We start from the raw sequence: 55,445 nt of genomic DNA, 5'->3' as shown, positions 1-55,445 counted from the left end.
AGCGAACACGCCGCGCTGGCCATCAGGGCATTGGACGAGCACCGCCGGCTGCGCGCGCTGAGCGCCGAGCTGGCGGCGCCGGACGCGACGACGCTGGCGCGCTTCGCCGAGTTGCTGGAAGCACATGTGCGCTTCGAGGAGCGCGAGCTGTTCGAACGCTGCCAGGCCGGCCTGCCCGCCATCGACAGCGCCGACTGACAGTCCGGCCGCGGGCTCTCAATCGGCGCAGCCGTTGCGCGCCAGATCCAGCGCCATCTGCCGGCGCAGCCAGTCCAGCACCGCCTGCCGGCGCGTGTCGCCTTCAAACGGCCGTGGCGACAACAGCACATAGCTGGAGCCGTCGGCGCGGAAGCCGGCCGGCGCCGTCAGCTGGCCCAATGCCAAGGCGTCCGCCGCCATATAGACCGAGGCGATGGCCTGCCCCAGCCCGGCCTCGGCCACTTGCAGGCTGAGATAGAAATGTTCGAAGCGGCCGGCCTCGGCGCGGGCCATCTCTCCCTGCGCCGTCAGCCAGCGGCTCCAGGCTTCCGGCCTGCTGTCCGCGTGCAGCAGGGGCAGCTCGCGCCAATCACCGCCGGCCGCGCCCAGCCGCGCCGGCGCGCACACTGGCCCCACGCATTCGCGCGCCACTGCCGCCACATGGTCGCCCAGGCCCCAACCACTGTCGTCGCGGCGCAGGGCCAAGTCGATTCTCTGTGAGGAAAAATCAACTTTCCCACCGGCGGCGGACAGCAGCAGCTCAATGCCGGGATGCTCGGCCTGAAAGGCCGGCAGCCGCGGTATCAGCCAGCGCATCGCAATGGTGGGCTCGCAGGACAGGCGCAGCGGCGCGTCCGCCTGCCGCCGCGCGCGGGCCGCGCCCTGCTCCAGCAACCGCAGCGCCTCGGCGCAGCTGTGGTAAAAGCTTTCGCCAGCCGCGGTGAGGAAGACCGCCCGGTTGCGCCGCTCGAACAAGGCCACGCCCAGGCCTTCCTCCAATTGCCTGACCTGGCGGCTGACCGCGCCGTGGGTCACGCATAGTTCAGCGGCGGCCTTGACGAAACTGCCGTGGCGCGCGGCGGCTTCAAACACGCGAACGGCGTTCAAGGCGGGAATGCGATAGCTCATCTGTGATATTTCCTCACTCAATGCGCTGACAATAAATCGATTTTGGCCACGCGCCAAGCCCGCGACAATCGACCTCGTTTCCACCCTGAAAGTCTTGTCGCGATGAATGAACTCCTCACCGTTGCCGTGCTCACCCTGCTCGCCGTGATCAGCCCCGGCGCCGATTTCGCCGTCATCACCCGCAACAGCCTGCAATACGGGCGCGGCCACGGCGTGCTGGGCGCCTGCGGCATCGCGCTGGGCGTGCAATTCCACGTGCTGTGCGCGCTGCTGGGCCTGAGCCTGCTGCTCAGCCGCACGCCGTGGCTGCTGGCCGGCTTCAAGCTGCTGGGCGCCGGCTATCTGCTCTATATCGGCTACCGCACCTTCATCCAGCCGCCGCTGGCCGGCGGCCCGGCTACGGCGCACGGCCGGCAAAGCGCCTGGCAGGCGCTGCGCGCCGGCCTGTTGTGCAATGCGCTCAACCCCAAGACCTCGCTATTCGTGCTCAGCCTGTTCAGTCAGGCGGTGAACGCGGACACGCCGCCGGCGCTGCGCTTCGCTTACGGCCTGTTCATTTCCACCGCCCACCTGGCCTGGTTCGCGCTGGTGGCCGTGCTGTTCACCCAGCCGCGGCTGCACGCCGGGATGCTGCGCTGGCAGCGCGGGCTCAACCGCTTCATAGGCTGCGCGCTGATCGGGCTGGGAGCCGCGCTGGCGCTGCGCTGAACGCGCCCCTGCCCCATTTGTCATCAATACCGCGATTTTGTCTGGCAAACTGCCATGCTGTGAGCCATCACGCATAACGGACAAAAAATGGTCATTCCGGGGACAATCATCCGCCCGCTGCTGGCGGCGCTCGGCGCGTGCTGGGCGCTGAGCGCGGCGGCGGTCGACATCCATGCCTACACCGAGGACGTGCCGCCGCTGAACTATGTGGACAAGGGCAAGATCAGCGGCTATTCCACCGAGGTGCTGCGCCTGGCGGCGCAGGAAGCCGGGCTCAGCCTCAGCATTGAAGCGCAGCCCTGGCTGCGCGCCTACGCCGCGGTGCAGAAATCGCCCAACGCGCTGTTGTTCACCGTGGTGCGCACGCCGGAGCGGGAGGCGCAGTTCCAGTGGGTGGGGCCGATAGGACCGCGCCGCGTCTATCTATACCGGCTGGCGACGCGCCGCGACATCCGCTTGCGCGCGAACGACGATTTGCGGCGCTACCGCGTCGGCGCGCTGGCCGGCTCCGCCGCCTTCAATCAATTGGCGGCGCAGGGCCTGATGCGTGACGGTCAGCTGGACGCCGGCCAGGACGACGCGGCCAATCTGCGCAAGCTGTTGCTGGACCGCATCGATCTGGTGGCGATGCTGGACTGGGCGATGCACTGGCAGTTGCAGGCGCTGAAGCTGCCGCAGCGCACGGTGGCGCCCGCCCGGTTGCTGGACGGCACCGGCCAGTACTGGTTCGCCTTCAACGCCGCCACGCCGCCGGAGCGGGTGCAGCGCCTGCAGAAGGCCTTGAACCGCATCACCGCCGATGGCCGGCTGCAGCAGATCCGCCGCCGCTATCTGGAGGACTGATCCGGCTCGAAGCCCGGCGGCGCCAGCTTGTCGCTCAGCAGGCGGATTTCGTCGCGGTGCAGGCCGGCCAGCGCCTGCGCCTGATTGCGCCCGGCCTCGGTCAGGTGGATTTCCACCTGACGCCGGTCCTCGCGACCGGGCCGGCGCTGCACCAGGCCCAGTTCCTCGCAGCGGCTGGCCAGCGCCACCACGCCATGGTGGTGGGATTGCAGCCGTTCCGCCAGTTCTCCCACCGTGGCCCAGTCACGGCCCGGATAGCCCTGCACGTGCAAGAGCAGCTGGTATTGCAGCGGGGTCAGACCATGGCCGCGGCAGGCGTCCTCGCTGAAGCGCAGGAACACGCGCAGTTGATGGCGGAACTCGGACAGGCGCTCGAAATCCGCCTTGCTCAGGATGGGAGAGTCTGAAAAGGGGTTCATGCTTGAATTTATATCACATCATGATACATATTGAGAGTATGAGAGTCCGCTTGCGATCTTGTGAATCAGGGTAAAACAGCCGGAAACGCGGAATGCGCAGACATTATTGCGTATTTCGCGGATCGACTCGGCGAAGCCACCCGTCCGCGACGCGCAAGGGGTCGTCAACAGGTTTCAAGCCCCACCCGCCAGTCCAACCCATTCTTGAAGGAGCGTTGTCGTGAAACTGAGCCACTATCCGAAAATGCTGTTCTCCAGCCATATCGGCTGGGATGAGTTGCGCGGGCATGCGCCGTCGCCGCGCAGCATGATGCTGAAGCTGGTACTGCCGTTCTCGCTGCTGCCGGCGCTGATGATCTGCTACGCCGGCCTGGCCCATGGCCCGCTTTACGCGCCCGCCGCGGGGATGGAACGCTGGCTCATCGCCGCCGCGCTGTTCTTCGTCGTCGAACTGGCCACGGTGCCGTTGATGGCCTGGGTGCTGCAAACCCTGGCCGCCAGCCACAAGCTGAGCGCCGGTTTCGATGCCTGCTTTCTGCTGGCGGCTGGCGCGGCGGTGCCGCTGTGGCTGTCCAGCCTGGCCTTGCTGGCGCCGGACCTGGCCTTCAATCTGCTGGGCGCCTTGCTGGGCCTGGCAGCGTCCTTCGCCCTGCTCTACCACGGCCTGCCGGCCATCCTGGGGCTGGAGGAGGAAGTGGAGTCGCAGCATTTCGCCTATAGTGCGCTGTGCGCCGGCGGTGCCGCCTGGGCCTTGTTGCTGGCCTTAGTGCTGCTGCCCTTGTTCGGCGGTTGGTAACGGCGTCACCGTTTCGATGTGGGCGATGCCGCCCTCCTCGCAGTGATGCACCACCGCCACCTTGGCCGCCCGGCCGTTGCATAGCTCGGCCGGGGGCACGCCCAGGTCCGCAGCCAGGGCTTCCAGCGTGACGTCGGGGATGCGGCTGCGCTGCTGCTTGCCGGAAAAACGCCAGTAATTGACGCGTGACCACAGAACCAGGCACAAGCCGAACAGCGCGATGAACAGACCGTACTCACTCAGCAGGGTCAGATGCGCCGGCGCGTCCAGCGCGCGAATGGAAACCGGCAGCACCTCGCGCCCCCAGATCAGATAGCAGGCGAAAGCCACCGCCGGCAGCCACAGATAAAGCCACAGCAGCCACCACAACAAGGTCAGCAGCCAGGACAGCAGGCGCTGCAGTGCGCTCATATTGTGCGCGGCCTGGATGATCAGGCCTTCTCCCGGCCGTCTCATGCGCGCACCCCCCGGTCCGGGCTGACCCAGCGCGCGCGCTTGCCCTTCTTGCGGAACACCGCCTGCGGGAAGGCCACCACCGTGGTGCCGATGTTCAGCAACCAATAGGCCAGCGGATACCACACCATCCAGTAGTAGTTCTTGCCGAGGTCGGCATCGTACTGGCTGTCCATCATCTTGCTGATGGCGAACTGCAGCATGCAGGTGCCGCCCAAGATCAGGCCGTGCCAGCCGGGCACGAAGGGCGAGGCCACCCCGGTCAGCCAGGCGCTGAAGAACAGGCTCAGCAGCCAGTACACGATGATGCCGGCCATGGTGTAGGACCACACCACGCTGAGGAAGTACTCGGAGTACACCGGCCACATGTGGCGGTGCCGCCAGGTGCGCAGCACCCAGGCATTGCGCATCAGCGCCTGGGTGCCACCCTTGGCCCAGCGCAGCCGCTGCTTCCACAGTCCGCGCAGGGTTTCCGGCATCAGTATCCACACCAGCGCGCGCGGCTCGAAGCGCACGCTCCAGTGCTTGAGCTGGATCTTCCAGCTGATGTCGATGTCCTCGGTCAGCATGTCCTCGCTCCAGTAGCCGGCCTGGTAGACCGCGGTCTTGCGGAAGGCGGTGATGACGCCGGAGACGGTGAACAGCCGGCCGTAAGTGCGCTGCGCGCGCTTGATCAGGCCGATGATGGCGGTGAACTCGCCCACTTGCAGCCGCCCGAACAAGGTGGTGCGGTTGCGGATGCGCGGATTGCCGGTGACCGCGCCCACGCGCGGCGAGGTCAGGAAATGGCGCATCAGCCATTTGGCCGCATACGGGTCCAGCAGCGCGTCGCCGTCTATGCACAGCAGGTATTCGTGGCGCGACAGCGCCAGCGCGGTGTTGAGCCCCACCGCCTTGCCCTGGTTGGTGGCCTGGTGCACCACGCGCAGCCGCGGGTGCTCGGCCGCCATTTCGTCGAGGATGGCGCCGGTGGCGTCGCGGCTGCCGTCATTGACGGCGATGACCTCGAATTCCGGGTAATCCAGCGCCAGCGCATAGGCCAGCGTTTCGCGCACATTGTCTTCCTCGTTGTAGCAAGGCACCACCACGCTCAGGGGCGGGTAGTCCAGCTCCGGCGGCTGGTTCAGCGGCGGGTCTTTTCGCTCGTAATGAAAGTAGTAATGCACCGCCCCCACCATCCACAGATAGGCCATGAACAGCGGATAGAAAAAGGCGTACGCCAGCAGTAGCGTCAACGCGTGGTCCACAACAAATCTCCTTGCCCCTTAACACAGCTCTTCATGTCTACGCGGCGGCGCGCTCTGCGGCGCGGCGCCCGACTTCCCAGCCGCCCGGAGCAGTCCCGCCCAGGCGCTGGCTTATGCCTGCCTTGCGGCGCTTTACTGCTCCGGCTGCCCGGTCATGGAAAACACGCGCCGGAATTCCTTCAGCCGCGGCTGGTCTTGGAACAGATCGTCCGGGTAATAGGCGATGTGGCGCGCGCCCAGGGTGTTGAGTTCGCGCACGGTGGCCGCCATTTCCGCGGTGGGAATCGGCTTGCGCACACGCCAGTCGGTGGCTTGCAGTTCGAACACGGTTTTCTCCAGCGCGCCGGGCTTGGCCGCCACCTTGTCGAACAAGCGCCGCATCCAGGCCTTGGGATCGGTGGCGTTTTCCATATAGGGCATGGCCATCACCGCCACCCGGTCATAGTAGCGCAGCGCGCTGTCGAAGGACTGAGCGAACCAGGCTTCCGATTCAGGATTCAGCACCACTTCCGCGTACAGATTGCGCGCGGTGCGCAGCGCCGGCTGATAGCGGCGCACCACGGCGGCCAGTTCCAGACTGAAATCGTCCAGCAGTTCGGTCTTGCCACGGGTCCAGCGCTCCATTTGCGCCGGATCGGCGCGCACATCGGCCACCTTGGCGGCCAGGCCCTGGCTTAGGCGCGCCCGCTCCGCCGCCGGCCCGGCGTCTTCGAAATCGGACAGGGTGGCGTCGTCGTGGAACAGCAGGCCGTTGAAACGCGAGCTGCGCGCCAGGTCTTCATAAAGGTCGCGGATCAGCTGGCGCGCCGGCTGCGAATACGGACTCAGGCGCGCATAGCCTTGCTGCTTGAGCTGGCCGCCGGCGCTCAACGCCAGCACCTTCTCCTTGGCCAGCGGATGGCCGGCCGGCAAGGCGAAGCCCAGCAGCGGCATCCAGGCGTAGACCCTGACATTGGCCCGGGTCTGCAATTGCCAGGCGGCGCGGTTGAACAGATCGGAACGCATCGGCAGATGGCGGTTGGGGAAATACAGCGCCCGCGCCACGCCGTCGCCGTCCGGATCGGCGAAGGCTTGCAGATAGACGGTAGACGCGCCCATGGCCTTGACCCGGTCCAGCAGCCGGCCCAGGTTTTCGTCCTGGCGCTTGGGGTTGGGGTCATAGATATAGTCGAGGTCCACGTGCATGATGCGGCTGGGCTCGGGGCGTATGCCTTCCGGCCAGCCGTTCAGCTGTTTGAACTGATAGGCCAGGTCGGCCAGGTTCATATTGGCGTCCAGCAGCACGCGCCGCAGCGAGGACAGCGCGGTGCCGCGGCCGTTGATGCCGGCGTCCAGGCTCATGGTCACCGGCATGCCTTCCTGCTCCGCCACCCGCGCCGCTTCCAGGGAGTAACTGCCATAGGGCCATACCATGGCGCGCGGCGCCTGGCCCAGCTGCGCCTTGAGCAGCGCGCTGTTGCGGCGCAGATCGTCGCGGATGCGCGCCAGATAGGCCGGTTCGCTTTCATAGCCGTTGGCGCGGAAAACGCGCGTGGTCAGCGCCGGTTCCATATTGCCCTGCGGATTGGCTTGCAGGCCCAGGTGGGAGGCGTAGCTGTGGCTGGCCACTTCCACCAGTCCGCTGTCGCGCATTTCGCGGATCTGCGCCCAGCTCAGGAATTTGTCGCGCGGCGCCACGCCATCACCATAGCTGACTTGGCGCCCTTCCGGCACTTGCAGCCAGCTGCCCACCAGCGCGATCAGCGCCGGCGCCTTGAACAACTTCAACACCGGATAGACATTGGTGTAGACGCTGCGATAGCCGTCGTCGAAGGTCAGCAGCACCGCCTTGTCCGGCAGCGGCTTGCCGCCGGCGCGATCATCCAGCACTTGCTGCAGGCTGACAAAGCTATAGCCCTGCCCCCGCATCCATTCCATCTGCCGCACCAGCGAGCGGGCATCCACCGCGAACGGGTCGGACGCGGCCTCATCGGTCTTGCCCACTTCGTGGTAACACAGAATGATCAATTGGCCGGCGGCGGCCAGCGCGCCGCCGCTCCACAGCAGGCATGCCAGCAGCAGCGCCGCCAGCCATCGTATCGTTTTCATCAGAAGCGCCAATCCAGATTGAGATAAACCTTGTTGCCGATGTCCGGCTTGCCATCATAGGGATGGCGCACCCGGGTAAAGCCGTAACGCAGGCTGCCGCGGGTGTTCCAGCGCCATTCCTGCTCCAGCAGCAAGCCCCAGACCCCGCCGCTGCCGTAATCCCGCTGCGTGTAGCGGCCCAGCGTCAGGCCCAGGCGTTGATGCCAGGTGTTGTCGTAATCGCCCCACAGCTTCCATTCCTGCAACGCGGTCACCGAGGCCTCGCCGTCGGCGCGCGGGTTGAAGTAGCGGGCGGACGCCACGCTGTCGTTGCCGCTGGCGGCCAGGCTCAGGATGGTGTTGAGCTTGTAGCGCGGCCCGCTGATCCAGCGTTCCTCCCAGTTGGCGGACGCGGCGCGGCGCAGATTGCCGTCGGACAGCGACAAGGTTTCCGCCTGCAGGCCGTAGCTGCGGTAGTCGTCGGCGCGGTATTGCAGGCTCAATTGCGCCTTGTTGCCGCGCACATCGTCGAGACGGCCTTTCAAGGGCGCGTCGGCGCTGTTCAGTTCAAAGCGCGCGCCCAACGTCCAGTAATCGTCCGGCGTCCAGTCATAGCCGGCGAAGCCGCCTGCGCGGCGGCCGCCGGCGATCTGGCCGGTAAAGCCGAATTCGCCGCTGCCGCGCTCGTCACGCCATTGCGCGCCCATGCCCAGCACTTCGAAACGCGAGGCCATCGCCGCGTCCACATAGCTGGCGCGCTGGATCTGGTGCAGGCCGAACAGCCGCCAGTGGCCGAACGGCGAGGAATACAGCCGTTCCGACGATTCCCAGGCGTTCTGCTCGCCGGCGCCCTGGCCACCGCTCAAGTCGCGGCCGGCGTCCACCACCAACTCCGGCCGGCGCTCATTGCGCGCGCGCTGGCGCAGTTGGCGCGTTTCGCCGGTATCGACATCGAGTTCGCGCAGCTTTTCCAGCTGGCGATCGGCGCGATCGAACTCGAACACATCCATCGCCGCGGCGGCCTGGCCGGCGGCCACTTCGGCGCGCTGGTCGGGCTCGTCCACCTTCAAGCGCGTGAACATGCCCCGCGCCTGGCGCGGCCAGCCGCGCAGCAGCGCCAGGCTGCCCTGGTTCTGGCGCAGTTCGGTATTGAACGGCGCCTCGTCCAGCAGCGCGTTCAGTTGCCGCCAGCCGGTGCGGGTGTCGTCCTGGTAGGCGTTCACCATCGCTTCCAGCAAGGCCACGCGCTGGAAATCCGGATTGAACACGCGCCGGCCGGAGGCCTGGTCGGTCTTCAGCCTGGGCGTGTCCGCGCGCAGGGCCGCCAGTTCTTGGCGGCAGGCCGCGTACTGTCCGGATTCCAGCAAGGCGTATACCAGGCCGATGCGCCAATCCAGCGCCTCGTCCACCCGCGGCGCGTCCCGCAGCGCCGAGCGGTATAGCTCGGCCGCGCGCCGCGGCTGGCGCAGATTCAAATAAGCATCCGCCAGCGCGGCGCGCGCGTATGGCGACCAAGCCCGGCCGGCGCGCTCTTGGTCCAGCGCGATCGCCTGCTGCGACCAGCCGCGCTGTTGCAGCATTTGCACGCGATCATCGACGGCCAGGTCGGCAAACGACGTGCCGGCGACGCCGGCGCGCGCCGCCAACGCCCGGTTCAAATCCAGCGCGGCCTCGGTCTGCGCATGGCGACCCGGCCCGCTGTCCTGGTTTTCCTGGATGCGGCCCCAGCGGCTCAGCGTCGCCGCGCGGTCGAAATCGATCTGCAACGCCTGCCGTGTGTCGTCCGCGGCCAAGCCGGCGGCCTCTCTGGGCGCGCCCAGGCGCAGCAAGCAGCCCAGATAGCTGCGTTCCAGTTCCGCATCGCCGGGGAAATGCTCGCGGGCGCGGATCAGATAATCCAGCGCCCGGGTCAGATCGCCGGCTTGCAGCAGCACATAGGCGCGCGCGCGCGTCAGTTCCAGTTCATCCGCCGGCGTGCCCGCCGGCGCCGCGTCCAAGGTGGCCAGCGCCTCGGCGCCATGCCCGGCTTCGGACTGGGCCATCGCCAGTCCGGCGCGGTAGCCGGCGGATGGCTGGCGCGCCAGCAACAGCCTGTACAGCCGCTCGGCCGTCGCCGTTTCGCGCAGGTCGCGCGCGGCGCGCGCCAGCCGCGTCAAGGTATCCAAGGACATTTCGGTCTCGTGGCCCGGCAGCAGCCGCAAGGCCTCGGCGCCGCGGCCGCTCCAGCACAGCAGGGTCAGATAATCGTCCAGCAAGGGCGCCGGCAGCGGTCCGCGCGCGCGTTCCCGCTCCAGCAGCGCCAACGCCGGCGCGGTCTGCCCCGCCCGGGCCTGGACGATGGCCGCCGAGTACTCCGGCTGTTTCCACAGCGGAAGCTCCGCCCCCGCCGCGCCGCCGGCCAGCAACAAACCAGCCGCCAGGCTGGCGAATAGATTTCGCGTCATGCGTGATCCGTATTGGCAACTGCCAACATCAAGTTACAAGTGGTTTAAGAAATAGTATAAGCCACTCAATTAGATAGCAAATCATTTTTCTATTTAAATTAATAATTTTAAATACTTTACCGAGCAGCCCGAGCCTAAGCCATCTACTCTTTTGGCATAGTTCACTATAGCCGGCGTCATCGCATCTGCCGGCGCGCCTGCCCCTGCCAATGTCGTCAAAATAAAATACGTTTGACTTATAATACGCATAACGTATTATCTAGGTAAGGCGGCCGCCTCCATCGTCACCCTCCACTTAAGGAAGCAAACTAATGGCTATCGAAGTATTGGAATTGCACCATCATGGCTTGCGCATGCCTCTGAGCCTGGTTGAGGCCATGGGCGCGTTTTATCGCGACGTGCTGGGCCTGGACGCCGACGCCGGCCGCTGGCACATCCCCGGGGTGCCCGGGTTTTTCCTGGACCTGGGCAACGACTGCCAGATCCATCTGCTGGGCAACGACGGCGTGTCGCCGTACGCGCAGGGCGCGGATCAGGATCCGGTGGACAATCATGTGGCGCTGGCGGTGCGGGACATCGCCCAGGCGGAGACGGAATTGCTGCGGCAAGGCATCGCCCACTGGCGGCAAGCCAACGTCGCCGCGCCGGAATTGACGCAGTTGTTCCTGCGCGACCCGGCCGGACACCTGATAGAGCTGCACCAGATCGGCCATTGCCGCTGCAAGGCCAGTGACCGCGCCCGCGCGGACGCCTTGGCGGCGGCCGGCGCGCAGGCCAGCCCACCAGCGCCTAACTGACGCTCAATCCGTTTTCAAGCGCGTCCACAGCTTGGCGAGCAAGGGTCGTAGCACCGCGCATTCGCTGTCGTCCAGCGCCGCGGTCAAGCGCTGACAGGCGCGCCAGAAACCGGGCAGCGCCTGCTGCAGCAAGGCGCTGCCGGCCTCGGTCAGATAGAGTTCCAGGCTGCGGCGGTCCTCGTCGCGCAATTGCCGCTGCAGCAGGCCGCGCCGTTCCAGCCAGTCCAGCTGGCCGGTGACGGTGGAACGGGTCACGCCCAGATAATCGGCTATCGCCGACGGCGTCAGCGCCCCGCCCTGCCACCAGCCCATCTCTCGCAGCGAGAACAACATCAGCACGCTCAACTTGGTCTCGGTGATCTCGTGCGTGCGCAAGTCCGCGTTCACCGCGCTCAGCACATCGTCCCCCAGCCACAGCAGCAGCAAGCCCAAGCCGGCGCGGTTCTGGTCCACGTCGGCGCCGGCGCTGTGGGCCAGCAAGTGCAGGTGCGGGACGATGGCCGGCTCCAGCGAATTAGCGGAGGTTTCGGGCAAGACGGCGGGGGTATCGGTATCAGCTGGCATCGGCGACGGCAAAAACGGCAAGGGAAATCAAACCCGCGTCAGGCGGCTAGCCGGCGGGCGCGGACACATGGGGCGGAACGGCACGGCAAACCGGCTCAATACAAGGCCGCCCCGCCTGCCGGCTATCATAGAGACAGAAGCCGACACGGGCAAATCCGTCCCCGGCGCCTGGCCGGCATCCGCGCGCGCGGCTAGCCAACGACGGATCGCCCGGTTCAAGCGGCGCGAATCTGGCCGATCCGTAGCCGCGCCTATCATGACGAATCTCTTTTCTACAGCACTGTCCGGACTTTCGTCATTGCCCTGCTGGGTTCAACAATGGAAAGCCGCCGCTCACGGCGCAGGCTGCCAGGCGGATTTGCTGGCCGCTTTTTTGAAAATCTCGCGGTTGCGGTCCGAGGCCGGCGGCTCGGAATCGCCGAAGATCGCGCGCATCCAGTGACCGTCGGTGGGATTGGGCATCAGGATGAATTTTCGGCCGAACAAGTCGCGGTCCTCCTCCATCAGCCGCGCGCGCTCGTCCACATCCTTCACATAGTATTTGCGTTGGAAATCGTTGAGGTTGTCGCCCAACATCGCCACCACATTGTATTGGGCGGCGATTTCCTGCTGCCGAGGCTCCTTGTTGGAGCTGTCGCGCAGAATGGTCACGTGTTTTGCGTCGACGAAGGGAAAACCGGCGGCTCGCAGATTGCCCAGCGCGTATTCATAGGTCTTGTCGCCCTGGTCGCGGCTGCTGACGTAGAACACCTCCACGCCCTGGGATTGGGCGTAGTTGAAGAAATCCAGCGCGCCGGGCGTGGCGGTCAGCTTGTTTTCCGGAATCCATTTGTCCCAGATCGCGTCATCGAAGAAATCCCGGTCCTGCTGGATCAGATAGCCCCAGTAATTGACGGCGTTGAGCACGGTGTCGTCGATATCGGTGATCACGGCCAGCGGCTTGTCGCCGGGCTTGCGCACGGCCAACGCCTGATCCAGCCGCATCCGCGCCAGGTTGAAAGCCTGATGGTAGAGCGCGCGGTATTCCGCCGCGGTCTGCTTCCAGGCCACCGCGGCGATCAGCAGATTGTTGCCGCCGTTGCCGGATGGGCCGTTGCGATTGTCGGCCTCGGCGGCCTGCGCGCCGTGTCCCACGCTGAGCGCACACAGGGTGGCGATGGCCGCGCGGCTGAGCTTGTTCATGCAGATCTCCTTTGTCGTTTGGTCTTGTCCAGGTTCCAGTCATGCCGGAACCTGGACAATCTACCCTGAGACGACCTGGCTTTGAACCTGTTTATGATCTCGCGAGCCAAGGCGAGACATTTTCAACGCCGTATCGCCGACGCGCAGCAGATCGTACTCAGGTTCTTAAAAGCGCAGCTCGGTGGCCAACATATAACTGCGGCCGCGCGCCGTGCTATTGGGCGATTCGTAAGACGACTGCGACGGAATCGAATTCAAGGTATTCAGCGGCTCGGAGTAGCTGCGGTTGGCCAGGTTGCGCACGCCGGCGCGGATCAGCCATTGCTTGTTGACGCGGTAGCTGGCGTACAGATCGATGATCACCGGATTGGCCTTCTGCTCTTCCTTGAGATAGGCGCCGGTATTGTCATCCTGCAACTGGTCCGGCGACAGCCGGCGGTTGGCGCCGTCGCGCTTGAACAAGGCGCCCACTTCCAGCTCGCGCTCCAGCCAGCGGCTGCCCAGGTCCAGCGTGTAGTACTCGTCCGGTAGTTCGCTGACATTGCCGGCGGCGAACATGCCGCTGGCGAAGGAGGTCGGCTGACTGGTGTGCTCGCGGCTGTAAGACAAGCGCGCGTAGACGAAACCGGCGTCGTAGTCCGCCTCCAGCTCGAAACCGCGGGTGCGCACCGGGGTTGGCGAGTTGGTGTAGATGGTCATGCCGTCGTTGTAGTCGTCCGAGCTATTGGACCAAAACTCGTCCAGCGTGCACTTGCGTCCGCCCTTGCACACATTGAAGGCCTGGCTGGAGATGTAATCGGCGATGCGGCTGCGGTAGAACAGCGCCTTGGTGCGCAGGGTGTCGCGCTCGCTGAGCAGGCCGTGGAACATCGACGTCACGCCCAATTGGTAGGTTTCGGCGCGTTCGCTTTTCAGGAAGGGGTTCATCGACTGGCCGCCGGAATTGGCGAAGAAGACCTCCTGCGGATTCGGCCCGCGCATGGTGCGCGCATAGCTGGCGAAGGGCTGGAACCAGGGTTTGATTTCGGCGGACAGCAAGAGCGAGGGGTTGAGCGCGCTTTCTTCCAGCTTGATGTCGGCCGCGCCTTGCGGGAAGCATTCCACGCGCGGATCGCAGGCCGGCTTGTGGCCGCTGAGCGCGAAGCGGCTGTAGTTGAGGTCGGCCTGCAGCGTGTAAATGCCGTGGCGGAACTCCAGGCCGGTGAACAGGCTGCGGATTTCCTGGCGGCCGGCCGGCGCGAACACATTGTTCTCTATCGCCTGCTGATTGGCGTCCGGATTGTCGACGCTGTTTTCCACCGCGCTGTTCACCTTGCGGGTGAAGCGGTTGCGCATCCACTTGCCGCCGACGCTCAGCGTGGCGTCGCCGCCGGCCAGGCGGAAGCGGCTATTGTTGCGCGCCTCCAGCGCGTCGCCGATATTATCGGTGCTGCTGTTGTAAAAGGTGAACAGCGAACCGCGCTGATAGGCCTGGCGGCCGCGGCCGTGGCTGGCCAGCACGGAAAGGTCCAGCCATTCCGAATGCGGGGTGTAGTTGTACTTCAGGTAGAAGTCGTCGCTCTGGATATCGCGGCGCACGAAGTTGTTGCGGTAGCGTCGGGCCGACAGTTCCGCCTCGTGAGCGTCGCCCACGCGCAGATTGGCCTTGAACATCTGCGACTGCGGATTCTGGGTGAAGTGCTCATCGTAGCCGAAACCGAAAGCCGCGCTGTCCGCGCCCTGGGCATTGCGGTAATTGCCGCCTATCGAGCTGCTGCTGACCGCGCCCAGCAGGCCTAAGCGCACGCCGGGAGCCAGATCCGTCCGCGCCGCGCCGGCCGCCATGCCGCTGCGGCCCAGGCCGTTGCTGCCCACGCTGTACTTCAGGCGCGCGCCCTGCCGCTTGCCGTCGAAGATCACATCGTCCACGCCCAGGGTGCGGAAGTTGGCGCTGCCGGCCAAGGCGTTGACGCCGCTGGCGCCGCCGCCGGTGCCGCGGTTGACGTCGACGCCGACGATGAAGTTGGGATCGATCAGCGCGCCGAAGGCGCTGGACGGCGTTTCACCGTGGCTGAGCGAGGACGGCGCCGAGCCGTAATAGTTCTGGCTGACGCCGTCTATCATGGTGTTGACCCGGCCCAGGCCGCTCAGGCCGCGGATATTGACGCTGACCGCGCCCTGGCCGGGATCGATCTGGGTATAGGTGCCGGGAATCCCGCGCAGGATGCTGTCCAGCGACTGCAGCCTGGTGTTTTCGCCGCGGCTGCTGACCGCGCCGGGCTTCTCCAGCGCGCGCTGTTCCTCGCTCAGCGCGTCTCCTGACACCACCAAGGGTTTGAACTCAACATTCCCCTGTCCGGCGACGCTTTCCATCGCGCTCGCCGGAGCGGCTGCCACCGCCAGCGCGGCGCCGACCAGCCGGACCATCATTTTCTTTTTCACAAGCAAACTCTCCACAGTGATCGCCGTCCGCCGCGTCAGGCGCGAAAACGGACGGCTTGGAACAGGAGAGGCGCGGCTTAGACGGCCAGGCTTGGGGCGGGATGGGCATGATGAAGGGCTCCAGCCCGCCGCCGGCGCGGCCGGCGGCGGGCATCAACACTAGGTTCCGGCTTCGGCCGCGGGCGGGGACGGCGGTTCGGCGTCCACCGTCAGCAAGAAGGCGTAATCGCGCGCCGCCGCCTCCAGCCGGTTCAAGCGGCCTGACTGGCCGCGATGGCCTGCGCTCATGTCGGTGAACAGCAGCAGGCGCTGGCCCGGCCATTGCCGCTCGCGCAGCTTGGCCACCCATTTGGCCGGCTCCCAGTACGGCACCTGGCCGTCGTGCAAGCCGGCGCTGACCAGCAGATGCGGGTAGCGCCACGCGGCCACATTGTCATAGGGGCTGTAAGCCTTGATCCAGCGATAGGCGTCGGCTCGCTCCGGATTGCCCCACTCCCCGTATTCGCCGGTGGTCAGCGGCAGCGTCGGATCCTGCATGGTGGAGAGCACGTCGACGAAGGGCACTTGCGCCACCACCGCGCGGAACAACTCCGGCGCCTGGTTCATCGCCGCGGCCACCAGCAGGCCGCCGGCGCTGCCGCCCATCGCGTACAAGCGGCCGGGCGCGGCATAGCCCTGGCGCAGCAGACCGCGTCCGGCGTCGACGAAGTCGTTGAAGCTGTTGCTCTTGCGTTCCAGCTTGCCCTGGCGGTGCCAGTCCTCGCCCAGCTCGCCGCCGCCGCGCACGTGGACGATGGCGAACACGAAACCGCGATCCAGCAGGCTGAGCTGCTGGCTGCCGAAGGCGGCGTCCATGCTGGTGCCGTAAGCGCCATAGCCATAGGCCAGCAAGGGATTGCGGCCTTTGCGGAACAAGGCTTTGCGGTAGACCAAGGACACCGGCGCGCGCGCGCCGTCGCGCATCGTCAGCCAGACCCGCTCGCTGCGATACTCCCCGGCCCGATAGCCGGCGATGGCCTTGCGCTGCAACAGACGGCTGCCGCCGCCGGCCATGTCCCATTCATAGGTGGAGGTCGGCGTGCTCATCGAGGAATAGCCGTAACGCAGACGGCCGCTGTCCGGGTCCGGGTTATGGGCCAGCCAGGCGCGGTAGCTTGGGTCCGGGAAAGCCAGGCTGCGCTCGCCGCCGCCCTGCCAGGCGATGCGGCGGATGCGGGTCAGCCCGTCCACACGCTCCTTGACCACCAGGTAGCGGCGAAACAGCTGGAAGCTGTCCAGCTCGCGCTTGGGGTCAGGCGCCAGCACCGTCTCCCAGTCCGCGCCCGGCGCCGCCGCGCGGTACAGGCCGAAGCGGCCGCCCGCGTGGTTGGAGCGCAGGTAGAAGCGGTCGCGGTAGTGATCCAGATAGTATTCGCGGCCCGGCTGGCGCGCAGCGAAACGCCGCGGCGGCGCATCCGGCGCATGCGCGTCCAGCAGCCAGGTTTCCGAGCTGTCGGCGCTGCTGGCGATCAACTGCAGATAACGGCGCGAGACGGTATTGGACAGGTTCAGCGAGAAGGCTTCGTCGTCCTCCTGGTAAACCAGCGCGTCCCGGCTCTGCGGCTGGCCGGGGCGATGGCGGTAGAGCTGGTAGGGGCGCAGGGTTTGCGGGTGCAGCTTGATGTAGAACAGGCTCTCGCCGTCTGTGCTCCATTGCAGGCTGCCGGACGCCTGCTCCAGCGTTTCCGGCAACCAGCGGCCGCTGGACAGATCGCGCAGCGACAGCCGCGAGGCGCCGCGCGCGCCCAGGTCTTCCGCCGCCGCCAGCATCGGCCGGCCGGCGGCCACGCTCCAGGCGCCCAAACGGTAGTAGCGTTGGCCGGCGGCGCGCTCGGTCCCGTCCAGCAGCAATTGCCAGCGGCCGCCGGCGGCGGGCTGACGCTCCAGCCGCGGCTGCTGACTACCCGACGCATAGCTTTCGCGATAGCGCCAGCCGCCGTCGACAAAGGGCGGCGAGCTGTCGCGCTCGCCGATGCGCGCCCGCATCTCGGCCAACAGCGCGCGACGCAACGGCGCGGCGGCCGCCAACTGGGCCTCGGCATAGCGGTTTTCCGCTTCCAGATGGGCCAGCACTTCCGGCCGGCTGCGGCTATCGTCGCGCAGCCAGGCGTAGTCGTCGACGCGCACATCGCCGTGCGCCTCCAGCCGCTGCGGCCGGCGTTCGGCCTGCGGTGCCTCGGCCGCGGACGCCGCCGGCGCGAGCGCCAGCAAGACGCCGGCCAGCGCCACGGCGGACAGATGGGAATTCAACTTCATGCGAACCTCGATTCAGGATGCGCGCCGCCGGCGGCGACGCGGAAAACCGGATGGATAGGCGCTACTGGGCGGGAGCGGAACCGGGCTTAAGATTCATTCAGCTCGAAACGCATCGGCAGACTGACGCTGACCCGGCCGCCCTTGAGCAGATCCGCCGGCGGCGCCGGCAAGGGCTGGGCGCGCTGCAACATGGCGGCGGCCTCGCGGTCCAGCGAGGCGGTGCCGGAGCCGGCCAATTGCTGGCTGGACAAGACCCGGCCGTCGGCGTCGACGATGAAGCTCATCCTCACCACTCCATCGCGGCGGCGCCGGCTGGCGTCTTCCGGATAGCGGCGGAAGCGGGCCAGATGGCTTTGCACCCGTCCCTCCCAGCTCAGCTTCAGCGCGCGCGCCGCGCCCTCGCTATTGAACGGCGCGGCGGTGACATCGCCGGCGTCGGCGCGCGGCGCGGCGCTGCTGCTGGCGGACGCGGATGGCGAGGCCTGCTCGCTATCCCGCTCTTCCGCCTTGTCCGCCGGCCGATCCCGGCTTTGCCGCGCCGCCAACAGGCGCGGCGCTTCCGCCTCGGCCAGCTTGGGCAGCGGCTCCGGACGACGCGCGGCCTTGGGCCGGCTGGCCGCGGCGGCCAGGCTTTGCCGCACGCCACTCGGCAATGGCCGATTGCTGGGTGCGGCGCTGACCTCGGCCGCCCACAGCTGCATCACCGCGGCCGGCGCCGCCGGAGCGGGCGCCGGCTCGGCCACGGACAGATACAGACGCAGCGCCAGCAGTGGCGCGCCCAAAACCAACAGCGAGGCATTGCCCCAGCTGGCCAAGGGCAGCGGCGGCCTTTCCAATGCGGCCGCCATCTCAATCACCCTCGCGGGCGACCAGGCCCACGCTCAGATAGCCGGCCTCGCGCAAGGCGTCCATCACCGCCATCACGTCTTCATAGCGCGCCTGGCGGTCGGCCTGGAAAAACAGCGGCGTGTCGCGACGGCCGCCGCTGTCGCGGTCCAGCCGCGCGGCCAGCTCCGTCAGCGTCACCGCTTGCTTGCCCAGTTGCAGCGAGCGGTCCTGATTCATCGACAGGTAGAGCGGCTTGTCCGGCCGCGGCTGCTGGCGCGCGCTGGAGGCCGGCAGCTCAATCCGGGTATCCACCGTGGACAGCGGCGCCACCACCATGAAGATGATCAGCAGCACCAGCATCACGTCGATGAAGGGCGTGACGTTGATATCGGACAGCTCCGCCAGCTCCTCGTCCTGACTGCTGGGAAACCCGCCGGCCATTCAAGCGGTCCCCGCGCGGACGTCCAGTTCCCGACTGAGCAGTAGCAGCGCCAGGCCGGCCGCCTGCTGGCTGCGGCCCTTGTGCCGCGCCAGCGCGCGGCTGAACAGGTTGTAGATCACCACGGCGGGAATGGCGGCCACCAGGCCGATGGCGGTGGCGAGCAAGGCCTCGGCGATGCCCGGCGCCACGGTGGCCAAGGAGCTGCTGCCGCTGCGGGCGATGCCGACGAAGCTGTTCATGATGCCCCACACCGTGCCGAACAAGCCGACGAAGGGCGCCACCGCGCCTATGGTGGCCAGCAAGCCGATGCCGGCGGCCAAGCGCCGCCCACGCTCCGCCTGCCATTGCTCCAGCCGGAAGCCCGCCCGCGCCTGCACGCTGTCGCGCGGCGCGCTGGCCGCGGACAAGCGCAGCTCGGCCTCGGTTTCCGCCAGCAGGCTGCGCGTCAGCGCATGCGCCGGCAAAGCGCCGCAGCCCACGCGGGCGTCGGCCAGCGTCGCGGCGCCACCCAGCAGCGTCAGCGCGCGGCCGGTTTCACGGCCGGCGCGCCACAGTTCCGCGCCCTTGACCAGCAGCACCACCCAGCAGGCCAGCGCCGCCATCAGCAGGCCCAGGATCACGCTCTTGACGACAGGATCGGCGGCGCGGTACATGCCCAGCGCGCTCAGGTCGGCCGGCAGGGGCGCGCCGGTCCCCGCCAGCGCCGTCAGCGGCCAGCACGCGCCTGCCAGCGCGCAGCCCACCGCCGCTCGTTTCATGGTGTTCATCATCGGAAATCCAAGCGAAAGTCTATTTGTTCGAGTTGAGAATGTTATACGTAATGAGAATCATTATCAATATATTGCCGCAGCGCAAAGACCAGGGTCAAGGCCGGGCCGGCGCGACGAACCAGGCGTAATCGCCCTGGCGCGCGTCCAGCTTCATGCCCTCCTCCGCCAGAATCAGCACCCGCAGCGGCGCTTGCGGCTGCAAGTCGCGCACATGCAGTGGCACGCCGATGTCGGCGGCGGCATGGTAAGCGCCAGCAATCAGCAAGGCCGGCGCCGGCGCGGCCAGCAGCCGTTCCGCCATGCGTCGGTCCCGCGCCTGCTGCACCGCCAGCATCGAAGCCAGATGTTCGGCCTTGACCTCCCCGCCGTGCTCCTCGCGGATCAATTCGCTCAGCTTGGCACGCACTTCCGGCCGCGTGGACGCCTGGCCCGGCAATTGCACCTGACTGCGGTACACCGCCTGCATCTCGTTTCTATCCAGATTGGCCGCCAGCAAGGGGTAAGGCGCGCGCAGCAAATGCTCGGCCAGCTTGCCGTACAGCGGCCACGGCCAGCCCGGCTGCCAGTCCACCGCCTGCGCCAGCGCCTCGCCGGACCAGGATTGGCCGGCGCGCAGCCCGGCCTGCGCCTGTTCCACCTTGGCCTGCTGCGACGGGGTCAGCATCTCCAGCAGCACGCTGCCCTGCGGCCGCCGCGCCGCCAGCTCCGTCGCCAGCCAGCGCTCGATGCGGTGGTGCTCGCGGTTATCGTGCTTCTCCCCCACCAATAGCCGCGGCGTGTCCGCCAATTGCCGCAGCAGTTGCGCCGGCTGCAGCGTCGCGCCGCTGCGCAAGTCCACGATGCGGCCGGGCGGATCGCCGGCCGGCTCGGTTTCGGGCGCCAGCGCGGCACAGCCGCTCAATAGCGCGATAAGCAGCAGTTTCCAGATCGACTTCATAGCGATTTCCTCTCGCAACGGCGCGCTTCAGGCGCAAAAACCAGCATTCTAATTAATAATGATTCTTATTATCAATAGTGACGACTGTAATGCCATGCTGATACAATAGCCGCTGTTTACAATTTCCCCTTGAAACTAGACGACCGGTCTAGTAGACTTCAGCCCATGTCACGACCCAAGCAGTTTTCAGACACCCGCGAACACCTGCTCGCCACCGGCGAAGCCATCATCCTCGGCAAAAGCTTCTCCGCCGTGGGACTGGCGGAAATCCTCGGCACCGCCGGGGTGCCCAAGGGTTCGTTCTACCATTACTTCCGCAGCAAGGAAGGCTATGGAGTGGAGCTGCTGCGCCGCTACTTCGAGACTTACGACGGCAGGCTGGTGCAGTTTCTGTCCAAGGACGCCGGCAGCGCGCGCGATTGCCTGCTGCATTACTTCGACGGCTGGCTGGAAACCCATCGCTGTGACGAGCCGCAGCGCTGTTGCCTGGCGGTGAAGCTAGCCGCCGAGGTGTCCGACTTGTCCGAGCCGATGCGCGAAGCACTGGCCGAGGGCATGAGCTTCGTGGTGCGCAACCTGGCCGCGTGCATCCGCCGCGGTCAGCAGGAAGGCTCGCTGGTGCCGGACCTGCTCCCGGACGAAACCGCCAGCGCGCTGTACAGCCTGTGGGTGGGCAGCGCGCTGCTGTTCAAAACCCAACATTCGCGCGCGCCGCTGCTGGCGGCGATGGCGCACACGCAACAGATCTTGCGCGCTCCGTAAACAAGACGGAACCGCGCCGCATACACCCCGCTCCCCGGAGCGGGTTATTTTGAAGCAATAACTAGACGACTGGTCTACTTTAAGGAGCGCCGAGCATGAACTCGACACTGCAACTGATGCGGGAACACCGCAGCGTGCGCAGCTACCAGGACAAGCCCATCCCGACCGAGGTGCTGGACGCGGTGCTGGACGCCGCCTGGAAAAGCCCCACCTCCATCAATGGCCAGCAAGTATCGCTGGTGGTGGTACAGGACCTGGAGCGTCGCCGGAAAATCGCCGAGATCGCCGGCGGCCAGCCGTGGATCGCCCAGGCGCCGGTCTTCGTCGCCATCGTCCCGGACTTTTACAAGACCCGCATCGGCGTGGAAAAGGCCGGCGACGAGCAAGTGATACACAATAGCGTGGAAGCCTTCGCCGTCGGCGCGGTGGACGCCGGCATCGCGCTGGGCAACATCATGACCGCGGCCCGTTCCGCCGGCCTCAGCGTGGTGCCCATCGGCGGCATCCGCCGCGACCCGCAGGCCATGGTGGAACTGCTGGAGCTGCCGGAACTGACCTTCCCGCTGGTGGGCGTGGTGCTGGGCTACGCCGATCAGGACAGCACGATCAAACCGCGGCTGCCGCGCGCCAGCTTCGTGCACCGCGAACGCTACCAGGCGGCGGCACTGCCGGCTATGATCGCGCAATACGATGCCGCCATCATGGACTACTGGCAGACCATCCAGCGCGCCGACGGCCAGCCCTGGTCCGTCAACACCGCGCAGTACTACCGCCAGGTGTATTTCCCGCAGGTCGCGCCGGTGGCGCGCAAACAGGGCTTCGGCTTCGATCAGTGATCGCGCCCGCCCGTTTTATTCGCAATGAGCCAAGGAAACCGCAATGCAAGCTGACAAACTGTTCACCCCGCTGCGCGTAGGCGCCGTGACCCTGAAAAACCGCGTGGCGATGGCGCCGCTGACCCGGCTGCGCAACACCGAACCGGGCGACGTGCCCACCGCGCTGGCGGAAACCTATTACGCCCAGCGTGCCGGCGCCGGCCTGATCGTGGCCGAAGGCACCCATATCTCCCCCACCGCCAAGGGCTATGCCGGCGCGCCCGGCATCTACAGCGAGGCGCAAGTGGAAGCCTGGAGCAAGGTCAACGCCGCGGTGCACGCCAAGGGCGGCCTGACCGCGCTGCAACTGTGGCACACCGGCCGCATTTCTCACCGTTCCTTGCAGCCGGACGGCGAAGCGCCGGTGGCGCCGTCGGCGATCCAGGCGGACAGCCGCACCAATATCCGCGCCGCCGACGGCAGCCTGGTGCGCGAGCAGTGCGACACCCCGCGCGCGCTGGAAGTATCCGAGCTGGCCGACATCCTGGAAGACTACCGCCGCGCCACCGACAACGCGCGCCGCGCCGGCTTCGACCTGGTGGAAATCCATGGCGCCCACGGCTATCTGCTGGACCAGTTCCTGTCGCCGCAGGCCAATGTCCGCACCGATGCATACGGCGGCAGCGTGGCCAATCGCGCGCGCTTCCTGCTGGAAGTGGTGGACGCGGTGGTGGCGGAATGGGACGCCGAGCACGTGGGCATCCGCATCTCGCCGCTGGGCGTCTTCAACGGCATCAGCAATACCGATCAGCTGGAGATGGCGCTCTATCTGGCCGAGGAGCTGGCCAAGCGCAAATTGGCCTTCCTGCACATCTCGGAACCGGACTGGGCCGGCGGCCCGGTGCTGGACGAGAGCTTCCGCCAGGCGCTGCGCCAGCGTTATCCGGGCGTGATCATAGGCGCCGGCGCCTATACCGCGGAAAAAGCGGAAACCCTGATCCGCCAAGGCTATATCGACGCCGCCGCCTTCGGCCGCAGCTATATCGCCAACCCGGACCTGGCCGAGCGCCTGCAAAGCGGCGCGCCGCTGAACCCGCCGGACCCGGCGACCTTCTACGGCGGCGACGCTCACGGTTATACCGACTACCCGGCGCTGAACAGCTAAGCTCACCGCCAGGCACGCGGCGCGTCTCCCCACGGGAACGCGCCGCTTTTTCATCGCCGCATCCATCCGGGCTTGCCGGCAGGCTATTTGCCGCCCAGCGCCGATACCGGCCGCGTAAGCGAGCATTGACGGGCGTTTGCGCCCAGACTGCGCCTTGACCGGTCCATCGCCGGCTGTGCACAATCGCTGCCGTGCCGTTCCTCGCGGCACCGGACTTGGCCGTCCGACAAACTACACTGCGATCACGCGCTTGACCTTTGCGCCGGGATCGCTGCACTCGTGCGCGCTCACAATGGCGGGCCGGGTGGGGACACCCTCGCGGGTGTGCCGGAGTCGTGTAGTCCGGTCGGCCAACCCTGTTCGGTCTGCCACCTCTGCTTGGCCGCGGAGGTGGCGATGAAAAACCGCTACACGGAGGAGATCATGTCGATCACAACCCCATCCCGCCGCCATTACCGCCCGGACCCGGACCCCGTGCCCCGCGCGGAGCTGCCCTTCGCCGCCAGCGCGCCCAACCGCCGCGGCTTCCATTGCTGGCAAGTGCCGCCCACGGACGACCGCCACGCCGCGCGCCTGCTGGGCCGCGAGTTCGCCGGACATTTCATCAAGTATCTGCAGGACAACCCCGGTTGCGGAGCCCATACCCTGCTGGGCCAGATCGCCGCCGACATCGACTTCAGCGACGACAGCGCCGCCAGCGGTTATTGGGAAGGCTTCTTCAACACCCTGGGGCAAGTGCTGACGATGACCACCTCGCTGCTGGACGTGTTCGACTACATCGACCGCCTCAACGCCCAGGAAGCCGCCCGCGCGCGGCAGCGCAAGGCCGCGGCCTCGGTTTGATCGCCGCGGCGCGCATGAAAAAAGGAAGCCCGCGGGCTTCCTTTTTTGATCCTGCTTCCGGCTGGCGGAATCAGTTGCGGCCGCAGCAGGCCTTGTACTTCTTGCCGCTGCCGCACGGGCAGGCATCGTTGCGGCCCACTTTGTCGCCTTCGCGGCGCACGGTGCTGGGCGCCTGCGCCTTGGCGCGCCAGTAGGTATGAACCGCGCCCAGCGCTTCCAGCAGCTCTTCCTTGTAGCCTTCCACTTCCTCGTCGCTGAAGGTCAGCAGGTCTTCGCCGTCTTCCTGCTCGAAAGCGCCGCCCAACACCAGCATCGGCATCATCAGGCTTTCGAAGCCCTCGTCCTCGTCGGCCACTTCGAACCAATCGGTGTCCACCACGTCCAGCGCGTAGAGGAAGGCGTTGGCCCACGGCCAGTAATCCGGCTCGTCGCTGTCGCTGTCGTCTTCCGCGTACAGGATCAGGTCCAGCTCATCGCCGGCCGCCAGCGCGGCGGCGGTGGCGTCGTACAGCTTCTGCAGCAGGGTTTTCAGTTCCGCCGCGTCGTCCGCGTTCTCGAAGGCCGGCGCGTCGCCCAGCACTTCCTCCAGCCAGAAATCGGCGTCCACCGCGTCCGGACCGCACGCCAGCGCGGCGAAAAAGCCCTGCACTTCGTCCGGGCGCATGGTGCTGCCGCTGGCGGACAAGGGGGTCAGCAGGTTTTCCAGACGCAGCAGATCGGCGTCGTTGAATACGGTAGTCATGATGGATTCCTCAGCTTAAAGATCAGTCTGGCGGCATTGTAAGCCAAAAAGCCCCGGCGAGCCGGGGCTTTTGCGCCCATTGTTTGAGACGGGTCAGGCGGTTTTGCCGTCCGCCAGCCCCAGCTTCTGCTTCATTTTCTCGCGCATCACGAACTTCTGGATCTTGCCGGTGATGGTCATCGGGAAACTATCGACGAATTCGATGTAGCGCGGAATCTTGTAATGCGCGATCTGCCCCTGGCAAAAAGCACGGATATCGTCGGCATCGGCGCTTTCGCCGTCGCGCAGCCGGATCCACGCGCACAACTCCTCGCCGAAGCGCTCGTCCGGCACCCCGATCACCTGCACGTCCTGAATCTTGGGGTGGCGGTAGAGAAACTCCTCCACCTCGCGCGGATAGATGTTCTCGCCACCGCGGATCACCATGTCCTTGACCCGGCCGACGATGTTGACATAGCCGTCCGCGTCCATCTCCGCCAGATCGCCGGTGCGCATCCAGCCGGCGACGTCTATCGCCTCCGCGGTCTTGGCCGGGTCGCCCCAATAACCGGGCATCACCGAATAACCGCGCGTGCACAATTCGCCGCTCTGGCCGCGCGGCACGATGCGGCCTTCCACGTCCACGATCTTCACTTCCACATGCGGATGAATGCGTCCCACCGTGGCCACGCGCTTGTCCAGCGGCGTGTCGGTGGCACTCTGGAAGCTGAGCGGGCTGGTTTCGGTCATGCCGTAGCCTATGGTCACCTGACTCATATTGAGCTGGCTGGTCACCCGCTTCATCACCTCGATCGGACACGGGCTGCCGGCCATGATGCCGGTGCGCAGCGTGGACACGTCGTAATCTGAGAAGTCCGGCCGGTCCAGCACCGAGATGAACATCGTCGGCACCCCGTGCAGGCCGGTGCAGCCCTCCTCCTGCACTGTGCGCAGCACCTCCTGCGCGTCGAAGCTCTCCGCCGGAAACACCATGGTCGCGCCGTGGCTCAGGCACAGCAAGGTGCCCAGCACCATGCCGAAGCAATGGTAGAGCGGCACCGGGATGCACAGCCTGTCGTCCGGGCCGAAAGCCATCGCCGCGCCGGCGAAGTATGCGTTGTTCAGAATGTTGTGATGGCTGAGGGTGGCGCCCTTGGGGCTGCCGGTGGTGCCGGAGGTGAACTGGATATTGATCACGTCGTCGAACTGCAGCGTCTCGCCCAGCTCTTGCAGGCCCTGCTTTTCCTCGGCCGACGGCGCCGCCATCAGATCGGCGAAGTTGAGCATGCCCGGCGTGCGCTGCTGCCCCAGACGGATGACGATTTCCAGCTGCGGCATGGCCGCGGACTTGAGCCGGCCCGGCTCGCTGGCGGCCAGCTCCGGCAGCAGATCGGCCGCCATCGCCAGGTAATCGCTGCTCTTGAAACTGGGCGACAGAATCAATGCGCGGCAACCCACCTTGCTCAGCGCGTACTCCAGCTCGGAGCGGCGATAGGCCGGGTTGATATTGACCATGATCAGGCCGGCCTTGGCGGTGGCGAACTGGGTCAACACCCATTCCGCGTTGTTCTGCGACCAGATGCCGATGCGGTCGCCGGGCTTGAGCCCCAGCTGGATCAGCCCGCAAGCCAGCCGCTCCACCTGTTCGTGCAATTCCTCGTAACTCCAGCGTATCTGCTGGTGGCGCACCACCAGCGCTTCACGGCGGGCGTGCTCGCGGCAGGTCTGGTCGAACAACTGGCCTATGGTCTGGCCGATCAAGGGCTGCGGGCTGGCGCCGTGGACATAGCTGGGCAAGGTCATCGAATCTCTCTCTCCTGGTGGACGGTACGCATTGCTGTTGTTTTTTTCATTCATCCCACAAGTTGACGATTACGTAAACGTAAATCATGCTAGGGCTGAGAACGCGTTAAAAAAAAGCTACAATCGCCGCTTGCCCTGGAACACACCATGACCGAACCCGAATTCTTCAGCATCTCCGACCTGGCGCGCGACTTCGACGTCACCCTGCGCACCATCCGCTTCTACGAGGAACAGGGCCTGATAGAACCGCAGCGCGACGGCCGCCAGCGGGTATTCAACCGCCGCGACCGCGCCCGGCTCAAGCTGATCCTGCGCGGCAAGCGCATTGGCCTGTCCTTGTCCGACATCCGCGAAATCCTGGACCTGTACGAGCAGGCCCACGACGAGGCCAGCCAGTCGCAAAAACTGCTGGACCTGGTGCTGGAACGCCGCCGCCTGCTGGAAGAACAGCGCCGCGACATCGACGCCGTACTGGAAGAAATCACCCGCCTGGAAAACCACTGCCGCGCGGTGCTGGCGCAGCCGCCGGCCGCGCGCAGCGCCTGAGAACCTGTTCGATCTGCTGCGCGTCGTGGAGCCTTACACGGTGAGTACGCCTTCAAAATGCTCATGTACCACGCGTACATTCCGCTTTCTCAGCTGTTTTCGCCTTGTCTCGCCTTGTCTCGCCTTAGCTCGCGAGATCGTAAACACGTTCCGATCGCGGCGAAGCGGCTCAAAGTCCCGCCTGCGTGAATGCGGCGGACATTGAGCTGGCTCTCAAAATCAGTCCACGATCAAGCAGGCCATCAAGCCCACACCATCACCTCGGCCACCGGCCGACGCGGCTTCTGCGGCCAATTGCCGGCCGCCGCCCGCCCCACCGTCACCAACATCACCGGCAACTCGTCCGCGCCCAGGCCAAACTCCCGCGCCACCGCGGCCGCGTCGAAACCGCCCATCGCGCAACTGGCCAGGCCGCGCTCCTCCGCCGCCAGCAGCAAGACCATCGTCGCCAATGAGGCGGAACGGATCGCCTCGTCGCGCTGCGCGCGCGTGTCGTCCCGGTGGGCGTTCTCCGCCGCGCGCAGCCAGCTGTCGCTGACCTCCGACGGCAGAATGCCGGCGTCCACCGCCGGCCGCAGCGACGCCTCCAGCCCGCGATGCGCGTTCAAGGTGCCGCAGCAGATGAAGGTCACCGCCGCGTCCGCCACTTTTTGCTGGCCGTAGCTGGCCGCCTGCAAACGACGCTTGGCCTCGGCGCTGCGCACCGCGACGAACTTCCAGTTCTGCAAATGGTAGGCCGACGGCGCGCGGGTGGCGGCGTTCAGCAACTGCTCGATCTCCGCGTCCGCCAACACATGGGAGGGATCGAAGTGATTGGCCGACACACGCTGCTCCAGCAGGGTTTGCAAAGCGCTCTTCATGAACAGACTCCTTATCTGATTGCTGCTGATTGATTCCATTACCGCTCAAGACCGCGCGCGCGCCGCGCCGGCCATGATCTGCTTCTCCGCCGGCGGCGGCGCGGCCATGCTGCGCTGCACCGCCAGCACGCTGGCCAGCACCGTGGCCAGGCCCGCCAGCTGCAAGGGCCCCAAGGCCTGCCCCAGCAGCAGCCAGCCCAACAGCACCGCCGTCAGCGGGCTGAGCAGGCCCAGCGAGGACACCGCCACCGGCGACAGCCGCGCCAGCCCGCGAAACCACAATAAATAGGCCAGCAAGGCGCCGAACAGGCAGAGATAGCCGTACCCCAGCCACTGCGTCGCGCCCAGCGCCGGCAAGGCCGGGTCCAGCGCCCCGGCCAGCGGCGCCAGCATTAGCCCGCCCAGGGCCAGTTGCCAGCCGGTCAAGGCGGCGAGCGGCGCGCTCGGCCGCCAGCGCCGGGTCAGATAAGTGCCGCTGGCCATCGCCACCGCGCCGCCCAGCGCCGCCAACATGCCGACGCCGTCCCAGACCGCGCCCGGCGACAACAGCAAGGCCGCCATGCCCGCCACCCCGGCGATGCCGGCCCAGGCGGCCACTCGCGCCGGGCGGCGGCCGTCCAGCCCCCAGGCCAGGCCCATCACCAGCAGCGGCTGGGTGGCGCCCAGCACCGCGGCCAGGCCGCCCGGCAAGCGATAGGCGGCCACGAACAACAGCGCCTGGAACACACCGATGTTCAAGGCGGACAAGACCAGCAGACGGCCCCACTCGCCGCGCCGCGGCAGGTGGCGGCTGGCCAGGATCAACAACAAGCCGGCCGGCAACACCCGCAGCAAGGCGGCGGTGAACGGCCGGTCCGGCGGCAGCAGCTGGGTGGTGACGATATAGGTGGAGCCCCAGATCGCCGGAGCCAGCGCGGTCAACAACACATCGCTCCAACGGGAGGCCATCAGGCGCGCAGACATGGGCATTCCTTTCGCAATCGCTTATAATCGCATCGAAAACTGACTTGAATTCAAGATAACATTACCTTGAATTCAAGACAAATAAAATCTTGAATTCAAGATAAAGGAATGCGCATGACGCAACAGAACGCCGGCGACGCCGTGGACGCCATCCTGGCGCAATGGCACCGGGAACGGCCGGACCTGGACGTGGCGCCGATGGGCTTGATCGGCCGGCTGCGCCGCTGCTCCGTGCTGCTGCAGCACAGGCTGGACGCCACTTTCGAGCAATTCGGGCTCAGCGGCTGGGAGTTCGACGTGCTGGCCACGCTCAGACGCGCCGGCGCGCCGCACAGCCTGGCGCCCACCGCGCTGTTCTCCTCGCTGATGATCAGCTCCGGCACCATGACCCACCGGCTGAAAGTGCTGGAAAGCAAGGGCTGGATCGAACGCGCCGCCTGCGCCGAGGACGCGCGCAGCACCCTGGTGCGCTTGACCGAGAGCGGGCTGGAACTGATAGACCGCGCCGTCACCGCCCACGTGGCCAACGAGCACGCCATCCTGTCCGGCCTCAACCAGCGCAGCCAGGACACGCTGGACCGCAAGCTGGCGGAGTTGCTGGCGGCCTTGGAGCCTCCTGCGGCATGACGCCCGCCTAATCTGCGCCCGCCTGCGGCCAAAGCCCGCCGCATGGCTTAAAATCAGGGCTTGAGGCCGGCCCCAGCGGGCGCGGCCACTCCACTCCCGACGCCATGATAGAAAACCAAGCCATGCTGCTGGCGGTGTTTGAACGGGCGGCGCTGATGTTGATGGCGCTGTTCTTCCTCACCCGCACCCGCCCGTTTCAACACCTGCTGCGCAAACAGGACCACAGCCCGGCTGAACTGGCGGCGGTATCGCTGCTGTTCTGCCTGTTCGCCGTGTTCAGCACCTATACCGGCATTCCGGTGGACGGCTCCCTGGTCAATGTGCGCATCATCGCCGTCCTGTCCGGCGGCATCCTGTTCGGCCCCTGGGTAGGGATACCGGCCGGCATCGTCTCCGGCCTGCACCGCTACCTGATAGACATCAACGGCTACACCTCGCTGCCCTGCCTGATCTCCAGCGTCTGCGCCGGCCTGCTGGCCACCTGGATACACTGCCGCGCCGACCGGGGGAGGCTGTGGCTGTACGGCATCCTGGCCGGCATGCTGTGCGAAGGGCTGACCATGGGCCTGATCCTGCTCTTGACCGAGCCGGCGGTGGGCATGCCCATCGTCAGCCACATCGCCTTCCCGATGATTGTCGGCACCGTCTGCGTCGGCCTGATCATCAAGCTGGTGCAAGACCTGAACGACGAAAAAGAACTGCTGGCCGCGCGCCAGGCCAAGCTGGCGCTGACCATCGCCAACCGCACCCTGCCCTATTTCCAGAACCTGGACCGCGACGCCATGGTCCAGGTCTGCACCGTGATCCGGGACCAGCTGGACGCCGACGCGGTGGCCATCACCAACACCTCGGACGTGCTGGCCTATGTCGGCCTGGGCAAGGACTACTACGAGATGGACGAGCACTCCGCCATCGGCGCCATCACCCGCCAGGCCATCGCCGGCGACCAGATCATCATCGAGAACAATCTGCAGCAATACCATCTGGCGGACTTCCACTCCGTCATCATCATCCCGCTGCGCGAAAAGGCCGGCGTCAGCGGCACCCTGAAAATCTTCTACCGCAAGAGCCACGGCATCAGCACGCCGCTGCGCGAAGTGGCGGTGGGCCTGTCCCAGCTGATCTCCACCCAAATGGAAGTGTCGCGGGTCAAGCAGCTGGAAGAAATGGCGCGCAAGGCGGAATTCAGCGCGCTGCAAAGCAAGATCAACCCGCATTTCCTGTTCAACGCCCTGAACGCCATCTCCTCGCTGATCCGCATCCAGCCGCAGCAGGCGCGCCAGCTGATCGCCAACCTGGCGGACTACCTGCGCTACAACCTGTCGCTGGGCGACCGGCTGATCGACATCCAGGAAGAACTGCAGCAAGTGCGCGACTACGTGGCGATAGAACAGGCGCGCTTCGGCGCCAAGCTGACGGTGGACTTCGACATCGACGACGTGCACGTGCGCATCCCCAGCCTGCTGTTGCAGCCGCTGGTGGAAAACGCCATCCTGCACGGCATCCAGCCGCGCAAGGAGCCGGGCCGGGTCAGCATCGCGGTCAAGCGCGACGGCGCCAAGGTGCATGTCTGCGTGCGCGACACCGGCTACGGCGTCAGCCAGGAAGTGCTGGACGGCGTGGCCGCCGGCACGCTGTCCAGCCGCAGCATCGGCCTGAGCAACGTCAACCAGCGGCTCAAGCTGCTATACGGCGAGGGCTTGCGGCTGACCCGGCTGGAACCCGGCACCGCCGTCTGTTTCGACCTGCCCGCCGCCGAGGAGCCGACATGCTGAAAGCCCTGATCGTGGAAGACGAATACCTGGCGCGCGAAGAGCTGGCCTATTTGATCCGCGAGCACAGCCGCATCGACATCGTCGCCAGCGTGGAAGACGGACTGGAAGCGTTCAAATTCCTGCAGGAACACGAGGTGGACGTGGTGTTCCTGGACATCAACATCCCATCGATAGACGGCCTGCTGCTGGCCAAGAACCTGCACAAATCGTCGCGGCCACCGCGCATCGTCTTCGTCACCGCTTACAAGGAGTTCGCGGTGGAAGCGTTTGAAGTGGAGGCTTTCGACTACATCCTGAAGCCCTACAACGAGGCCCGCATCATCAATCTGCTGGCCAAGCTGGAAGCGCAAACGCCGCCGGCCGCCGCCGCGCCGGCCGAAGCCCCGGCCGCCAGCCGCACCGTCAACCTGGTCAAGGGCGACAGCATCATCGTCACCCCCTGCGAGCAGATCTACTACGCCGAGGCCGACGAGAAAGTCACCCTGGTCTACACCGCGCACGACCGCTACGTGATGTCGATGAGCATCAGCGAATTCGTCGCCCGCCTGCCGGCCGACAGCTTCTTCCGCTGCCACCGCTCCTACTGCGTCAACATCCACAAAATCCGCGAAATCGCGCCCTGGCTCAACAGCACCTACATCATCAAGCTGTACGACCTGAAAGCCGAGATTCCGGTCAGCCGCAGCAATATCAAGGCCTTCCGGCAGTTGATGCATCTTTGACCTTTAGCAAATGCAACAACAAGCAGAACGGGCGGAACACCACAATATAAATTCAAGCAAATTATTAGTCAGCACACACACATTAAGCCAGCTATAAAGACATACCAAATTCATGCAACACTGACCTAATCCAAAGCCAACTTCAATTTGGAGCCCGCTATCAAATGAAATCAATAGCCCTTATATTACTATCAATTTTCCCAATAGTAGGTTGTGACAAAAACCCTAGCAATAACAAAGCTGACCAGCCTTTTTCTCTTACTGAAAGATACAAAATATACTTTAGCCCGATAGTAAGAGCTGACACATTTTTAGTAGACACTCAAACAGGGAGAATCTGGCAACAACAATTAGACAGCAGCCAAAACCCGATCTGGGTTGAAATGGTCGTAAAAAATAGAGAAGAAAAGACAATCGACTTTAAAGATTTAAAATAAGCAATTACACAAAAACAAAAAATCCAATCCAAACATGAGAACACGGGCAAGCACAAAAAAATAATCAAAAGACATACTTTATGCCATATTTGTCAATCTAGGATACGTAGTCCAATTTTCCCCTCGCAGATTATTCCCCTCCAGTTGCACTTCATTCCGCGCCGCCTGCATCTCATGCCGCCGCCGCGCCCCCTACATAAGTACAGGCTTATAGTCACACCAACAGTAATGACTTTAAGCGAGCAGCGCCATGAACGCCTCAAACACCATCCGCTACCGTACCCTGGCCGGCACCGTCCTCACCCAATTCGCTTTGGGCTCCGTCTACACCTGGAGCCTGTTCAACGCCCAACTCTCCGCCAAACTGTCCGAGCCGGTCAGCCAGGTGGCTTTCGCCTTCGGCCTGCTCAGCCTGGCGCTGGCGGTGGCCTCCTCCCTGGCCGGCAAACTGCAAGAACGCTTCGGCGTGCAGCGCGTCACCCTGGGCGCCGGCCTGATGCTGGGCCTGGGCTTCTTCCTCACCGCCCAAGCCAATAATCTGGTCATGCTCTATCTGTGCGCCGGCGTGCTGGTGGGCCTGGCCGACGGCGCCGGCTACCTGCTGACGCTGTCCAACTGCGTCAAATGGTTCCCGGAACGCAAGGGCCTGGTGTCCGCCTGCGCCATCGGCGCTTACGGCCTGGGCAGCCTGGGCTTCAAATACATCAATCTGGCGCTGCTGGCCCGCTTCAGCCTGGAAACCACCTTTGAGCTGTGGGGCCTGATCGCCATGGCCATGGTGGTGGCCGGCAGCCTGCTGATGCGCGACGCGCCGCAGCAACAAGCCGCCGCGCAGCAGAACGCCAGCCATGACTACACCCTGGCCGAGGCGATGCGCCAACCGCAGTACTGGATGCTGGCGCTGATGTTCCTGACCGTGTGCATGAGCGGCCTGTACGTGATCGGCGTGGCCAAGGACATCGGCGAAAGCTATGTGCACCTGCCGGCGCTGACCGCCGCCAACGCCGTGGCGGTGATCGCGGTGGCCAATCTGTCCGGCCGCCTGGTGCTGGGCATTCTCTCCGACAAGATGCCGCGCATCCGGGTGATCACCATCGCCCAAGTCTCCGCGCTGGCCGGCATGCTGACCCTGCTGTTCGTGCCCCTGAACGCCACCCTGTTCTTCCTGGCCATCGCCTGCGTCGCCTTCAGCTTCGGCGGCACCATCACCGTCTACCCCTCGCTGGTCAGCGATTTCTTCGGCCTCAACAACCTGACCAAGAACTACGGCGTGATCTATCTGGGCTTCGGCATCGGCAGCATCGTCGGCTCCATCGTCGCTTCGCTGTTCGGCGGCTTCCTGGCCACCTTCCATCTGATCCTGGCGCTGTTGATCGTCGCGCTGCTGTTCTCGCTGACCATACGTCAGCCGGGCAGCAGCAAGGAAGCGGAGTTCGAAGCCGAGCCGCACCTGGGCAAGGCCTGATTCCCGCGCCACTCGCCGCAACGCCCCCGTTTTGGGGGCGTTGTTGTTTGGGGAGCTTGGTGGCTGTCGCTGGTGGGTATCGCCTGCGGCTCCACCCACCCTACCCATGACGAGCGGCCGCGCGTAGGGTGGGAGGAGCGTAGCGATACCCACGCGGAACCCCACTGCGCCACGCAAGATGATGGTGGCGATCCACCTTACCGGACCCTGCCGGCTTGACGCCCTCCCGCGCCTCCCCAAACAATAGCCCCCGCGCCGCAGTAATCGCGGCGCTCGGGTTTAGTCTCCCCAATACGAATCACTGCAACAGATGCGCTGTTTCCACAGCGCATCTGTTGCCATTGCTTTGCCTATGCGGACGGGCCGTGGCAAGTGGCGCCCTCACGGGCGCGCCGGCTTTTGCAGTGACTCACCGGTAGACTAACTCTTGTCATGTGCCCGCCCTACCTCTTTGCTGCATGGCCCTTCTGCTCAAGAGCTTACAAAGGGTAGAGCTTGTCCATTCGGCATTAGGCTGCGCAGAGTTTGATTTCGGCGGTCCTTTTCTTTGCTAGACTTCGTCGGCTTGACGCCCTCCCGCTCCTCCCCAACAATAGCCCCCGCGCCGCAACAATCGCGGCGCTCGGGATTGGCCTCCTGAATTGAAATGTCGTCGCGGATGCGCTGTTTCCACAGCGTATCCGCTGCCATTGCTTTGCCTATTCGGGCGGGCCATGGCAAGTGGCGCCCCTCGAGGGCGCGCCGGCTTTGTACGACATATCACCGGTAGGCCAACTCTTGTCATGTGCCCGCCCTGCCGCCTTGCGGCATGGCCCTTCTGCTCAGGAGGTTGCAAATGGTAAAGCCTGTCCGTCCGGTGCTAGGCATCGAACTCTCTCCGTCCTCTGCTGAAACCCAAGACATCCATCAGGACGCCTCTCCACTCCCGCCGCTAGGGCCGCGTTCCCGCTACCGGTTTGCCGGTCCCCACGCCAAAGACCTCAGCCTGCCCTTCATCCGCCGCATCAAAGGCCGTACCTATCCGCATTACTGGCAGCCGGCCGAGGCCAAGGATGAGTTCGAAGCCTGCGCCTTGGGTCGCCAGTACGCCGCCCATCTGGCGCAGTTGCTGAAGCTCAACCGTCAGCATTCCGGGCGCGGACTGCTGTTCCGCATCACTAACGACATGGATTTCAGCGAGCGCGGCCACCGCCGCAGCATGTGCAAAAGCTTCTTCAACTATCTGGAGATACTGCTGAACTTGGGAGTGCAACAGGTCGACCTGCCAAAGCATGTGGAGGCGATGCAACGCTTCCATCTCAGCCTGGACGAATTGAACACCTTGCAGCGGAAGCCGCGTAGAAAGAAGAAAGGCTAAAACCTATTGGCGCTGGAAACGGGAGCGGATGCGGCTCCTCCCACCCTACGCGCAGTGGCTCGTCATGGGTAGGGTGGGTGGAGCGCAGCGATACCCACGCGGCTCCCCTCTCCTCCATAACTGCTGTCGCCTCAGCCCCGCCGCTTCGCCAACCAGATATCCAACTGCCGGGCGAAAGCCTGGCGGTCCGCCTGGCTCAAGGGCGGCGGGCCTTCGGTCTGCACGCCGCTGGCGCGCAGCGTGTCCATGAAATCCCGCATCGTCAGCTGCGCGGCGATGGTGTCCGGCGAATACACGTCGCCGCGCCAGTTCAGCGCCTGCGCGCCCTTGCCCAAGGCCTCGGACGCCAAGGGAATGTCGCCGGTGATCAATAGATCGTTCGCCGCGATGCGGCGGACAATCTCGTTGTCCGCCACGTCAAAACCCTTGGGAACCTGCAAGGCGCGGATATTGGGCGCCTTCGGCACCGTCAATAGCTGATTGGCGACAAACACCAGCTCCACGCCGGTGCGCTGCGCCGCCCGGCACAATGTTTCGCGGATCACCTTGGGACAGGCGTCCGCGTCCACCCATATCGTCATGTCTGTTCTCTGCATGCAAACCCGGCCATGATAACGGTTTCGCGCCGGTTTCCGTCGTTGCCATGTTGACGCTTACGTAAACGTAAGTAATGATAGAGCATATCACGCGAATCACGCGCGCCCATCAGAGGAGAGAAACCATGTACAGCAGCCTGCGCTTCGCCTTTGGCGACACCTACGATATGTTGCGCGAAACCGCGCGCGACTTCGCCCAAAGCGAAATCGCCCCGCGCGCCGCCGACATCGACCGCGACAACCTGTTCCCGGCCGATCTGTGGCGCAAGTTCGGCGATCTGGGCCTGCTGGGCATGACGGTGGACGAGCAGTACGGCGGCACCCAGATGGGCTATCTGGCTCATATGATCGCGATGGAGGAAATCAGCCGCGCCTCCGCCTCGGTGGGCCTGTCCTACGGCGCGCACTCCAATCTCTGCGTCAACCAGATCCACAAGAACGGCAACGACGAACAAAAACGCCGGCTGCTGCCCAAGCTGGTGTCCGGCGAGCATGTCGGCGCGCTGGCGATGTCCGAGCCCAACGCCGGCTCCGACGTGGTCAGCATGAAGCTGAAGGCGGACAAGGCCGACGGCGGCTACCTGCTCAACGGCAGCAAGATGTGGATCACCAACGGCGGCGACGCGGACGTGATGGTGGTCTACGCCAAGACCGACGTCAGCGCCGGCGCCAAGGGCATCACCGCCTTCATCGTGGAGCGCGGCTTCGCCGGCTTCAGCCACGGCAGCAAGCTGGACAAGCTGGGCATGCGCGGCTCCAACACCTACCCCATGTTCTTCGACAACTGTTTCGTGCCGGACGCCAATGTGCTGGGCGGCGAAGGCAACGGCGTCAAGGTGCTGATGAGCGGCCTGGACTACGAGCGCGCGGTGCTGGCCGCCGGCCCGCTGGGCATCATGCAGGCCTGCATGGACATCACGGTGCCGTATCTGAACGACCGCAAGCAGTTTGGCCAGGCCATCGGCGATTTCCAGCTGATGCAGGGCAAACTGGCGGACATGTACGTCAAGCTGTCCGCCAGCCGCGCCTATGTCTACGCGGTGGGCCAGGCGCTGGACCGCGGCGAAACCGGCCGCCAGACCCGCAAGGACGCCGCCGGTGCCATCCTGTACGCGGCGGAGGGCGCCACTCAGATGGCGCTGGACGCCATCCAGTGCCTGGGCGGCAACGGCTATATCAATGAATACGCGACTGGCCGCCTGCTGCGCGACGCCAAGCTGTACGAGATCGGCGCCGGCACCAGCGAAATTCGCCGCTGGCTGATAGGCCGCGAGCTGATGGCGGAAACCCGGTAATCGCGGCGGATACAGTGCCTGATGCCGAGTTGCGCTTCAGCCCCACCCGGCAAGCCCAATGCTCACTGACCGCACGCTTCGTCGACGGCGAATGACAAGGTAAAACGATATGCCCATCCTCGAATCCAAACTCTCGCCGCGCGCGGCGGACTTCCAGGCCAACGCCGACAAAATGCGCGCGCTGGTGGCCGATCTGCGCGACAAGGTGGCCAAGGCCGCGCTGGGCGGCGGCGACAAGGCGCGCGCCAAGCACGCTGCCCGCGGCAAGCTGCTGCCGCGCGAGCGCATTGATCTGCTGCTGGACCCCGGCGCGCCCTTTCTGGAGCTGTCCCAGCTGGCCGCCTTCGGCATGTACGACGACGACGCGCCCGGCGCCGGCCTGATCAGCGGCATCGGCCGCGTCGCCGGCGTGGATTGCCTGATCATCGCCAACGACGCCACGGTCAAGGGTGGCACCTATTACCCGATAACGGTGAAGAAGCATCTGCGCGCTCAGGAGATTGCGCGCGACAACCGTCTTCCTTGTGTGTATCTAGTCGATTCCGGCGGCGCCTTCCTGCCCTTGCAGGACGAGGTGTTCCCGGACCGCGAGCACTTCGGCCGCATCTTCTACAACCAGGCCAATCTGTCCGCCGCCGGCATTCCGCAGATCGCGGTGGTGATGGGCAGCTGCACCGCCGGCGGCGCCTATGTGCCGGCGATGTCGGACGAAACCGTCATCGTCAAGGAACAAGGCACCATCTTCCTGGGCGGCCCGCCGCTGGTGAAGGCGGCCACCGGCGAGGTGGTGACGGCGGAGGAACTGGGCGGCGGCGATGTGCACGCCCGCGTGTCCGGCGTGGCCGACCACCTGGCGCAGAACGACGCCCACGCGCTGTCCATCGCCCGCCGCATCGTGTCCGGCCTCAACTGGCGCAAGCAGGGCGAGCTGGACCGCGCCGAGCCGCGCCCGCCGCGCTACGCGGCCGAGGAAATCTACGGCGTAATCCCGGCGGACCCGAAAAAACCCTTCGACGTGCGCGAGATCATCGCCCGGCTGGTGGATGATTCCGAGTTCGACGAGTTCAAACAGAACTACGGCGCCACCCTGGTCACCGGCTTCGCCCGGCTGAACGGCTACCGCGTCGGCGTCATCGCCAACAACGGCATCCTGTTCTCCGAGTCCGCGCTCAAGGGCGCGCACTTCGTCGAGCTGTGCTGCCAGCGCGGCATTCCGCTGCTGTTCCTGCAAAACATCACCGGCTTCATGGTGGGCAAGAAGTACGAGAACGGCGGCATCGCCAAGGACGGCGCCAAGCTGGTCACCGCCGTGGCCTGCGCCCGCGTGCCCAAGTTCACTGTGCTGATAGGCGGCAGCTTCGGCGCTGGCAACTACGGCATGTGCGGCCGCGCTTATTCGCCGCGCTTCCTGTGGATGTGGCCGAATAGCCGCATCTCGGTGATGGGCGGCGAGCAGGCGGCCGGCGTGCTGGCCCAGGTGAAGAAGGAACAACTGGGCGACGCCTTCGGGGCCGAGCAGGAAGAAGCGCTGAAAGCGCCGGTGCGCGAGCAGTACGAACGTCAGGGCCACCCCTATTACGCCAGCGCGCGCTTGTGGGACGATGGGGTGATAGACCCGGCGCAAACCCGCGAGGTGCTGAGCCTGGCGCTGGAAGCGGCGCTGTCCGCGCCGATTGAAAACACGCGCTTCGGCGTGTTCCGGATGTGACGGCCAAAGGTGACGCAGATGAGTTACTCCACGCTTGAAATCGAACACAGCGGCAAGACCGCGACGATCTGGATGAACCGGCCGGACGTTCACAATGCGATGAACGAAACGCTGATCGCCGAGCTGACCGCCGCCTTCACCCATCTGCAATTGCAGGCGGACTGCCGCGCCATCGTGCTGGCCGGCCGCGGCAAGAGCTTTTCCGCCGGCGCGGACCTGGACTGGATGCGCCGCGCCGCCGGCTACGGCGAGGAGCAGAACCTGGCCGACGCGCAGCGGCTGGCGGCCATGCTCAAGAGCATCTACCGCAGCAAGAAGCCGGTGATCGCCCGCATCCACGGCGCGGCGCTGGCCGGCGGCACCGGCCTGGCGGCGGTCTGCGATGTGGCCATCGCCACCGAGGCCGCCAAGTTCGGCCTGACCGAGGTGAGGCTGGGCCTGGTGCCGGCCACCATCGGTCCTTATGTGGCCGACGCGATAGGCTGGCGTCAGGCGCGGCGTTATTTCCTGTCCGCCGAGCGCATCGACGCCGCCACCGCGCTGCGCATCGGCCTGGTGCACGAGCTGGTGCCGGCCGAGGCGCTGGACGCGCGCGTGGCCGACATCGCCGAGGCGATGGCCCAGGGCGCGCCGCAGGCGCTGTCCTCGGCCAAGGACTTGCTGGCCATGCTGCGCGAGGGCTCGCCCTGGGACGATCAATTGCTGGAGGACACCGCCGGCCAGATCGCCAGCGTGCGCGCCGGCGCCGAGGCGCGCGAGGGCCTGGCCGCTTTCTTCGAAAAACGCGCGCCGAACTGGCTGGAAGCAGGCCTGGACGCCCCCTCTCCCCAACCCCTCTCCCACAAGGGGAGAGGGGCTTTGAGTGGCGACGTCGACAAGTAACTTTGACTAAACAAGATTCGGCGGTTGAAACGGCAACAACGCTTGATCACTCCTCTCCCCACTTCGCGGGAGAGAGGCTTTGGGTGGCGACGTCGACAAGTGACTTTGGCCAAACAAGATTCGACTGTTGAAACGGCAACAACGCTTGATCACCCCTCTCTCCACTTCGCGGGAGAGAGGCTTTGGGTGGCGACGTCGACAAGTGACTTTGATCAAACAAGATTCGACTGTTGAAACGGCAACAACGCTTGATCTCCCCCCTCACGGGAGAGGGGCTTTGGGTGGCGACGTCGACAAGTGACTTTGACCGAACGAGATTCGGCTATTGAAACGGCAACAACGCTTGATCACTCCCCTCTCCCCTCGCGGGAGAGGGGCTGGGGGAGAGGGGCCGACCATGAAAGAGCACCATGTTCAATAAAATACTCATCGCCAACCGCGGTGAAATCGCCTGCCGCGTGATCAAGACCGCGCGCGCGCTCGGCGTCTCCACCGTCGCCGTCCATTCCGACGCCGACGCCGACGCCCGCTTCGTCAAGCTGGCCGACGAGGCCTACCGGCTGGGCCCGGCTCCGGCGGCGGAATCCTATCTGCGCGGGGACTTGATCCTGGACATCGCCCGCCGCAGCGGCGCGCAAGCCATCCATCCCGGCTACGGCTTTTTGTCCGAAAACGAGGACTTCGCCGCCACCTGCGAGGCCGCCGGCATCGCCTTCATCGGCCCGCCCGCCTCCGCCATCGCCGCGATGGGCAGCAAATCCGCGGCCAAGGCGCTGATGGAGCAAGCCCGGGTGCCGCTGGTGCCCGGCTATCACGGCGAGCGCCAGGAGCCGGACTTCCTGCGCGGCCAGGCCGACGCCATCGGCTACCCGGTGCTGATCAAGGCCAGCGCCGGCGGCGGCGGCAAGGGCATGCGCATCGTGGAAGCTTCCGCGGAATTCGAAGCGGCGTTGGCCTCCTGCCAGCGCGAGGCGCGCGCCAGCTTCGGCGACGACAAGGTGCTGGTGGAGAAATACCTGCCGCGCTCGCGCCATGTGGAAATCCAGGTGTTCGCCGACCGCCACGGCCAATGCGTGTATCTGTTCGAGCGCGATTGCTCGGTGCAGCGCCGCCACCAGAAAGTGCTGGAGGAAGCGCCGGCGCCGGACTTGCCGCCGGCCACCCGCGAAGCGATGGGCGCGGCCGCCTGCGCCGCCGCGCGCGCGGTGGGCTATGTCGGCGCCGGCACCGTGGAATTCATCATGGAAGTGCTGGCCGACGGCAGCCCCGGCCGCTTCTTCTTCATGGAAATGAACACCCGGCTGCAAGTGGAGCACCCGGTCACCGAGATGATCACCGGCCAGGACCTGGTGGCCTGGCAGTTGGCCGTCGCCAGCGGCCAGCCGCTGCCCTTGAGCCAAGAGCAGCTGCACATCAACGGCCACGCCATCGAGGCGCGCATCTACGCCGAAGACCCGGACAAGGGCTTCCTGCCCGCCACCGGCACCCTCTACCACCTGCGCGCGCCGGCGGAATCCGCCGTCGTGCGCATCGATACCGGCGTCGTCGCCGGCGACAGCATCTCGCCCTTCTACGACCCGATGATCGCCAAGCTGATTGTCTGGGGCGAGGACCGCCGCCAGGCGCTGCAAAGACTGGACGCGGCGCTGGCCGATTACCAGGTGGCCGGCGTCACCACCAACATCCCCTTCCTGCGCCGCATCGTCCAGCACGCCAGCTTCGCCGGCGGTCAGGTGGACACCGGCCTGATCGCCCGCCATCACGACGCGCTGCTGCCGCCGCCCGCCGCGCCGGACGCGGAGCAATTGGCGCTGCTGGCGCTGGCCGAGGCGCTGGCCGCGCCCGGCGGCTTCCCGGTGACCACCGGCTGGCGGCTCAACGGCGCGCTCAGCCGCGGCCTCGTGTTCCACATCGCCGGCCAAGACTATCCGGTGACGCTGCGCCATCTGGGTGACGGCTGCGAAATCACCGCCGCCGGCAGGCAGTTCTCCGCCAGCGGCCACCTGGACGGCGCGACGCTGCGCGCGCGGCTGGGCGATCAACAACTGGAAGCCGTCGTCGCCCGCAGCGGCCCGCAGCGGGTGCTGTTCGCCGCCGGCCGCCGGCTGGAAGCGCAGTGGCAGGACCCGCTGGCGGTGGCCGCCGAGGACGTGCACGGCGAAACCCATCTGAAAGCACCGATGCCGGGCCGCATCGTCGCGCTGCTGGCCGCCACCGGCGTCAAGCTCAACAAGGGCGAGCCGCTGCTGATCCTGGAGGCGATGAAGATGGAGCACACCATCCCCGCGCCGGCGGACGGCGTGGTCAAGGCTTTCTATTTCGGCACCGGCGAGCAGGTCAACGACGGCGACGAGTTGGTCGACTTCGAAGCGGAGTGAACCCCATGGACCCCATCATCATCAATCATCCCGGCCTGAATCTGGCCGGCTACAGCATCGCCACCCGGATGGAGAACGGCGACAATCTGCGCCAGATTCCAGAATTCTGGGGCGAATACGCGGCCACGCTGCGCCAGCCGCTGCTGGCGGCGCTGGGCCGCGCCGACGCCGCCGAATACGGGCTGATCCACGACTTCGACCCGGACAGCGGCCGCTTCGGCTATATGATAGGGATGGAGTGCGCCCAGCCCTTGCCGCTGCCGCCCGGCTGCGCGCGGCGCAGCACGCCGCCGGCCAAGTACGCGGTGTTCACCACCCAGCCGGCCGGCAGCGACGCCGAGTTCGGCCAGGCGATCCAGGCGGCCTGGCGCTACATCATGCAGGACTGGCTGCCGGCCTCCAAGCAATGGGAGCAAGCGCCGCTGGGCTCTTTCGAGCGCTACGACGGCCGCTGCGCGCCGGAGTTGCCGCAACGCCAGATGGACATCTACATCCCGGTGCAGCCGCGCCGCCGCTAACGGAGAGCCGAAGTGCCGCAAGTGAAGATTGTGGAAGTGGGCCCGCGCGACGGGCTGCAGAACGAAAAACAGCCGGTGAGCACCGCCGTCAAGCTGGAGCTGATCCGCCGCCTGGCCGCCAGCGGCCTGAACACCATAGAAGCGGGCGCCTTCGTCTCGCCCAAGTGGGTGCCGCAGATGGCCGGCAGCGCCGAGGTGCTGGCCGGCCTGGACCAAAGCGGGCCGGCATCCTACCCGGTGCTGGTGCCCAATGAGCAGGGACTGGACGCGGCGCTGGCGGCCGGCGCGCGCGAAATCGCCGTGTTCGGCGCCGCCAGCGAAAGCTTCAGCCAACGCAATATCAACGCCAGCATCGCCGAAAGCCTGCAGCGCTTCGCGCCGGTGATGGCGCGCGCGCAGGCGGCCGGCGTGCCGGTGCGCGGCTATGTGTCCTGCGTGGTGGGCTGTCCCTACGAGGGCCGCATCGCGCCGGCCAAGGTGGCGGAAGTGGCGGCGCGGCTGCTGGACATGGGCTGCTACGAGATTTCGCTGGGCGACACCATAGGCGTGGGCACGCCGTCCAGCGTGCTGGCGATGCTGGACGCGGTGAGCAAGACTGTGCCAATGGCGCAGTTGGCCGGCCACTTTCACGACACTTATGGCATGGCGATCAGCAATATTCATGCGTGTTTGCGCGCAGGAATGATGACATTCGATTCTTCGGTTGCCGGCCTGGGCGGCTGCCCTTATGCTCAGGGAGCTTCCGGCAACGTCGCCACCGAGGACGTGGTCTATCTGCTGCACGGCGAAGGCCACGACACCGGGATCGACCTGGCCGCGCTGGTGGACACCGCCTGGTTCATCGCCGACGCGCTGGGCAAGCCGCCGGCCTCCAAGCTGGCGCACGCCATCGGCGGAAAACGCGCCGCCGGGCTGGAACGATAACAAGCCGCCGCCCGTCCATGGGCTGGCGCGCGGAGAAAATATCAGGAGAAAGCATGACCCCCGACACGCCCATCTGGAGCCCCTCCCCCGGCCGCCTGGCCGGCGCTCATCTGACCGCCTTCACCAAGTTGGCCGAACTGTCCTACGACCGCAAGCTGAACGGCTACGCCGAGCTGTGGCGCGCCAGCGTGGCCGATCCGGCGCGCTTCTGGTCCTTGGTCTGGGATTACTGCGGCGTGATCGGCGACAAGGGCGCCACCGCGCTGAGCGACGGCGACAATATGCTGGCCGCCCGCTTCTTCCCGGAAGCGCGGCTGAGTTATGCCGAAAACCTGCTGCGCCGCGACGACGACGGCGACGCGCTGCTGTTCTGGGGCGAGGACAAGCTGCAGCGGCGCTGGAGCTGGCGCGAGCTGCGCGCCCAGGTGTCCTTGCTGCAGCAGGCGATGCGCGGTGCCGGCATCCAGTCCGGCGACCGCGTGGCCGGCTTCATGCCCAATATGCCGGAAACCATCGCCGCGATGCTGGCCGCCAACAGCCTGGGCGCGGTGTGGACCAGTTGTTCGCCGGACTTCGGCGCGGACGGCGCGGTGGAGCGCTTCGGCCAGACCGAGCCCAAGCTGCTGTTCTGCCCGGACGGCTATTGGTACGCCGGCAAGGCGGTGGACATCCGCGCCAAGATGGCGGCGCTGGCGGAGGCGCTGCCCTCGGTGCGGCAAATCATCGTGGTGCCGTATCTGGGCGAAACCGGCGTGTTCGCGGAAAACGTGCCCAAGGCCATCACCCTGGCGGACTTCACCGCCGCGTATCAAGCGCAAGCGCTGAGCTTTGAACGGCTGCCGTTCCGGCACCCGCTGTTCATCCTGTATTCCAGCGGCACCACCGGCAAGCCCAAGTGCATCGTCCACGGCGCCGGCGGCACTCTGCTGCAGCATTTGAAGGAACAGCAGCTGCACGGCGATGTGCACCACGGCGACCGCCTGTTCTACTTCACCACCTGCGGCTGGATGATGTGGAACTGGCTGGTGTCCGGCCTGGCGTCCGGCGCGGCGCTGATGCTGTTCGACGGCTCGCCCTTCGTCGGCGAAGGCCGCACGCTGTGGAACTACGCCGAACAGCAGCGCTTCACTCACTTCGGCACCTCGGCCAAATACATAGACGGCCTGCGCAAGAGCGGCATCGTGCCGATGCGGGAATGGAAGCTGGACTCGCTGCGCGCGGTGTTCTCCACCGGCTCGCCGCTGGTGGCGGAAAGCTTTGACTGGGTTTACGCCAATATCAAGGCCGACATCAATCTGGCCTCGGTGTCCGGCGGCACCGACATCGTGTCCTGCTTCGCGCTGGGCTGTGCCAGCCTGCCGGTCTACCGCGGCGAGCTGCAATGCCGCGGCCTGGGCATGGCGGTGGACATCTACAACGAATACGGCCGGCCGGTGCGCGGCGAAAAAGGCGAACTGGTGTGCACCCGGCCGTTTCCGTCGATGCCGGTGGGCTTCTGGAACGACGCCGACGGCGGCAAATACCGCCAGGCTTATTTCGGCCGTTTCGACAATATCTGGTGCCACGGCGACTACGCCGAGCTCACCGCCCACGACGGCATGATCATCTACGGCCGTTCCGACGCGGTGCTCAACCCCGGCGGCGTGCGCATCGGCACCGCGGAGATCTATCGCCAGGTAGAGGTGTTCGACGAGGTGCTGGAAAGCATCGCCGTCGGCCAGCAATGGCTGGACGACGAGCGCGTGGTGCTGTTCGTGCGCCTGCGCGCCGGCGCGCGGCTGGACGAGGACCTGCAGCAGCGGATCAAGGCGCAGATCAAGACCGGCGCCAGCCCGCGCCACGTGCCGGCCAAGATCATCGCCGTCGTCGACATCCCCAAGACCATCAGCGGCAAGATCGTCGAGCTGGCGGTGAAGAACGTGATCCACGGCCAACCGGTCAGCAATCTCACCGCGCTGGCCAATCCGGAAGCGCTGAAACTGTTCGAGAACCTGGACGAACTACAAAGCTGAACCGGCGCGCGGCCCAAGAAAAACCCCCGAATCGGTTCCGATTCGGGGGTTTTTTTCCATTCCCTCCGCGCTCAGCGCGGATGGACGCGCCGCAATAGCGCGAACTTCATATTGTCCTCGCGCGGGCGCGAGCCGTACCACAGCACTTCCCAGCCCGGTTCGGCCAGGCCCTCGCGCTCGGCGCGCACCACCAGCTGATAATCGCATGGCGGCGCATTGCCGGCCGGATAGGACACCAGGTCCAGGCCGGCGTAATAGCGCCAGCTGATCAGCGCCAGCTGGTTATGGCTTTCCGTCGCCACGCAGGCGGCATTGGCCGGCAGCGCCTTCATCATCCGTTCCACCACCGGCCGATAGCTCTTGGCGGCGTCGAACCACGGCAGCCACAAGGTCATGCCCAGGCCCCACAGCAGGGTCAGGCCCGCCGCCCAGTTGCTGATGGCCTGGCGGCCGCGCAAATGCTTGCGCGTCAGCGCCCACAGCCACACCAGGGTGGCGATCACCGCGCACACCGCGGCCAGGCTGGACACCTGCACCTGATAATAAGGGCTGAAGTACTGGGCGCGCCCGGCCAGGCCCTGCGGCCAGCCGAAGTTCATCGCCGCCCAGCCGGCCCAGACCAGCAGCGCGAAGAAGCCGAAGGTCATCAGGCCGAACCAATTCAGGAAGGCCGCCGCACCGCGCTTGAGATTGTCCAGCTCCACCGCCGCCAGCAGGGACAGCGGCAGCAGCAGCGGCATCGCGTAAGTCATATTGGGCCGGCTGGACAGGGTCAGCAGGATCAGCACCACGGCGAAGAACATCAGCGGCAGTTGCAGCCGCGCCTGGTCCAAGCGCCCCCAGTTGCGGTACAGCGTCCAGCCGGCCAGCGGCCAGGCCGGAAACGCGAACCACAAGGCGTTGATGCTGTAATAGCCGAAGTCGTGGAATAGCTGCACCCGGCCAAAGCCGTTGAGCTGGCCCAGCGAGTAGTCGTTCCACCACAGGCTGAACGCGTCCGGATGGCTCTTGGCCAAGGCCAGCGGCCACACCAGGGAGGTGGGCGCGGCGATCAGCAGCGCCAGCAGCACGGTAATCGCGTATTGCTTGCAGCGCCAGGCGGAAAAGGCCGGCAGCAACAGCACCACCATCCACACCAGCATCAATTCCATCAGACTGGCGCTGAGGAAGATCACCGCGCTGGCGGTGCCGAGCAAGGCGCCGGCCAGGCCGGGCGAGCGCAGCGTCAGCGACAAGGCGTAAAAGGCGGCGGCGAAGCCGGCGAAGCTGGCCACCACCGAAGTCAGTTGGTGGCCGGTTTCCACCAGGCCGACGCAGCCTATCAGCACCATCACCACGCTGCGGCCGTGGCGGCGGCCGATCAGGTCGCGGCCGGCCATGCCGGCCAGCAGCAGGGCCAGCGACATGAATAGCGGCGTGGCCAGCCGCGCGGCGTCGTGCGCCGCCAGCAGCCAGGGGGAAAACAGCTTGACCATGAAGGCCGCCACCCAGTAATACAGCGGCGGATTATCCAGGTAAGGCGCGCCCTGCACCGTGGGCAGCAGCCAGTTGCCGGTGTCCAGCATGCCTTGCACCGCGGACAGCACGAAGGGCTCGTCCGGCTTCCACGGGTCGTGGCCCATGATGCCCGGCCACAACCATACGAAGCACAGCAGCAGCAAGATCCACGGCTTTTCCGTCGGCTTGGCCAGGGTTTGCGATTGTTCCGAATAAGTAAGCATGAGTCTCGTTCAAACGGTTTCAGGAGAGCTCGAACCGGCCTGGAACACGGCCCGATCGCGGCCGGGCGCCGTTGGCGTTCGAGCTTCCCCTCAGTCGGCGGACGGCAGCGTGCCGCACAGGCGGGCCAGCAGGATGCGCCAATCCACCTTGCGCTTGGCGATGGAATTGCGCAGCTTGTTGCGGCGGCGCTGGCGCTTGTGCTCGGGATCGGCCTGTATCGTCTTCAGCCGCGCCTCGTCCCAGGCGAATTCGCCGCAGTACTCGGCCTGGCGCGCCACATCCCAGTCCGGCGCCATGCCGGCGAACACCTCAGCCAGGTAGAGCGGCGCCTCGTAACTGTAGTTCCAGTAGTGGTGCAGCGCATCCCCCAGCGCCAGCGGCTGGCGGCCGTCGCAGGCCACCAGCGACCACGCCAGTTGCTCGGTCCAGTTGCGCGCTTCCACGCGCGGCAGCAGGAAATCGTTGACGCGCAAGGCGGTTTCGAAGAAAGCCACCATGCCGGCGGAGGCGCCGACCACGCCGGCGTTCCACATCGCCAGGCCCTGGGTATCGGCCACCCCCATCTTGCGCAGCTCGGCGCCGTGCTTGTCCACCGCGGCCAGATAGTCCGGGAAGAAGCCGGGGCCGAACACGCCCTCGTTGACGTGCATGCAGCTGGCGTTGCCTGCTTCCAGCCGGGCGAACAAGTCGTCCGGCACGCGCAGCCAGCGGGTGTCGCAGTCCACGTACAGCACCGCGGTGCCCAGTTCGCGCGCCGCTTTCAGCATCACTTCCAGCTTGATGCGGTGCACATAGTCGAACTGGCCGCGATAAGCCTGCAACTGCGCCCGGCTCAGGGTTTCGGTGCGGACCAGCGGATGCGCGGGCACGCTGTCCGGCGCGTCGGTGTACACCATGATCTTCACGTCCTGCCGCTGTTGCTTCAGCAACAGGTGCAACAGGCTCAACACGGAAAAGCGGGTCTGGTCGTAGTATTTCTTGCCGCCGTGGGACAGGTAAACGATGTGGATCGCCATGGCCTCAACCTTGCAGAATAGGTACGCGCGCCGCCGGCCGGGAGCTGCCAGGCCCTGCCGCCGCCGGCGCGCAGCAGATCGTAAACAGACTCATAGAAAAAAGGCAGCCTGAGCTGCCTTTTTCTGGGTATCCAACGTATCCTCGGCGCTTAGCGCTTGAAGAAGCCGCCGAACTTCTGGTTGAACTTGTCAACGCGACCGGCGGTATCGACGATCTTTTGCTTGCCGGTGTAGAACGGGTGGCAGTTGGAGCAAACTTCAATGCCGAACGCGTCCTTGGACATGGTGGACTTGGTCACGAACTGGCTACCGCAGGAGCAGGTAACGGTCAGGTCTTTGTAAGTCGGGTGAATATCGGTTTTCATGTGTCTTCCTTTCAAATCGGGTACAGGGGATTTGCCTGTACTGCTTGCGAAACTATCGATTATCCGCGCTTTGCCGCCGCTTGACAAGTGCCAAATCCACTGTCAATGGCGGCGGCCACGGATCAGGCGCGGCGCCAGATGGTGCCCTGGGCGCCGTCTTCCAGCACGATGCCCTTGGCGGTCAACTCGTCGCGGATGCGGTCGGACTCTGCCCAGTTCTTGGCGGCGCGCGCGTCCTTGCGCGCCTGGATCAGCGCTTCGACCTCCTCGGCCGACAATTCGCCGGCGCTGACGCCGCCCTTGAGGAAGTCCTCCGGGTCGCGCTGCAGCAGGCCCAGCACGCCGCCCAGATCCTTCAGCAGGCGCGCCTGCAGCGGGTCGCGGCTCTTGTTGACTTCACCGGCCAGTTCATACAGCACCGCCACCGCTTCCGAGGAGTTGAAATCGTCGTTCATCGCCGCCTGGAAACGCGCGGCGAACGGGTCTTTCCAGTCTATGCCGGCGGAGGCCGGCAGCTCCAGGCCGCGCAAGGCGGTGTAGAGCCGGGTCAGGCCGTGCTTGGCGTCGGCGAGGATGCTGTCGGTGTAGTTCACCGGGCTGCGGTAATGGCTGCGCACGATGAAGAAACGGATCACCTCGCCGTCGAAATGGCCCAGCACGTCGCGGATGGTGAAGAAATTGCCCAGCGATTTGGACATTTTCTCGCCGTCGACATTGATGAAGCCATTGTGCAGCCAGTAATTGACGTACTGGTGGCCGTGAGCGCCCTCGGACTGGGCGATTTCGTTCTCATGGTGCGGGAACTGCAGATCCTCGCCGCCGCCGTGGATGTCGAAATGCTCGCCCAGGTGATGACAGCTCATCACCGAGCATTCGATATGCCAGCCCGGACGCCCCTGTCCCCACGGGCTGTCCCAGGACGGCTCGCCCGGCTTGGCCGCCTTCCACAGCACGAAGTCCAGCGGATCACGCTTGTGCGGGTCCACTTCCACCCGCTCGCCGGCGCGCAGCTTGTCCAGGGTGCGGCCGGACAATTTGCCGTAGCCTTCGAATTCGCGCACCGCGTAATACACATCGCCGTTGTCGGCGGCATAGGCCTTACCGTTGGCGATCAGCTTCTCGATCAAGGCCACCATGCCCGGCACGTGCTGAGTGGCGCGCGGCTCGAAAGTGGGCGGCAGCAGGCCCAGCGCGGCGGCGTCCTGGTGCATGTCGGCGATGGTCTCTTCCACCAGCTGCTGCGGCAGGATGCCGCGCTCGGCGGCGCGCTTGATGATCTTGTCCTCGATATCGGTGATGTTGCGCACATAGGTGACGTCGTAACCGGACGCGTCCAGCCAGCGGTAGATCACGTCGAAGGCCGTCAGCATGCGCGCATGGCCGATATGACAGAGGTCGTACACCGTCATGCCGCACACGTACATACACACCTTGCCGGGCTCTATGGGTTTGAACTCTTCTTTCTGGCGGGTCAGGGTGTTATACACGGTCAACATGATGGAAACCTATTATGAGGTTGGGTCAAAAAAGGACAATTGTAACAGAGCCGTCAAGCCCTCCGCACCGCGATTATGCGGACGCCCATGCGCGCGGCGGCCAGATCGCGGATAATGGGCTTTTACCCTAGCCTCCGCCCGCCATGAGCCATACTCCGCTTTCCGACGCCGACTACCAACGCCTGGCCGCCACGCTGAATCGTTTCCTGCCGCAGCAAGGCATGAACCTGGAGCGCCTGGACGGCTTTTTCGCCGCCCTGCTCTGCGGCCCCGAGCAGATCAAGCCGACCGAATGCCTGCCCGCCATCATCGGCGACGCCTTCGACGACGATACGGCCTTCACCAGCGACAAAGCGCTGGAGCAATTCGTCAGGCTACTGGGCGGCCACTGGCTGGACATCGCCGCCACGCTGCGCGAGGACAGCGGCTTTCAACCGTGGCTGGACGCGGATGCCGCCGGCGAGATCCGCGGCAACGATTGGGCCGAGGGCTTCGCCGAGGGCATGCAGTTGCTGAACGAGGACTGGGGTCTGCTGTTCGACGATCCGGAACAGGCGCCGCTGCTGGAACCCATCCTGACCCTGGCCTTTGAGCGCAATCCCGACCCGGAAGTGCAAGTGCCGGCCTTGACGCCGGAACAGCGCGAGCAATGCCTGGCGGCGCTGTCCGACGCCGTGCACGGCATTTACCGCTTCTTCGCCGCCATCCGCCAGCAGTTGGAGCAGGAAGAAGAAGCACTGGAGCGGCAACAAAGGCATTGAGCCGCCGCCGGGCGCGCCTGGTCAACCGGATGGCGGCGGCGACGTTGATAAGCAGGCCGGCTCACGCCGCCTCCCACCGCCACAGGACCCACCATGAATGCCATCGAAGCCCTGCTGTTCGCCATCATCCAAGGCATCAGCGAACTTTTCCCCGTCAGCAGCCTGGGCCACGGCGTGCTGATTCCGGACTGGCTGCACTGGTCCATCAACCGCACGAGCCCGGACTTCCTGCCCTTCATGGTGGTGCTGCACCTGGGCACCGCCGCCGCGCTGCTGCTGTACTTCCGCCGCGACTGGCTGCAACTGATAGGCGGCTTCCTCAAGGCCGGCGGCAAGGCGTCCAACCCGGACGCCCGGCTATTGTGGCTGTTGATCGCCGGCACCATTCCGGCCGGCCTGCTCGGCCTGCTGCTGGAGAAGCAATTGCGCGCGCTGTTCACCAGCGCCACCGCGGTGCTGATCTTCCTCAGCCTGAACGGCCTGCTCCTGCTGTGGGGCGACCGCCTGAAAAAGAAACAAGCCCACCTGGATCTGGAGCGGCTCAGCCTGTCCGGCGCGATCAAGATAGGCGCCGGCCAGGCGCTGGCCTTGCTGCCCGGCTTCTCCCGCTCCGGCGCCACCCTGGTGGCCGGCCTCGCCCATGGCCTGGACTACGCCTCTTCCGCGCGCTTCTCCTTCCTGCTGGCCACTCCCATCATCGCCGCGGCCGGCGTGCTGGAAGTGCCCAAGCTGGCGCACAGCCAGGCGCCGACCGGCCTGCTGCTGGCCTGCGGCCTGTTGTCCGGCGCCTGCGCCTACGCCAGCACCTGGTTCCTGATGCGCTACTTCAAGAAAAGCGAAATCGAATCCTTGCGCCCGTTTGGCTACTACTGCCTGCTGGTCGGCGTCGGCGGCCTGCTCGTCAAGCTGCTGTGACGCCACATGCCGTTATTCATGAGTCGCGCGCAAACACCATTCAAAACAGATATCTGGGCAAAACTTGACCACAGCGTGTTGGACTGATCGGTCTAGTGCTTTAGAATGAAAAAATAAGATCCAGGGCCACTCCATAGCGGTGGCCCTAACTAATTTTTTTGAAGAATGAGTGTTTTGGAAGAAAAAAGAAACGAGCGTCTGCCGGCCGACCTGGCCAGGCGCGCAACCGCCATCATCGAACTGCCCGATGGCGTGCTGGTCACGGCGGCCCGAGGCGGCCGGTACAATCTTCCTGGCGGCAAGGCCGCCCGCGGCGAATTGCGCTCCCAGGCGCTGATCCGTGAAGTGCGGGAAGAAACCGGCTTGCGCATCAACTCCATGCTGTATCTGTTCGATCACATCACCCCGTTCAACGCGCACAAGGTCTATCTGTGCATCGCTCAGGGCCAACCGCGCCCGCAGGGAGAAATCGAACGCATCGCCTTGGTGTCCTCGCCGGACACCGACATGGATCTGTTCATCGAGGGCCGCGCCATCCTGCGCCGCTACGCGCGCTTGCGCGGCGAAGTCACCGCCAAGGGCGACGCGCTGCGCGCGCTGCTGGGCCTGGCGCGCTATATCGCCAAAGTGGACTGACGCCACCTACGCGATGCAAAACAGGACATGCCTTGGCATGTCCTGTTTCATTTTCCGGCTCAGGCTACGGCTCAGATGCCGGTAATCGGCGCCGAACTCTCCGCCCCGCGCGCGCTGTCCGCCACGCCTGCGGGCAGATCCACCCAGCCCGCGGCCGAGCCCAGCGACAAGGCGCCAGCCAGCAACACCATGGCCACCGGCGCGAACAGCAAGACCCCCAGCGCCACCCGCAGCCGGTGGATGCCCGACACCACGGCCAGCGCATTCACCAAGACCAGGATGCCGAAGATGGACAATACCGCGTTGACCGCCAGCGCCACATCGTCCGGCAGCCAGCTGGTCAGCGGCTCGATGAACTGCAGGCCGCTGGCCACCGCCACTAGGCCAAACAGGGACTCGCGCCCCTCCCACTTGGCGAAACGCAGCCACAGGCCGATGAAAGCGGCGAAACACAGGGTTTCCGCCAGAGTGAACAGCACCATGAACAGCATGCGGCCGGTCAGGTTGTCGCCCAGCTCGGCGGTATCGGCGCTCGCCACCAGGCCCAGCAAGATCAGAAACACCAGGGTCTGCCAGCGTGGATACTGATAGGCGTCCAGGGGCTTGACCCGGAAGCGCAGCAAGTCCACCACATCGTCAATCAGCAGGCGCATGTCCGCTCTCAGTCAAAGACTACCGTCTTGTTGTTATAGGACAGCACGCGGTTGTCCATATGCCAACGCACTGCGCGCGACAGCACCACTTTTTCCAGGTCGCGTCCTTTCTGGATCAGGTCGTCCACCTCGTCGCGGTGAGAAATGCGGGTGACTTCCTGCTCGATGATCGGGCCTTCGTCCAGATCCTCGGTCACATAGTGGCTGGTGGCGCCGATCAGCTTCACCCCGCGCGCAAACGCGCGATGGTAGGGCTTGGCGCCGTCGAAGGCGGGCAGGAAGCTGTGATGGATGTTGATCACCCGGTCCGGATAGCGCTCGACGAAGCCCTGGGACAGGATCTGCATATAGCGCGCCAGCACGATGAAATCGACGCCGGCCTCTTCCAGCAGGCGGAACTGCTCGGCCTCGGCCTCTTCCTTATTGTCCTTGGTGACCTTGATCACATGGAAGGGAATGCCGTTGAACTCCACCAGCCGGCGGCAGGTTTCGTGATTGGAAATCACCAGCGGGATCTCGCAGTCCAGCTCGCCGATGCGCCAGCGGTGCATCAGGTCCACCAGGCAATGCTCGTACTGCGACACGAAGATGGCCATCCGCGGCTTGCGGGTGGACAGCGACACCTTCCAGTTCATCGCGTGCTCGTCGGCAATCGGCTGGAAGGCGGCGGCGAAGTTCTCCATCGGCAGGGTGAAGCCGTCCACATCCCACTGCACCCGCATCAGGAACAGGTTTTCACTGGTGTCCTGATGCTGGTCCGCGTGCATGATGTTGGCGTTGTAGGTCATCAGGAAGTTGGCGATCGCCGCCACCAGGCCCTTTTTGTCCGGCGCGCTGATCAACAGCGTGGCCGATTGCTTGTCTTGACTCATGATTGAATTCTGTCGTTACTGCAAACTAAAACCGTCGATTTTACGATAGCCGGGCCGCCAGCGTCTCGCTTTGTTTGCAAGCGCCTGCCACCAAAATGGCGCCGAGAAACAAAAACGCCACCGCCGCGGTGGCGGCGATGGCGCTTTCGGCCGAACGGGCAAGCCGTTCAAGCGTGCATATTGGCGGAATCCAAGGTGTTCTGCAGCAGGGTGGCCACCGTCATCGGGCCGACGCCGCCCGGCACCGGGGTGATGAAACCGGCGCGCTCGGCCGCCGTGGCGAATTCCACGTCGCCGCACAGCTTGCCGCTGTCCAGACGGTTGATGCCCACGTCGATCACCACCGCGCCCGGCTTGATCCACTCGCCCTTGACGAAGTTGGGGATGCCCACCGCCGCCACCACGATATCGGCGGCGGCCACTTCGGCGGCCAGATCGGCGGTGGCGCTGTGGCACACCGTCACCGTGGCGCGCGCCAGCAGCATTTCCAGCGCTTGCGGACGGCCGACGATATTGGACGCGCCGACGATCACCGCCTTCTTGCCCTTGGGATCGATGCCGTATTCTTCCAGCAGCGTCATCACGCCGCGCGGCGTGCACGGCCGCAGCAGCGGCATCTTGATCGCCAGCCGGCCCATATTATAGGGATGGAAGCCGTCGACATCCTTTTTCGGGTCGATGCGCTCGATCACCGCTTGCGGATCGATCTGCTTGGGCAGCGGCAATTGCACCAGGATGCCGTCCACCTCCGCGTCCGCGTTCAAGCGGTCGATGATGTCCAGCAGCTCCTGTTGGCTGGTGTTGGCCGGCAGGTCATAGGCCAGCGAACGGATGCCGGCTTTCTCGCAGGAGCGCTTCTTGCTGCCCACGTAGACCGCGGACGCCGGGTCCTCGCCCACCAGGATCACCGCCAGCGCCGGGGCGCGCTTGCCCGCTGCCACGCGCGCCTGCACGCCCTCGCCCACCTTGGCGATCAGTTTTTCCGCTACCGCTTTACCGTCAATCCGTTGTGCTGCCATGGGCCGATTCCATAAAAGAAGCTGAAAAAGAAGGCGCATATTCTCGCATTTTTCCGCCGCTTCCGAAATGGCGCTGCGCAACAAAACTTACTTAACATCAAGATAAATAAAGAAAACCGCCACCCCGCCTTTCACTTTCCCGATATTGCGCCTCTCAACGACCGTAATTTAATTGCAAACGGGTGTTGACAGCCTAAATCGCCATCCGTATAGTTGCGTTCTCTGTCGTCGGGGCGTAGCGCAGCCTGGTAGCGCACCTGATTTGGGATCAGGGGGTCGCGAGTTCGAATCCCGCCGCCCCGACCAGCAGTAAGACGGAGCCCGACCGAGCGCCCGTAGCTCAACCGGATAGAGCACCGGCCTTCTAAGCCGGGGGTTACAGGTTCGAGTCCTGTCGGGCGCGCCAAGATTTTTGTAGTACAATGCAGTCGTTGTTTCAGTGGTGGATGTAGCTCAGTTGGTAGAGTCCAGGATTGTGATTCCTGTTGTCGTGGGT

Annotated in this window: 53 protein-coding genes and 2 tRNA genes (1 of these 55 running past the window's edge); 28 read left to right on the top strand and 27 right to left on the bottom strand. The window is 65.5% G+C overall.

Annotation, left to right across the window (positions count from 1 at the left end; translation table 11 throughout):
* Nucleotides 1–198, top strand: partial view of a hemerythrin domain-containing protein gene (locus ACE3QM_RS14675; protein WP_374422889.1) — the end only. 204 nt of this gene lie to the left of the window's left edge; the window shows 198 of its 402 coding nt (coding positions 205–402); its start codon lies beyond the left edge, outside the window; its stop codon occupies nt 196–198.
* Nucleotides 199–216: 18 nt separating this feature from the next.
* On the opposite strand, the gene ACE3QM_RS14670 is transcribed toward ACE3QM_RS14675, so the two are convergent.
* Nucleotides 217–1,107: a LysR family transcriptional regulator gene (locus ACE3QM_RS14670; RefSeq protein WP_374422888.1), complete on the bottom strand. Its 891-nt coding sequence runs from the start codon at nt 1,105–1,107 to the stop codon at nt 217–219.
* A 102-nt stretch (nt 1,108–1,209) separates the two neighbouring features.
* On the opposite strand from ACE3QM_RS14670, the gene ACE3QM_RS14665 reads away from it, so the two are divergent.
* Together ACE3QM_RS14665 and ACE3QM_RS14660 are read left to right on the top strand one after the other, a co-directional pair.
* The gene (locus ACE3QM_RS14665) at nt 1,210–1,815 is read left to right on the top strand and encodes a LysE family translocator (protein WP_374422885.1); all 606 of its coding nucleotides are present in this window, start codon (nt 1,210–1,212) and stop codon (nt 1,813–1,815) included.
* A gap of 87 nt (nt 1,816–1,902) precedes the next feature.
* Nucleotides 1,903–2,658, top strand: coding sequence for an ABC transporter substrate-binding protein (locus ACE3QM_RS14660; RefSeq protein WP_231465073.1), 756 nt, complete (start codon nt 1,903–1,905; stop codon nt 2,656–2,658).
* On the opposite strand, the gene ACE3QM_RS14655 is transcribed toward ACE3QM_RS14660, so the two are convergent.
* On the bottom strand, nt 2,643–3,077 hold the full coding sequence (locus ACE3QM_RS14655) for a MarR family winged helix-turn-helix transcriptional regulator (RefSeq protein ID WP_048410427.1): 435 nt from the start codon (nt 3,075–3,077) through the stop codon (nt 2,643–2,645). The two genes, ACE3QM_RS14660 and ACE3QM_RS14655, sit on opposite strands and share 16 nt — an antisense overlap.
* Nucleotides 3,078–3,297: 220 nt before the next feature.
* Here ACE3QM_RS14655 and ACE3QM_RS14650 point away from each other — a divergent pair, with 220 nt between their 5' ends.
* Nucleotides 3,298–3,873 (top strand): YIP1 family protein, encoded by a 576-nt coding sequence (locus ACE3QM_RS14650; RefSeq protein ID WP_048410428.1) that lies wholly within the window; start codon nt 3,298–3,300, stop codon nt 3,871–3,873.
* On the opposite strand, the gene pgaD is transcribed toward ACE3QM_RS14650, so the two are convergent.
* The 4 genes from pgaD to pgaA all read right to left on the bottom strand — a co-directional run bounded on the left by pgaD (nt 3,841) and on the right by pgaA (nt 10,084).
* Nucleotides 3,841–4,329 (bottom strand): poly-beta-1,6-N-acetyl-D-glucosamine biosynthesis protein PgaD, encoded by a 489-nt coding sequence (gene pgaD, locus ACE3QM_RS14645; protein WP_053074430.1) that lies wholly within the window; start codon nt 4,327–4,329, stop codon nt 3,841–3,843. The two genes, ACE3QM_RS14650 and pgaD, sit on opposite strands and share 33 nt — an antisense overlap.
* Nucleotides 4,326–5,573, bottom strand: a complete 1,248-nt coding sequence (gene pgaC / locus ACE3QM_RS14640) for a poly-beta-1,6-N-acetyl-D-glucosamine synthase (RefSeq protein WP_374422881.1) — start codon at nt 5,571–5,573, stop codon at nt 4,326–4,328. The genes pgaD and pgaC overlap by 4 nt, the downstream gene beginning before the upstream one ends.
* Before the next feature lie 132 nt (nt 5,574–5,705).
* Nucleotides 5,706–7,661, bottom strand: a complete 1,956-nt coding sequence (gene pgaB / locus ACE3QM_RS14635) for a poly-beta-1,6-N-acetyl-D-glucosamine N-deacetylase PgaB (protein ID WP_374422879.1) — start codon at nt 7,659–7,661, stop codon at nt 5,706–5,708.
* The gene (gene pgaA, locus ACE3QM_RS14630; RefSeq protein ID WP_374422875.1) at nt 7,661–10,084 is read right to left on the bottom strand and encodes a poly-beta-1,6 N-acetyl-D-glucosamine export porin PgaA; all 2,424 of its coding nucleotides are present in this window, start codon (nt 10,082–10,084) and stop codon (nt 7,661–7,663) included. The genes pgaB and pgaA overlap by 1 nt, the downstream gene beginning before the upstream one ends.
* 311 nt (nt 10,085–10,395) lie before the next feature.
* On the opposite strand from pgaA, the gene ACE3QM_RS14625 reads away from it, so the two are divergent.
* The gene (locus tag ACE3QM_RS14625) at nt 10,396–10,881 is read left to right on the top strand and encodes a VOC family protein (RefSeq protein ID WP_048410432.1); all 486 of its coding nucleotides are present in this window, start codon (nt 10,396–10,398) and stop codon (nt 10,879–10,881) included.
* Between the two features lie 3 nt (nt 10,882–10,884).
* On the opposite strand, the gene ACE3QM_RS14620 is transcribed toward ACE3QM_RS14625, so the two are convergent.
* The 8 genes from ACE3QM_RS14620 to ACE3QM_RS14585 form a co-directional block, all read right to left on the bottom strand.
* Nucleotides 10,885–11,445: a MarR family winged helix-turn-helix transcriptional regulator gene (locus tag ACE3QM_RS14620; protein ID WP_374422873.1), complete on the bottom strand. Its 561-nt coding sequence runs from the start codon at nt 11,443–11,445 to the stop codon at nt 10,885–10,887.
* A 333-nt stretch (nt 11,446–11,778) separates the two neighbouring features.
* The gene (locus ACE3QM_RS14615) at nt 11,779–12,627 is read right to left on the bottom strand and encodes a 5'-nucleotidase, lipoprotein e(P4) family (RefSeq protein ID WP_374422871.1); all 849 of its coding nucleotides are present in this window, start codon (nt 12,625–12,627) and stop codon (nt 11,779–11,781) included.
* 165 nt (nt 12,628–12,792) lie between these two features.
* Nucleotides 12,793–15,048, bottom strand: coding sequence for a TonB-dependent receptor domain-containing protein (locus ACE3QM_RS14610; protein ID WP_374422869.1), 2,256 nt, complete (start codon nt 15,046–15,048; stop codon nt 12,793–12,795).
* 159 nt (nt 15,049–15,207) lie between these two features.
* On the bottom strand, nt 15,208–17,343 hold the full coding sequence (locus ACE3QM_RS14605; RefSeq protein WP_374422867.1) for a S9 family peptidase: 2,136 nt from the start codon (nt 17,341–17,343) through the stop codon (nt 15,208–15,210).
* 86 nt (nt 17,344–17,429) lie between these two features.
* Nucleotides 17,430–18,191 carry an energy transducer TonB gene (locus tag ACE3QM_RS14600; protein ID WP_374422865.1) on the bottom strand — a complete coding sequence of 254 codons (762 nt, stop codon included), beginning with the start codon at nt 18,189–18,191 and terminating at the stop codon, nt 17,430–17,432.
* Between the two features lies 1 nt (nt 18,192).
* Nucleotides 18,193–18,612, bottom strand: coding sequence for a TonB system transport protein ExbD (gene exbD, locus ACE3QM_RS14595; protein WP_374422863.1), 420 nt, complete (start codon nt 18,610–18,612; stop codon nt 18,193–18,195).
* Nucleotides 18,613–19,380 (bottom strand): tonB-system energizer ExbB, encoded by a 768-nt coding sequence (gene exbB / locus ACE3QM_RS14590; protein WP_374422861.1) that lies wholly within the window; start codon nt 19,378–19,380, stop codon nt 18,613–18,615.
* 97 nt (nt 19,381–19,477) lie between these two features.
* Nucleotides 19,478–20,320, bottom strand: coding sequence for a ChaN family lipoprotein (locus tag ACE3QM_RS14585; RefSeq protein WP_374422858.1), 843 nt, complete (start codon nt 20,318–20,320; stop codon nt 19,478–19,480).
* Nucleotides 20,321–20,485: 165 nt separating this feature from the next.
* Here ACE3QM_RS14585 and ACE3QM_RS14580 point away from each other — a divergent pair, with 165 nt between their 5' ends.
* From ACE3QM_RS14580 to ACE3QM_RS14565, 4 genes are all read left to right on the top strand, one after another.
* Nucleotides 20,486–21,082: a TetR/AcrR family transcriptional regulator gene (locus ACE3QM_RS14580; protein ID WP_374422856.1), complete on the top strand. Its 597-nt coding sequence runs from the start codon at nt 20,486–20,488 to the stop codon at nt 21,080–21,082.
* Between the two features lie 95 nt (nt 21,083–21,177).
* Complete coding sequence (locus ACE3QM_RS14575) at nt 21,178–21,918, top strand: NADPH-dependent oxidoreductase (RefSeq protein WP_374422853.1); 741 nt, start codon at nt 21,178–21,180, stop codon at nt 21,916–21,918.
* 43 nt (nt 21,919–21,961) lie between these two features.
* Nucleotides 21,962–23,062, top strand: coding sequence for an N-ethylmaleimide reductase (gene nemA, locus ACE3QM_RS14570; protein WP_231464613.1), 1,101 nt, complete (start codon nt 21,962–21,964; stop codon nt 23,060–23,062).
* Nucleotides 23,063–23,485: 423 nt separating this feature from the next.
* Nucleotides 23,486–23,905: a hypothetical protein gene (locus ACE3QM_RS14565; RefSeq protein WP_231464612.1), complete on the top strand. Its 420-nt coding sequence runs from the start codon at nt 23,486–23,488 to the stop codon at nt 23,903–23,905.
* Between the two features lie 70 nt (nt 23,906–23,975).
* Here ACE3QM_RS14565 and ACE3QM_RS14560 read toward each other — a convergent pair whose 3' ends face one another.
* The gene (locus ACE3QM_RS14560) at nt 23,976–24,647 is read right to left on the bottom strand and encodes a UPF0149 family protein (protein ID WP_048410442.1); all 672 of its coding nucleotides are present in this window, start codon (nt 24,645–24,647) and stop codon (nt 23,976–23,978) included.
* A 93-nt stretch (nt 24,648–24,740) separates the two neighbouring features.
* A complete protein-coding gene (locus ACE3QM_RS14555) occupies nt 24,741–26,429 on the bottom strand; it encodes an AMP-binding protein (protein WP_374422850.1) in 1,689 nt (562 codons plus the stop codon).
* A gap of 147 nt (nt 26,430–26,576) precedes the next feature.
* Here ACE3QM_RS14555 and ACE3QM_RS14550 point away from each other — a divergent pair, with 147 nt between their 5' ends.
* Nucleotides 26,577–26,975 carry a MerR family DNA-binding transcriptional regulator gene (locus ACE3QM_RS14550; RefSeq protein WP_048410444.1) on the top strand — a complete coding sequence of 133 codons (399 nt, stop codon included), beginning with the start codon at nt 26,577–26,579 and terminating at the stop codon, nt 26,973–26,975.
* Nucleotides 26,976–27,217: 242 nt separating this feature from the next.
* On the opposite strand, the gene ACE3QM_RS14545 is transcribed toward ACE3QM_RS14550, so the two are convergent.
* Nucleotides 27,218–27,835: a nitroreductase family protein gene (locus tag ACE3QM_RS14545; protein WP_374422848.1), complete on the bottom strand. Its 618-nt coding sequence runs from the start codon at nt 27,833–27,835 to the stop codon at nt 27,218–27,220.
* Between the two features lie 45 nt (nt 27,836–27,880).
* Nucleotides 27,881–28,783 carry an EamA family transporter gene (locus ACE3QM_RS14540; RefSeq protein WP_374422908.1) on the bottom strand — a complete coding sequence of 301 codons (903 nt, stop codon included), beginning with the start codon at nt 28,781–28,783 and terminating at the stop codon, nt 27,881–27,883.
* Nucleotides 28,784–28,912: 129 nt separating this feature from the next.
* Between ACE3QM_RS14540 and ACE3QM_RS14535 the strand changes: the two genes are divergently transcribed.
* The 5 genes from ACE3QM_RS14535 (at nt 28,913) to ACE3QM_RS14515 (ending at nt 33,824) form a co-directional block, all read left to right on the top strand.
* Nucleotides 28,913–29,425: a MarR family winged helix-turn-helix transcriptional regulator gene (locus ACE3QM_RS14535; protein ID WP_374422846.1), complete on the top strand. Its 513-nt coding sequence runs from the start codon at nt 28,913–28,915 to the stop codon at nt 29,423–29,425.
* A 104-nt stretch (nt 29,426–29,529) separates the two neighbouring features.
* Nucleotides 29,530–31,200 (top strand): LytS/YhcK type 5TM receptor domain-containing protein, encoded by a 1,671-nt coding sequence (locus ACE3QM_RS14530; protein ID WP_374422844.1) that lies wholly within the window; start codon nt 29,530–29,532, stop codon nt 31,198–31,200.
* Entirely contained in the window at nt 31,194–31,922 is a 729-nt protein-coding gene (locus ACE3QM_RS14525) for a LytTR family DNA-binding domain-containing protein (protein ID WP_048410449.1), read from the top strand. Before ACE3QM_RS14530 ends, ACE3QM_RS14525 begins: the two co-directional genes overlap by 7 nt.
* Before the next feature lie 164 nt (nt 31,923–32,086).
* On the top strand, nt 32,087–32,359 hold the full coding sequence (locus ACE3QM_RS14520) for a hypothetical protein (protein ID WP_374422843.1): 273 nt from the start codon (nt 32,087–32,089) through the stop codon (nt 32,357–32,359).
* 250 nt (nt 32,360–32,609) lie between these two features.
* Nucleotides 32,610–33,824: an MFS transporter gene (locus ACE3QM_RS14515; RefSeq protein WP_107799953.1), complete on the top strand. Its 1,215-nt coding sequence runs from the start codon at nt 32,610–32,612 to the stop codon at nt 33,822–33,824.
* Nucleotides 33,825–34,295: 471 nt separating this feature from the next.
* Here the strand turns inward: ACE3QM_RS14515 and ACE3QM_RS14510 are convergent, their stop codons facing one another.
* Nucleotides 34,296–34,514, bottom strand: coding sequence for a hypothetical protein (locus tag ACE3QM_RS14510; RefSeq protein WP_227107349.1), 219 nt, complete (start codon nt 34,512–34,514; stop codon nt 34,296–34,298).
* A 145-nt stretch (nt 34,515–34,659) separates the two neighbouring features.
* Here ACE3QM_RS14510 and ACE3QM_RS14505 point away from each other — a divergent pair, with 145 nt between their 5' ends.
* Complete coding sequence (locus ACE3QM_RS14505; protein WP_374422841.1) at nt 34,660–35,181, top strand: hypothetical protein; 522 nt, start codon at nt 34,660–34,662, stop codon at nt 35,179–35,181.
* A gap of 131 nt (nt 35,182–35,312) precedes the next feature.
* Here ACE3QM_RS14505 and ACE3QM_RS14500 read toward each other — a convergent pair whose 3' ends face one another.
* Complete coding sequence (locus ACE3QM_RS14500; RefSeq protein ID WP_043593836.1) at nt 35,313–35,762, bottom strand: YaiI/YqxD family protein; 450 nt, start codon at nt 35,760–35,762, stop codon at nt 35,313–35,315.
* 140 nt (nt 35,763–35,902) lie between these two features.
* Between ACE3QM_RS14500 and ACE3QM_RS14495 the strand changes: the two genes are divergently transcribed.
* The 7 genes from ACE3QM_RS14495 to ACE3QM_RS14465 all read left to right on the top strand — a co-directional run bounded on the left by ACE3QM_RS14495 (nt 35,903) and on the right by ACE3QM_RS14465 (nt 45,494).
* Entirely contained in the window at nt 35,903–37,072 is a 1,170-nt protein-coding gene (locus tag ACE3QM_RS14495; protein WP_081547845.1) for an isovaleryl-CoA dehydrogenase, read from the top strand.
* A gap of 109 nt (nt 37,073–37,181) precedes the next feature.
* Entirely contained in the window at nt 37,182–38,780 is a 1,599-nt protein-coding gene (locus tag ACE3QM_RS14490; RefSeq protein WP_374422838.1) for a carboxyl transferase domain-containing protein, read from the top strand.
* Nucleotides 38,781–38,798: 18 nt separating this feature from the next.
* Nucleotides 38,799–39,662: an enoyl-CoA hydratase/isomerase family protein gene (locus ACE3QM_RS14485; RefSeq protein ID WP_374422835.1), complete on the top strand. Its 864-nt coding sequence runs from the start codon at nt 38,799–38,801 to the stop codon at nt 39,660–39,662.
* A gap of 410 nt (nt 39,663–40,072) precedes the next feature.
* Nucleotides 40,073–42,040, top strand: coding sequence for an acetyl-CoA carboxylase biotin carboxylase subunit (locus ACE3QM_RS14480; RefSeq protein WP_374422833.1), 1,968 nt, complete (start codon nt 40,073–40,075; stop codon nt 42,038–42,040).
* Nucleotides 42,041–42,045: 5 nt separating this feature from the next.
* Entirely contained in the window at nt 42,046–42,558 is a 513-nt protein-coding gene (locus ACE3QM_RS14475) for a GyrI-like domain-containing protein (protein WP_048410456.1), read from the top strand.
* Between the two features lie 12 nt (nt 42,559–42,570).
* A complete protein-coding gene (locus ACE3QM_RS14470; RefSeq protein WP_048410457.1) occupies nt 42,571–43,482 on the top strand; it encodes a hydroxymethylglutaryl-CoA lyase in 912 nt (303 codons plus the stop codon).
* A 53-nt stretch (nt 43,483–43,535) separates the two neighbouring features.
* Entirely contained in the window at nt 43,536–45,494 is a 1,959-nt protein-coding gene (locus ACE3QM_RS14465; RefSeq protein ID WP_374422830.1) for an acetoacetate--CoA ligase, read from the top strand.
* A gap of 71 nt (nt 45,495–45,565) precedes the next feature.
* Here the strand turns inward: ACE3QM_RS14465 and ACE3QM_RS14460 are convergent, their stop codons facing one another.
* The 4 genes from ACE3QM_RS14460 to cysS form a co-directional block, all read right to left on the bottom strand.
* Nucleotides 45,566–47,215: a glycosyltransferase family 39 protein gene (locus ACE3QM_RS14460; protein ID WP_231463141.1), complete on the bottom strand. Its 1,650-nt coding sequence runs from the start codon at nt 47,213–47,215 to the stop codon at nt 45,566–45,568.
* A gap of 90 nt (nt 47,216–47,305) precedes the next feature.
* Nucleotides 47,306–48,232 carry a hypothetical protein gene (locus ACE3QM_RS14455; RefSeq protein WP_374422828.1) on the bottom strand — a complete coding sequence of 309 codons (927 nt, stop codon included), beginning with the start codon at nt 48,230–48,232 and terminating at the stop codon, nt 47,306–47,308.
* A 149-nt stretch (nt 48,233–48,381) separates the two neighbouring features.
* The gene (gene rpmE / locus ACE3QM_RS14450; RefSeq protein WP_043593861.1) at nt 48,382–48,597 is read right to left on the bottom strand and encodes a 50S ribosomal protein L31; all 216 of its coding nucleotides are present in this window, start codon (nt 48,595–48,597) and stop codon (nt 48,382–48,384) included.
* A 122-nt stretch (nt 48,598–48,719) separates the two neighbouring features.
* Nucleotides 48,720–50,093, bottom strand: coding sequence for a cysteine--tRNA ligase (gene cysS, locus ACE3QM_RS14445; RefSeq protein WP_231463147.1), 1,374 nt, complete (start codon nt 50,091–50,093; stop codon nt 48,720–48,722).
* A 143-nt stretch (nt 50,094–50,236) separates the two neighbouring features.
* On the opposite strand from cysS, the gene ACE3QM_RS14440 reads away from it, so the two are divergent.
* The 3 genes from ACE3QM_RS14440 to ACE3QM_RS14430 all read left to right on the top strand — a co-directional run bounded on the left by ACE3QM_RS14440 (nt 50,237) and on the right by ACE3QM_RS14430 (nt 52,405).
* Nucleotides 50,237–50,854: a UPF0149 family protein gene (locus ACE3QM_RS14440; protein ID WP_374422825.1), complete on the top strand. Its 618-nt coding sequence runs from the start codon at nt 50,237–50,239 to the stop codon at nt 50,852–50,854.
* A 93-nt stretch (nt 50,855–50,947) separates the two neighbouring features.
* Nucleotides 50,948–51,769, top strand: coding sequence for an undecaprenyl-diphosphate phosphatase (locus ACE3QM_RS14435; protein ID WP_374422823.1), 822 nt, complete (start codon nt 50,948–50,950; stop codon nt 51,767–51,769).
* 165 nt (nt 51,770–51,934) lie between these two features.
* Complete coding sequence (locus ACE3QM_RS14430) at nt 51,935–52,405, top strand: NUDIX hydrolase (RefSeq protein ID WP_048410464.1); 471 nt, start codon at nt 51,935–51,937, stop codon at nt 52,403–52,405.
* A 71-nt stretch (nt 52,406–52,476) separates the two neighbouring features.
* Here ACE3QM_RS14430 and ACE3QM_RS14425 read toward each other — a convergent pair whose 3' ends face one another.
* The 3 genes from ACE3QM_RS14425 to folD form a co-directional block, all read right to left on the bottom strand.
* The gene (locus tag ACE3QM_RS14425; protein WP_048410465.1) at nt 52,477–53,058 is read right to left on the bottom strand and encodes a hypothetical protein; all 582 of its coding nucleotides are present in this window, start codon (nt 53,056–53,058) and stop codon (nt 52,477–52,479) included.
* An 8-nt stretch (nt 53,059–53,066) separates the two neighbouring features.
* A complete protein-coding gene (gene purU, locus ACE3QM_RS14420; RefSeq protein WP_048410466.1) occupies nt 53,067–53,930 on the bottom strand; it encodes a formyltetrahydrofolate deformylase in 864 nt (287 codons plus the stop codon).
* 167 nt (nt 53,931–54,097) lie between these two features.
* A complete protein-coding gene (gene folD, locus ACE3QM_RS14415) occupies nt 54,098–54,949 on the bottom strand; it encodes a bifunctional methylenetetrahydrofolate dehydrogenase/methenyltetrahydrofolate cyclohydrolase FolD (RefSeq protein ID WP_048410467.1) in 852 nt (283 codons plus the stop codon).
* Between the two features lie 229 nt (nt 54,950–55,178).
* Here folD and ACE3QM_RS14410 point away from each other — a divergent pair.
* A tRNA-Pro gene (locus ACE3QM_RS14410) sits at nt 55,179–55,255 on the top strand.
* A gap of 23 nt (nt 55,256–55,278) precedes the next feature.
* A tRNA-Arg gene (locus ACE3QM_RS14405) sits at nt 55,279–55,355 on the top strand.
* Nucleotides 55,356–55,445: the final 90 nt, after the last annotated feature.

The sequence above is a fragment of the Chromobacterium sp. genome (genome assembly GCF_041912965.1).
Lineage (GTDB): Bacteria > Pseudomonadota > Gammaproteobacteria > Burkholderiales > Chromobacteriaceae > Chromobacterium > Chromobacterium aquaticum.
The sequence above is the reverse complement of the archived record's forward strand: the minus strand, read 5'-3'. Positions and strand labels throughout refer to the sequence as shown.

Coding starts and splice junctions, on each gene's coding strand:
- ACE3QM_RS14670 (WP_374422888.1), bottom strand. CDS start 1,107: ATGAGCTATCGCATTCCCGCCTTGAACGCCGTTCGCGTGTTTGAAGCC.
- ACE3QM_RS14665 (WP_374422885.1), top strand. CDS start 1,210: ATGAATGAACTCCTCACCGTTGCCGTGCTCACCCTGCTCGCCGTGATC.
- ACE3QM_RS14660 (WP_231465073.1), top strand. CDS start 1,903: ATGGTCATTCCGGGGACAATCATCCGCCCGCTGCTGGCGGCGCTCGGC.
- ACE3QM_RS14655 (WP_048410427.1), bottom strand. CDS start 3,077: ATGAACCCCTTTTCAGACTCTCCCATCCTGAGCAAGGCGGATTTCGAG.
- pgaD (WP_053074430.1), bottom strand. CDS start 4,329: ATGAGACGGCCGGGAGAAGGCCTGATCATCCAGGCCGCGCACAATATG.
- pgaB (WP_374422879.1), bottom strand. CDS start 7,661: ATGAAAACGATACGATGGCTGGCGGCGCTGCTGCTGGCATGCCTGCTG.
- pgaA (WP_374422875.1), bottom strand. CDS start 10,084: ATGACGCGAAATCTATTCGCCAGCCTGGCGGCTGGTTTGTTGCTGGCC.
- ACE3QM_RS14625 (WP_048410432.1), top strand. CDS start 10,396: ATGGCTATCGAAGTATTGGAATTGCACCATCATGGCTTGCGCATGCCT.
- ACE3QM_RS14620 (WP_374422873.1), bottom strand. CDS start 11,445: ATGCCAGCTGATACCGATACCCCCGCCGTCTTGCCCGAAACCTCCGCT.
- ACE3QM_RS14615 (WP_374422871.1), bottom strand. CDS start 12,627: ATGAACAAGCTCAGCCGCGCGGCCATCGCCACCCTGTGTGCGCTCAGC.
- ACE3QM_RS14605 (WP_374422867.1), bottom strand. CDS start 17,343: ATGAAGTTGAATTCCCATCTGTCCGCCGTGGCGCTGGCCGGCGTCTTG.
- ACE3QM_RS14600 (WP_374422865.1), bottom strand. CDS start 18,191: ATGGCGGCCGCATTGGAAAGGCCGCCGCTGCCCTTGGCCAGCTGGGGC.
- exbD (WP_374422863.1), bottom strand. CDS start 18,612: ATGGCCGGCGGGTTTCCCAGCAGTCAGGACGAGGAGCTGGCGGAGCTG.
- exbB (WP_374422861.1), bottom strand. CDS start 19,380: ATGAACACCATGAAACGAGCGGCGGTGGGCTGCGCGCTGGCAGGCGCG.
- ACE3QM_RS14585 (WP_374422858.1), bottom strand. CDS start 20,320: ATGAAGTCGATCTGGAAACTGCTGCTTATCGCGCTATTGAGCGGCTGT.
- ACE3QM_RS14580 (WP_374422856.1), top strand. CDS start 20,486: ATGTCACGACCCAAGCAGTTTTCAGACACCCGCGAACACCTGCTCGCC.
- ACE3QM_RS14575 (WP_374422853.1), top strand. CDS start 21,178: ATGAACTCGACACTGCAACTGATGCGGGAACACCGCAGCGTGCGCAGC.
- nemA (WP_231464613.1), top strand. CDS start 21,962: ATGCAAGCTGACAAACTGTTCACCCCGCTGCGCGTAGGCGCCGTGACC.
- ACE3QM_RS14565 (WP_231464612.1), top strand. CDS start 23,486: ATGTCGATCACAACCCCATCCCGCCGCCATTACCGCCCGGACCCGGAC.
- ACE3QM_RS14560 (WP_048410442.1), bottom strand. CDS start 24,647: ATGACTACCGTATTCAACGACGCCGATCTGCTGCGTCTGGAAAACCTG.
- ACE3QM_RS14555 (WP_374422850.1), bottom strand. CDS start 26,429: ATGACCTTGCCCAGCTATGTCCACGGCGCCAGCCCGCAGCCCTTGATC.
- ACE3QM_RS14550 (WP_048410444.1), top strand. CDS start 26,577: ATGACCGAACCCGAATTCTTCAGCATCTCCGACCTGGCGCGCGACTTC.
- ACE3QM_RS14545 (WP_374422848.1), bottom strand. CDS start 27,835: ATGAAGAGCGCTTTGCAAACCCTGCTGGAGCAGCGTGTGTCGGCCAAT.
- ACE3QM_RS14540 (WP_374422908.1), bottom strand. CDS start 28,783: ATGGCCTCCCGTTGGAGCGATGTGTTGTTGACCGCGCTGGCTCCGGCG.
- ACE3QM_RS14535 (WP_374422846.1), top strand. CDS start 28,913: ATGACGCAACAGAACGCCGGCGACGCCGTGGACGCCATCCTGGCGCAA.
- ACE3QM_RS14530 (WP_374422844.1), top strand. CDS start 29,530: ATGATAGAAAACCAAGCCATGCTGCTGGCGGTGTTTGAACGGGCGGCG.
- ACE3QM_RS14525 (WP_048410449.1), top strand. CDS start 31,194: ATGCTGAAAGCCCTGATCGTGGAAGACGAATACCTGGCGCGCGAAGAG.
- ACE3QM_RS14520 (WP_374422843.1), top strand. CDS start 32,087: ATGAAATCAATAGCCCTTATATTACTATCAATTTTCCCAATAGTAGGT.
- ACE3QM_RS14515 (WP_107799953.1), top strand. CDS start 32,610: ATGAACGCCTCAAACACCATCCGCTACCGTACCCTGGCCGGCACCGTC.
- ACE3QM_RS14510 (WP_227107349.1), bottom strand. CDS start 34,514: ATGGCAGCGGATACGCTGTGGAAACAGCGCATCCGCGACGACATTTCA.
- ACE3QM_RS14505 (WP_374422841.1), top strand. CDS start 34,660: ATGGTAAAGCCTGTCCGTCCGGTGCTAGGCATCGAACTCTCTCCGTCC.
- ACE3QM_RS14500 (WP_043593836.1), bottom strand. CDS start 35,762: ATGACGATATGGGTGGACGCGGACGCCTGTCCCAAGGTGATCCGCGAA.
- ACE3QM_RS14495 (WP_081547845.1), top strand. CDS start 35,903: ATGTACAGCAGCCTGCGCTTCGCCTTTGGCGACACCTACGATATGTTG.
- ACE3QM_RS14490 (WP_374422838.1), top strand. CDS start 37,182: ATGCCCATCCTCGAATCCAAACTCTCGCCGCGCGCGGCGGACTTCCAG.
- ACE3QM_RS14485 (WP_374422835.1), top strand. CDS start 38,799: ATGAGTTACTCCACGCTTGAAATCGAACACAGCGGCAAGACCGCGACG.
- ACE3QM_RS14480 (WP_374422833.1), top strand. CDS start 40,073: ATGTTCAATAAAATACTCATCGCCAACCGCGGTGAAATCGCCTGCCGC.
- ACE3QM_RS14475 (WP_048410456.1), top strand. CDS start 42,046: ATGGACCCCATCATCATCAATCATCCCGGCCTGAATCTGGCCGGCTAC.
- ACE3QM_RS14465 (WP_374422830.1), top strand. CDS start 43,536: ATGACCCCCGACACGCCCATCTGGAGCCCCTCCCCCGGCCGCCTGGCC.
- ACE3QM_RS14460 (WP_231463141.1), bottom strand. CDS start 47,215: ATGCTTACTTATTCGGAACAATCGCAAACCCTGGCCAAGCCGACGGAA.
- ACE3QM_RS14455 (WP_374422828.1), bottom strand. CDS start 48,232: ATGGCGATCCACATCGTTTACCTGTCCCACGGCGGCAAGAAATACTAC.
- rpmE (WP_043593861.1), bottom strand. CDS start 48,597: ATGAAAACCGATATTCACCCGACTTACAAAGACCTGACCGTTACCTGC.
- cysS (WP_231463147.1), bottom strand. CDS start 50,093: ATGTTGACCGTGTATAACACCCTGACCCGCCAGAAAGAAGAGTTCAAA.
- ACE3QM_RS14440 (WP_374422825.1), top strand. CDS start 50,237: ATGAGCCATACTCCGCTTTCCGACGCCGACTACCAACGCCTGGCCGCC.
- ACE3QM_RS14435 (WP_374422823.1), top strand. CDS start 50,948: ATGAATGCCATCGAAGCCCTGCTGTTCGCCATCATCCAAGGCATCAGC.
- ACE3QM_RS14430 (WP_048410464.1), top strand. CDS start 51,935: ATGAGTGTTTTGGAAGAAAAAAGAAACGAGCGTCTGCCGGCCGACCTG.
- ACE3QM_RS14425 (WP_048410465.1), bottom strand. CDS start 53,058: ATGCGCCTGCTGATTGACGATGTGGTGGACTTGCTGCGCTTCCGGGTC.
- purU (WP_048410466.1), bottom strand. CDS start 53,930: ATGAGTCAAGACAAGCAATCGGCCACGCTGTTGATCAGCGCGCCGGAC.
- folD (WP_048410467.1), bottom strand. CDS start 54,949: ATGGCAGCACAACGGATTGACGGTAAAGCGGTAGCGGAAAAACTGATC.